The following is a 57,671-nucleotide window of genomic DNA, read 5'->3' on the forward strand; positions in this document are numbered from 1 at the left end:
GGCTTGCGCGCCAGGATCACGAAACGAGTGATATTTTGCTGTTGATTAGCCAGATTGCGCTCCAGCACCTGCAAGCCATACAGCTCTCCACCGGCCTGACTGCCCAGCGCTGCCACTTTCGGCGATTTCATTGCGGCAACCTGTTCCATTGCGGCGGCCGTGCTTTCGGTATACTCAATTTTCCAGTGCGGATAACGGTGAATAAACTCACTGCACTGCTGGAAAGGCTGCGGATGACTGTAAACCGTCTCGATTTGCTGGAGATCGGTACTGCCGGTAACCAGTACGCAGTGGTCAATAGGGATCGTCATTTCGCCAACCAGTGAAAGACTGGTCTGCTGTAGCAGATCGTAAACCTCATTGATTGAACCGGAGCTGGTGTTCTCAATCGGCAACACGGCGTAGTCTGCCTGACCTGTTTCCACCTGATTAAAAATTTCCCGAAAGCTCAGACAGCCGCATTCAATCACGTTATCAAAGTGGCGAGCGGCATAGTTACGGGAAGCAAGATGAGAATAGGAGCCTTTTGGACCCAGGAAGGCGATGCGTGCCGACTGCGCATTGGTCTGGTTCAGATGCTTTTGCAGTAGCGCCTGCTGCGTCAGGACAGAATCTTCAATAATCAGTTGAAACAGGCGGGTAATGTAATGCGCATCCAGCTTGTGCGCTTTGCCAAGCGTAACCAGGTGTTCCAGTAAATCGCGCTCGCGGTCGATGTCGCGGACAGGCCGATGGGTGGCCATTTTTGCCGTAGCAACCTCAACCGCCAGCGCCCGGCGTTTGGCAAGCAGGCTCAGTAATTCTTCATCCAGGGCGCTGATCTTCTCGCGCAGGTTAAGCAGGGGATTTTCGTTGTTCATAAGGCTACCTGTCAGATGGTCAAAAAAAAAGCCTCCCGCTTGGGAGGCCTTGTTGTTCGTCTTCGCATTCTTTCTTACACGACGAATCGCCTCCCGTTCAGGGGAAGGTAAAAAAGAAGGCGAAGAAGAACAGCTGTTTTTTCATCGGAGTATCCACGATTGTCAGAGGGTTAAAGTAACCGCAGCAATTTATCACTGTCAATAAGAAATGCAGCTCTGGCTAAAGAAGGGGGTTTTCCGTTGGTAGAGGCGAAGAAGGCAGAACAAAAAAACGCGCCCTGAGGCGCGTTCTCATCTTTTTAACTATTCCTCATCGATGACGCTAAGATCCTTAACGCTGGCGTGGGCGCGCTTCGCTTCACCCTTGTGCTGAACCTTGTTCAGCTGGCGCTCCAGCTTGTTGATCAATTCATTAATAGCGGCATACATATCATCATGCGCGGCGCTGGCAATCAGCGGGCCGTTCGGCGTATTGATGGTCGCATCGGCAACGTATTCTTTCGGTTCCTTTGACAGAACGATATGGGGATTAATCAGATGAGTTTGCCATTTTTCTAATCTGGCGAGACGCTCTTCAACATGTTGGCGGATAGCCGGCGTGATTTCCATTTGCTTGCTGGTAATGTTCAGAACCATAGTGCTTACCTCTCATCATTTCCGTCAAATGTAGGTTAAGCATACCCTGGAAAAACGGTTAATGTGTGATTTACGTCACGTTATTTTGTCACTTTTTGTCAAGATAAGGGATTTTGTGAGACAGGCTGGCAACCCTGGAGAAGAGGCTTGTAGGTCAGGGTATTCACAGGCATTATGGATCGGTTGACCTGTAGAGGGTTAACGCATCGGGGCTTCTGCTAACAGAAAAATGGCAGCCGGAGCTGCCATTTCAGTGGTTCATCTTACGCCTTATTGGCCGCAATGATTTTCGCTACCTTATCGGCTTCTGCCGTTAGCTGCAGCTTGCGATAGGCATTTTCCATCAGCGGCAGTGCCTGACGAGTGGCCTGCGTATCCGGATAATCCCTCATCATTTGCTCAACGCGGTTAACTACTGCGACATAAGCCTCGCGCTTAGTGTAGAATTGCGCGACGGAGAGTTCATACTTCGCCAGACGATCCTTCAGGTAGATCAGACGCTTTCTCGCATCGGTAGCGTACTGGCTGTTCGGGTAACCGCGCAGCAGCTGAGAGAAGTCGTGGAAGGCGTCACGCGCATGGGTAGGATCGCGGTCGGAACGGTCGATGCCGAAAAAGCCCTGCAGCGCGCTGTCATCAAGCGCCATGTCCGTCAAACCACGCATATAAATGACGTAATCAATGTTCGGGTGGGTTGGATTCAGACGCATAAAGCGGTCAATCGCGGCCTGCGCCAGCGGCAAATCGGCATTTTTATAGTAAGCGTAGATCAGGTCCAACTGAACTTGCTGGGAGTAAGGCCCGAACGGATAGCGGTTATCAAGCGCTTCCAGTTGCGTTATTGCTCCTTTAAAGTTACCGTCCTGCAGTTTTTGCTGGGCAGTGGCATAGATCTCGGAAGGCGGGCTATCGGGCACCGTATCCTTCGAGCCGGAACAACCCGCTAATGCCAGGCTCAACGTGGCTGCAGCCACCAGATATTTCATACGCGTCATGACGATTTGATTATCCTCAGAGTGTTATTCAGGAAGCTGTCCATGTAGCTCCCGATAGTGACCAGGTACAATAGCACATTATATTAAACGGCATCGCCGTGAAAACCCAACGTTAACGAAGAAGCTGTTTATGGCACAACAAGTAAAACTCAACGCAACGGTCTCCGAATCGCAACTCGGACAACGCTTAGATCAGGCTTTGGCCGAATTGTTCCCTGATTATTCAAGATCTCGTATAAAAGAGTGGATTCTCGACCGTCGCGTCACCGTCAATGGCGTAATTATCGACAAACCGCGTGAAAAACTGCTCGGCGGCGAACAAATCGCTATCGATGCAGAGATAGAAGAAGAAGCACGCTGGGAAGCGCAGGATATCCCGTTGAACATTGTCTATGAAGATGACGATATTCTGGTGATCAACAAGCCGCGCGATCTGGTGGTGCATCCTGGCGCGGGCAATCCTGACGGTACGGTGCTGAATGCGCTGCTCCATCACTATCCTGCTATTGCGGATGTACCGCGTGCGGGCATCGTCCATCGTCTTGATAAAGATACCACCGGCCTGATGGTAGTGGCTAAGACGGTGCCGGCGCAAACGCACCTGGTCGAATCTCTGCAGCTGCGTGAGATTACCCGTGAGTACGAAGCAGTAGCTATCGGCAGAATGACGGCGGGCGGCACGGTAAACGAGCCAATCAGCCGTCACTCTACCAAGCGTACGCACATGGCCGTCCACCCTATGGGCAAACCGGCGACCACGCACTATCGCATTATGGAGCACTTCCGCGCCCATACGCGTATGCGTCTGCGTCTGGAAACGGGCCGTACGCACCAGATCCGCGTGCATATGTCGCATATCAGTCACCCGCTGGTGGGCGATCCGCTGTACGGCGGCCGTCCGCGTCCGCCAAAAGGTGCGTCAGAAGCCTTTATCTCTACGCTGCGCAAGTTTGACCGTCAGGCGCTGCACGCGACCATGCTGCGTCTCTATCATCCCGTTACCGGGATTGAGATGGAATGGCACGCGCCGCTGCCGCAGGATATGGTGGAGCTTATCGATGCCCTTAAAGCCGATACTGAAGAATTTAAAGATCAGCTGGACTGGTAATGAGCCTGATTACGCCTGAATGGGATGCGCCCGCTAACGTGCGGGCCTGTAGCACCACGCGGATGGGCGGCATCAGCCTGGCGCCCTGGGATTCTCTGAACCTTGGCGCGCATGTCGGTGACCAGCTCGCTGCGGTGGAGCACAACCGGCAGCATCTCGTCAGCTTGGCGGCTATGCCTTCGCCGCCCGTCTGGCTGGAGCAGGTTCACGGCACGCGTGTGCTTCATCTTTCCGGTGAGCAGCCCGGTTCGCTTCAGGCCGATGCGGTTTATACGCGTCAGCCCGGTGCGGTTTGCGCGGTGATGACGGCTGACTGCCTGCCGGTTCTTTTCAGCTCGCTGGACGGCAAAGAAGTCGCGGCCGCCCATGCTGGCTGGCGCGGACTTTGCGCTGGCGTACTGGAAGCGACGCTTGCTGCTTTTGCGTCGCCGCCGGAAGAAATCATCGCCTGGCTGGGTCCGGCAATTGGCCCGCAGGCTTTTGAAGTAGGCGCAGAGGTACGCGAGGCGTTTTTAGCGCAGGATTTAACCGCCAGCGATGCTTTTCTTCCCGCAGGCGAAAAATATTATGCAGATATCTGGCAGCTCGCCAGGCTGCGTCTGACACGTCAGAACGTGCGCCAAATCACGGGTGGCGGCTTGTGCACCTTCTCGCAGCCCGAGCAATTTTTCTCTTACAGACGTGATGGCGTAACGGGCCGTATGGCAAGTTTGATCTGGCTGAGCTAACCTGTCGCCCTAAGACGGTCCGGACTGACCTTTTTTTCACCAAAATATTCAGGTCATTTAACTTGAAAATTTGAGGGAAGACCTCATTTAATCTCCAGTAGCAATTTGACCTGAATAGGGGGAATTATGCGTCTGGATCGTCTTACTAATAAATTCCAGCTTGCTCTTGCTGACGCCCAGTCTTTAGCACTCGGGCGCGACAACCAGTTTATCGAACCACTTCATCTGATGAGCGCCTTGCTAAAGCAGGAAGGCGGTTCCGTCTCACCTTTACTGACTACGGCTGGCGTGGATGTCTCCGCGCTGCGTCACGGTGTTGAGCAGGCAATTAGCCGCCTGCCGCAGGTAGAAGGCACGGATGGCGATGTACAGCCTTCTGCCGACCTCGTACGCGTACTGAATCTTTGCGACAAACTGGCACAAAAGCGTGCCGACAACTTTATCTCATCCGAACTCTTTGTGCTTGCCGCGCTGGATTCACGCGGATCGCTGGCTGATTTATTGAAATCGGCCGGGGCAACCAGTGAAAAATTACAGCGGGCAATTGAGCAGATGCGTGGAGGCGAAACCGTGAACGACCAGGGAGCTGAAGATCAGCGCCAGGCACTGAACAAATATACCATCGACCTGACCGAGCGCGCGGAGATGGGCAAACTGGATCCGGTTATCGGGCGTGATGAAGAGATTCGCCGCACGATTCAGGTTCTGCAACGTCGTACCAAGAATAACCCGGTATTGATCGGTGAGCCTGGCGTCGGTAAAACCGCTATCGTAGAAGGACTGGCGCAGCGCATTATCAATGGCGAAGTTCCTGAAGGCCTGAAAGGGCGTCGGGTTCTGGCGCTGGATATGGGCGCGCTGGTGGCGGGTGCAAAATATCGTGGCGAATTTGAAGAGCGTTTGAAAGGGGTACTGAACGACCTGTCTAAACAGGAAGGCAACGTCATCCTCTTTATTGACGAGCTGCATACGATGGTCGGCGCCGGGAAAGCGGATGGCGCAATGGATGCCGGTAACATGCTGAAGCCTGCGCTGGCTCGCGGGGAACTGCACTGCGTCGGCGCAACAACGCTGGATGAATATCGTCAATATATAGAGAAAGACGCCGCGCTTGAGCGTCGTTTTCAGAAAGTCTTTGTAGCGGAACCAAGTGTTGAAGACACCATTGCTATTCTGCGTGGCCTGAAAGAGCGTTATGAACTGCATCACCATGTGCAGATTACCGATCCGGCCATCGTCGCGGCCGCTACGCTGTCGCACCGTTATATTGCCGATCGCCAGCTGCCGGATAAAGCCATCGATCTGATTGACGAAGCGGCTTCCAGCATCCGTATGCAGATTGACTCTAAACCTGAGGCACTGGATCGCCTTGAGCGCCGTATTATTCAGCTGAAGCTGGAACAGCAGGCGCTGAAAAAAGAGTCGGACGATGCCAGCATCAAGCGGCTGGATATGCTGGAAGAAGAGCTGAGCCAGAAAGAGCGTGATTATTCGGAACTGGAAGAGGAGTGGAAGACAGAAAAAGCTTCTCTTTCCGGTACGCAAACCATTAAAGCAGAGCTGGAACAGGCGAAGCTTTCTATGGAGCAGGCGCGAAGGACTGGCGATTTGGCGCAGATGTCGGAACTGCAGTACGGAAAAATTCCCGAGCTGGAAAAACAGCTGGCCGCTGCTACCCAGGCGGAAGGTAAAACCATGCGGCTGCTGCGAAACCGCGTCACGGATGTAGAGATTGCAGACGTGCTGGCCCGCTGGACGGGTATTCCTGTTGACCGCATGATGGAAGGTGAACGCGATAAGCTGCTGCGTATGGAGCAGGAACTGCATCAGCGCGTGATTGGGCAGGATGAAGCTGTCGAAGCGGTTTCAAACGCAATCCGCCGTAGCCGTGCGGGCCTGGCCGATCCTAATCGCCCAATTGGCTCATTCCTGTTCCTTGGTCCAACGGGCGTGGGTAAAACCGAGCTCTGTAAGGCGCTGGCGAACTTTATGTTCGACAGTGACGACGCGATGGTTCGCCTGGATATGTCAGAGTTTATGGAAAAACATGCGGTGTCTCGTCTGGTCGGCGCGCCTCCGGGCTACGTTGGCTATGAAGAGGGTGGCTATCTGACCGAGGCCGTTCGCCGTCGACCTTACTCTGTTATTTTGCTGGATGAGGTAGAGAAAGCGCATCCGGACGTGTTCAATATCCTGTTGCAGGTACTGGATGATGGTCGTCTGACGGACGGGCAGGGCAGAACGGTCGACTTCCGTAATACGGTTGTCATTATGACTTCTAACCTGGGATCTGACCTGATTCAGGAACGCTTTGGCGCGCTAAGCTACGCGGAAATGAAAGATGTCGTCATGACGGTTGTCGGGCAGCAGTTCCGTCCGGAGTTTATCAACCGTATTGACGAGCTGGTGGTTTTCCATCCGCTGGGTGAAAAACATATTGCTTCTATCGCTAAAATCCAGCTGCAGCGGTTGTATGACCGTCTGGCGGATCGCGGCTATGAACTGCATATCTCGGATGCTGCTTTACAGCTGCTGGGCGAAAACGGCTACGACCCTGTGTATGGTGCAAGGCCGTTAAAACGCGCCATTCAGCAGCAGATCGAGAATCCACTGGCTCAACAGATACTTTCTGGCCAGCTGGTTCCGGGTAAAACAGTTGAAATGGACGTGCAGGACGGAACTATAGTGGCGCACCAGTAACAGCGGTGACAGTTTAAAATGGGCCTTCGGGCCCATTTTTGTCTGTTTAATCGTCTATATGTACTGCTTTTAGCCTTCTGGGGCTAATTTTTGAACGGTTGAGTTATTTTTTGCAATTAGGGGTTGTCAGCCGTCGAGAACTCCCTATAATGCGCCTCCATCGACACGGAACAACGGCTTACGAGTCGCCGGGTTGAGAGGTTCAGGAAGCTGAACCGCCGGAGAAAAACTTCTCAAAAAGAAGTTGACTCTGAAGGAGGAAAGCGTAAGATACGCCACCTCGCAGTAAGTCGCCACGGCGCTTACCGCAACGCTCTTTAACAATTTATCAGACAATCTGTGTGGGCACTCGCAGGATTGATATCAGCGTCTCCGGACGCAAAAAAATATCAAGTCTTAAGAGTGAACACATAATGAAAATTCATTATGACGTTTTACACTTGAGCATCGCTGCACTTGTTGCAGCAAATCAAACTTAAATTGAAGAGTTTGATCATGGCTCAGATTGAACGCTGGCGGCAGGCCTAACACATGCAAGTCGAACGGTAGCACAGAAGAGCTTGCTCTTCGGGTGACGAGTGGCGGACGGGTGAGTAATGTCTGGGGATCTGCCCGATAGAGGGGGATAACCACTGGAAACGGTGGCTAATACCGCATAACGTCGCAAGACCAAAGAGGGGGACCTTCGGGCCTCTCACTATCGGATGAACCCAGATGGGATTAGCTAGTAGGTGGGGTAACGGCTCACCTAGGCGACGATCCCTAGCTGGTCTGAGAGGATGACCAGCCACACTGGAACTGAGACACGGTCCAGACTCCTACGGGAGGCAGCAGTGGGGAATATTGCACAATGGGCGCAAGCCTGATGCAGCCATGCCGCGTGTATGAAGAAGGCCTTCGGGTTGTAAAGTACTTTCAGCGGGGAGGAAGGGATGGAGCTTAATACGCTCTGTCATTGACGTTACCCGCAGAAGAAGCACCGGCTAACTCCGTGCCAGCAGCCGCGGTAATACGGAGGGTGCAAGCGTTAATCGGAATTACTGGGCGTAAAGCGCACGCAGGCGGTCTGTCAAGTCGGATGTGAAATCCCCGGGCTCAACCCGGGAACTGCATTCGAAACTGACAGGCTAGAGTCTCGTAGAGGGGGGTAGAATTCCAGGTGTAGCGGTGAAATGCGTAGAGATCTGGAGGAATACCGGTGGCGAAGGCGGCCCCCTGGACGAAGACTGACGCTCAGGTGCGAAAGCGTGGGGAGCAAACAGGATTAGATACCCTGGTAGTCCACGCCGTAAACGATGTCGACTTGGAGGTTGTGCCCTTGAGGCGTGGCTTCCGGAGCTAACGCGTTAAGTCGACCGCCTGGGGAGTACGGCCGCAAGGTTAAAACTCAAATGAATTGACGGGGGCCCGCACAAGCGGTGGAGCATGTGGTTTAATTCGATGCAACGCGAAGAACCTTACCTGGCCTTGACATCCACGGAATTTGGCAGAGATGCCTTAGTGCCTTCGGGAACCGTGAGACAGGTGCTGCATGGCTGTCGTCAGCTCGTGTTGTGAAATGTTGGGTTAAGTCCCGCAACGAGCGCAACCCTTATCCTTTGTTGCCAGCGATTCGGTCGGGAACTCAAAGGAGACTGCCGGTGATAAACCGGAGGAAGGTGGGGATGACGTCAAGTCATCATGGCCCTTACGGCCAGGGCTACACACGTGCTACAATGGCGCATACAAAGAGAAGCGACCTCGCGAGAGCAAGCGGACCTCATAAAGTGCGTCGTAGTCCGGATCGGAGTCTGCAACTCGACTCCGTGAAGTCGGAATCGCTAGTAATCGTGGATCAGAATGCCACGGTGAATACGTTCCCGGGCCTTGTACACACCGCCCGTCACACCATGGGAGTGGGTTGCAAAAGAAGTAGGTAGCTTAACCTTCGGGAGGGCGCTTACCACTTTGTGATTCATGACTGGGGTGAAGTCGTAACAAGGTAACCGTAGGGGAACCTGCGGTTGGATCACCTCCTTACCTGAAGATACCGTCGTGCGTAGTGCTCACACAGATTGTCTGATAGAAAAGTAACGAGCAGAAAAAACCTCTACAGGCTTGTAGCTCAGGTGGTTAGAGCGCACCCCTGATAAGGGTGAGGTCGGTGGTTCAAGTCCACTCAGGCCTACCAAATTTCATCTCATACTGCGTTATGTTTCCGGCTTGCATAGTGAACTATGCGGCGCGAAAACATGCCTTGCCTGAGAAGAAATTGCATGTCTCACAAAGAGAAATGCAAACGGTCGGGAATGAATCAACGTGTTTTCCAAAAGGAAAAACAACGTGTCCCGGTTGAGTGGTAGTAGTTGGTCTCTGCAGTAACTGTATGGGGCTATAGCTCAGCTGGGAGAGCGCCTGCCTTGCACGCAGGAGGTCAGCGGTTCGATCCCGCTTAGCTCCACCATGCAGTTTACAACACTATCTCAAAACTGGCTTACGAGCCACGTTTGAGATATTTGCTCTTTAACAATCCGGAACAAGCTGAAAATTGAAACGACGCGTCGCGTTCATTCTCCGTAATAAGAATGAACAGAGCGATGCGGTCGAGTCTCTCAATGCCTGCAACAGCAATGTGTCCTTTCGGGACGCTTGTGGGTTGTGAGGTTAAGTGACTAAGCGTACACGGTGGATGCCCTGGCAGTCAGAGGCGATGAAGGGCGTGCTAATCTGCGATAAGCGTCGGTAAGGTGATATGAACCGTTACAACCGACGATACCCGAATGGGGAAACCCGGTGCACTTGTGCATCATTGCAGCATGAATACATAGTGCTGCAAGGCGAACCTGGGGAACTGAAACATCTAAGTACCCAGAGGAAAAGAAATCAACCGAGATTCCCCCAGTAGCGGCGAGCGAACGGGGAACAGCCCGGAACCATCATCAGTTTGTGTGTCAGTGGAAGCGTCTGGAAAGTCGCAGGGTACAGGGTGATACTCCCGTACACGAAGATACACTTACTGTGAGTTCGAAGAGTAGGGCGGGACACGTGATATCCTGTCTGAAGATGGGGGGACCATCCTCCAAGGCTAAATACTCCTGACTGACCGATAGTGAACCAGTACCGTGAGGGAAAGGCGAAAAGAACCCCGGCGAGGGGAGTGAAACAGAACCTGAAACCGTGTACGTACAAGCAGTGGGAGCACCCTTGTGGTGTGACTGCGTACCTTTTGTATAATGGGTCAGCGACTTATATTCTGTAGCAAGGTTAACCGTATAGGGGAGCCGCAGGGAAACCGAGTCTTAACTGGGCGTTAAGTTGCAGGGTATAGACCCGAAACCCGGTGATCTAGCCATGGGCAGGTTGAAGGTTGGGTAACACTAACTGGAGGACCGAACCGACTAATGTTGAAAAATTAGCGGATGACCTGTGGCTGGGGGTGAAAGGCCAATCAAACCGGGAGATAGCTGGTTCTCCCCGAAAGCTATTTAGGTAGCGCCTCGTGAATTCATCTCCGGGGGTAGAGCACTGTTTCGGCTAGGGGGCCATCCCGGCTTACCAACCCGATGCAAACTGCGAATACCGGAGAATGTTATCACGGGAGACACACGGCGGGTGCTAACGTCCGTCGTGAAGAGGGAAACAACCCAGACCGCCAGCTAAGGTCCCAAAGTCATGGTTAAGTGGGAAACGATGTGGGAAGGCACAGACAGCCAGGATGTTGGCTTAGAAGCAGCCATCATTTAAAGAAAGCGTAATAGCTCACTGGTCGAGTCGGCCTGCGCGGAAGATGTAACGGGGCTAAACCATGCACCGAAGCTGCGGCAGCGACGCTTATGCGTTGTTGGGTAGGGGAGCGTTCTGTAAGCCGTCGAAGGTGGCCTGTGAGGGCTGCTGGAGGTATCAGAAGTGCGAATGCTGACATAAGTAACGATAAAGCGGGTGAAAAGCCCGCTCGCCGGAAGACCAAGGGTTCCTGTCCAACGTTAATCGGGGCAGGGTGAGTCGACCCCTAAGGCGAGGCCGAAAGGCGTAGTCGATGGGAAACAGGTTAATATTCCTGTACTCGGTGTTACTGCGAAGGGGGGACGGAGAAGGCTATGTTGGCCGGGCGACGGTTGTCCCGGTTTAAGCGTGTAGGCTGAGCATCCAGGCAAATCCGGGTGCTTAAGGCTGAGGCGTGACGACGAGGCACTACGGTGCTGAAGTAACAGATGCCCTGCTTCCAGGAAAAGCCTCTAAGCTCCAGGTAACACAGAATCGTACCCCAAACCGACACAGGTGGTCAGGTAGAGAATACCAAGGCGCTTGAGAGAACTCGGGTGAAGGAACTAGGCAAAATGGTGCCGTAACTTCGGGAGAAGGCACGCTGGCGCGTAGGTGGAGGGACTTGCTCCCCGAGCCGAAGCCAGTCGAAGATACCAGCTGGCTGCAACTGTTTATTAAAAACACAGCACTGTGCAAACACGAAAGTGGACGTATACGGTGTGACGCCTGCCCGGTGCCGGAAGGTTAATTGATGGGGTTATCCGCAAGGAGAAGCTCTTGATCGAAGCCCCGGTAAACGGCGGCCGTAACTATAACGGTCCTAAGGTAGCGAAATTCCTTGTCGGGTAAGTTCCGACCTGCACGAATGGCGTAATGATGGCCAGGCTGTCTCCACCCGAGACTCAGTGAAATTGAACTCGCTGTGAAGATGCAGTGTACCCGCGGCAAGACGGAAAGACCCCGTGAACCTTTACTACAGCTTGACACTGAACATTGAGCCTTGATGTGTAGGATAGGTGGGAGGCTTTGAAGCGTGGACGCCAGTCTGCGTGGAGCCATCCTTGAAATACCACCCTTTAACGTTTGATGTTCTAACCTGGCGCCATAATCTGGCGTGGGGACAGTGTCTGGTGGGTAGTTTGACTGGGGCGGTCTCCTCCCAAAGAGTAACGGAGGAGCACGAAGGTCAGCTAATCACGGTCGGACATCGTGAGGTTAGTGCAATGGCATAAGCTGGCTTGACTGCGAGAGTGACGGCTCGAGCAGGTGCGAAAGCAGGTCATAGTGATCCGGTGGTTCTGTATGGAAGGGCCATCGCTCAACGGATAAAAGGTACTCCGGGGATAACAGGCTGATACCGCCCAAGAGTTCATATCGACGGCGGTGTTTGGCACCTCGATGTCGGCTCATCACATCCTGGGGCTGAAGTAGGTCCCAAGGGTACGGCTGTTCGCCGTTTAAAGTGGTACGCGAGCTGGGTTTAGAACGTCGTGAGACAGTTCGGTCCCTATCTGCCGTGGGCGCTGGAGAATTGAGAGGGGTTGCTCCTAGTACGAGAGGACCGGAGTGAACGCACCGCTGGTGTTCGGGTTGTCACGCCAGTGGCATTGCCCGGTAGCTAAGTGCGGAAAAGATAAGCGCTGAAAGCATCTAAGCGCGAAACTTGCCTCGAGATGAGTTCTCCCTGTGGCTTTACGCCACCTGAAGGGACGTTGAAGACGACGACGTTGATAGGCCGGATGTGTAAGCGCAGCGATGCGTTGAGCTAACCGGTACTAATGACCCGTGAGGCTTAACCTTACAACGCCAGAAGCGTTCTGGCAGTGTTGAGAGACACAGAATTTTCAGCTTTGTTCCCGGATAACTTTGCGCGGCCCGCGGGCGGCGTGAAGAACAGAATTTGCCTGGCGGCTTTAGCGCGGTGGTCCCACCTGACCCCATGCCGAACTCAGAAGTGAAACGCCGTAGCGCCGATGGTAGTGTGGGGTCTCCCCATGCGAGAGTAGGGAACTGCCAGGCATCAAATTGCATAACCCTGACCTGACGGTCAGGGTTTTTTGCATTTGCGCGCCGGAAACCCGGCGTCTGATGGCGGTACTTTGCATTTTTGTGTCAGTAAGCCTCTTCTCAGGGCAGTACTTTGCATTTGCGCGCCGGAAACCGCTTCTCAGGACAACACTTTACATTTGTGCGTCAGAAACCCGTTTCTCAGGGCAGCACTTTGCATTTCTGCGCAAAAAACCGATGTCGGTTTACAAGATTTGCCGACGCTATTCGGGAGAGCAAAGACACTGGCCACTAATAAAAGCGGCTCATCTGGCCGCATGCCAGAGCGTATAGCCAGTCGCTGCCCCCGCTATGTCCCAGCTAAAATCTTTCCAGCTCCAGCCCGAGCCGCCTTCACGACTATCATAAAGCTCTTTCGATGCGCCCAGGCTGACGGAAAACAGCAGGCCAAAACTGCCGCTGTGGCTTTCACGCCAGTTCTGACGTTCACCGTATTCGGCACCTGCAGCAGAAAGGAAAGCGGAGGAAAAAAAGTGTTCGGCCTTATCTTTGCCGGTCCAGCTGTCGTGCGCCAGGTGTGTACAGCCAGAACAGCACAGCAGAGGAAGGAGAAGAGAAAAAATGCGCATAAAAAAGCCCTGTCAGGTTAACAAGGCTTAGTATAGAAGTTACAGAATGCGGCTGATCAATCTGTCGATGCGAATACGCCGCAAACGACGGATTAGTTTTCTGACCTTAACCGGATAATCAGCAATACTTTCCAGATCGCGATAATGCTGCACGACGGTCGTATGCTCACGGATCAGACCCAGCTCTTTCTCTCGCTGAGCGGCCAGCTCCTGTAGAGGATCGTGAATAAGTACCGCATTTTCCAGATCCAGCCGCCATGCGCGAGGGTTCAGATTGTTGCCGGTAATCAACATCCACTCGTCATCCACCCACATTCCTTTAAGGTGATAGCTGTTCTCGTCATCTTTCCACAGCCGCACGGTAAGCTGCCCGCTGCTGACATAGTATTGCAGGCGACTCAGAAAACGACGCAGATTGATTTCATACAGGTAGGGAAGTGCGCCAATAATCTTAAATGGCTGATCCTGAGGAATATAGAAGTCGTTCGCTGTCTTATCGCCAACGATGATTTCGACTTCTTTTCCACGGCGCAGCAGCCAGATGATATTACGTACCAGGATGGCAGGCAGGTTGAAGTAAGGCGTACAGAGCGTTAACTTTTGCTCGGCACAGGGCATAAGATGGTAAATTGTCTTATTAAGCAGGCTGCGCTTACCTAAACCAACCAGCGGCGTAACCGCCAGCTGCTCGTTATTGGCATCACCCGTAAAGTCATAGTCGAAGCCGCGTAGCTCCTGGCGGAACTGGCGCGTTTCGTTTTTGATTTCCGGGCTTTTAGGGCGCTCGCGCTGGTCGAGACGGTGAACGGCTTCGGCCTGTATCAGGTTAACATCGATCCAGTTCAGCAACGTATCAGCCAACACGGGATTAGTAATCAGCTGATAACGATCGTAGCGGTATTTTTCATGCTGATGAAGATAGACATCGTTCAGGCTCGCACCGGTATAAAACAGCGTGTCATCAATGACCGACCCTTTAAGGTGCAGAACGCCCAGCGCCTCGCGCGTGTTGACCGGTACGCCGTAAACGGGGATAGCGATATCCGCGTTCTGCTCCGCCATTTCGCAATACCAGTCTGCATTAGTCGCGCTATGTGCAGCACCTATCCGGCCGCGCTGTGCGCGATGCCAGTCCACCAGTATTCTGATATCCAGCTCCGGGCGGAGACGTTTAGCCGCATAAAGGGCGGAAAGAATGGAACGCCCGCCATCATCGTTTTCCAGATAAAGGGCAACAATGCAGATACGCCGCGTCGCTGCCGCTATTTTTTCCAGCAGCGTTTGTCGAAAGTCCGCAGGCGAATACAGCGTGGTGAAATCAGCAACCGACTGAGACAGTTTTGGCAGTTGCGCAAGGTGCTGTTGGTGTTTGTTACGTTTGAATTTAGACAGCATCACAGTGCGTTTCTTCTCTGTTCATAGAATGGCCTTTTGCCATAAAATCATCACCATAACCGCTGATAGTATCAAAAGTTTGCCGCGCTGTGGGCAGTTTTACGTTTCCAGACATGATTAGCCTGTTTTCAGAGCCAGTGAAAGCGTGACGATGCCATCTTCAAGCTGAATATTAACGCTAAACCCGAGCTTACGCGCTAGCGCGATCATGCCCCGGTTGCCGGGCATGGTGATGCCGTTAAGCTGCTGCAGGCCGTGCTGGCGAGCGTAATCGATCATTTTTTCCAGTAACTCTCTTCCCAGTCCCTGTCCTTTAAGATCGGATCGCACCAGTACGGAAAACTCTGCATCTGCGTTATCCGCGTCTGAAATAGCACGCGTCACGCCAACAATCTCCTGCTGCTGTGGACGAACTGCCACAATGGCCATTTCTCGATCGTAGTCGATTTGCGTCATGTTAGCCAAATCGTCATGGGTAAACTCGTTGATCTCACTGAAGTAGCGGTAATAAAGATCTTCTTTCGTTACCCGGGCAATAAACTGCCGTAGCAGAGGCTCATCTTCAGGCAGAATCGGCCGGAACAGCAGCGACTCGCCGCTTTTTAACTTCACCGTCTCTTCCAGATGATGAGGGTAGGGGCGAATAGCCAGACGCGCTTCGGGATCGCCATGAAAAGCGGCGAGCTGCATGGTGACATCGAGCAGAGAAAAGGTTTCTCCCGCCGCCAGCAGCGGATGAATATCCAGCCGCACGATCTCCGGGCAGTCTACGATCAGATTGGAAACCTGTACCAGTACCTGGCTGAGTCCGGCGATATCCAGCCCCGAAAGCGAGCCGCGGCTGCGGATCTTACCGTTTTTAATTGCCTGAATAATAAGATAGCGGGCAAGCGCCATATTTAGCGGCGGCAAAGCCATGGCGGCCTGCTGCTCCGTCAGCCATTCCGTGCCGCCTTCACCCAGCATGATGACCGGCCCAAAAACAGGATCGTGCTCCACCACAATGCGCAGTTCTTGAGCGCCAGCGCGATTAGCCATACTTTGCACCAGCAAGCCGTCAATGCGCGCCTGCGGCAAGGTACGCTTTACCCGATCGATAATAGCTTCCGCTGCCTGCTGAACCTCACTGGCCGACCGTAAATAAAGCATTACGCCCTGAACATCAGACTTATGTGCGACATCGGGGGAACGCAGCTTCAACGCGACCGGATAGCCTGCCTGGCTGGCTATTTGCACCGCCTCGGCGCTATCGCTGGCTATCCATGTCGGCAGCGTGATTAAGCCGTAAGCCTGTAGAATACCGTGTACCTCATGCGTATCCAGTGTGGTAATGCCCTGCTCCAGCGCCTGACGAATAAGCTGATGGGCTTCTGCGGTATTAAGAGCCAGGTCAGCCGGTAGGGCGGGCGTCTCTCGCAGCTGCTTTTGATTGCGTCGATACGCTACCATGTGCATAAACGCCGTAGTAGCGCCTTCTGGCGTACGGTAGGTAGGGATACCCGCTTCGCTAAAATAGCGGCGAGCTTCAGGAGCTGAGAACTCGCCACACCAGTTAGTTAATAGCGCAATTTGTTTACCGCGTGGGTGATCAGCTACGGCGTCGATGACGCGCTGTGCCGTTAGCGTGGCAGGCGCAACGGCGCTTGGCGCATAAATCACTAACAGAGCATCAATATCATGGCTTGCCAGCAGAAGGGAGACCGCCTGATGATACCGTTCCACGGTAGCGTCATCTTTTAGATCCAGCGGATTACCAACACGGATCTCTTCCGGGAGCAGGCTTTGTAACGTTGCACGCAAATCTTCACTTAGCGTAGCCAGCTTGCCGCCACGCGCGTCGAGCGCATCCAGTGCCAGCGCGGCTGGTGCGGCGCCGTTGCTGATAATCATTAAACGCTCGCCACGCAGCGGCCGCATATAGCTCAATGTTTCTACGGCAGAAAAGAGCTCATGCGTATCCTGCACACGTAACAGGCCAGCCCGCTGGATAGCAGCATCCCATGCGCCGTCAAGGCCGCCTGTCCCCAATAGCTGACGGGCCTGGTGCGAACGACCGCTTTTAATCACCAGCACGGGTTTATTTCTGGCCGCGCTACGCGCCGCTGAAACAAAACGTCGGGCATCGCTTAACTGCTCCAGGCAAAGCAGAATGGCGCTGGTTTTACCGTCGCGCGCCAGAAAATCGAGCAGGTCATCCACATCAATATCCAGGCTATCGCCCAGCGCAATAAACCAGGAAAAACCCAGCTGCCGCTGCTGCGCCCAGTCCAGAATCGTATTGGAAACGGCGGCAGACTGGGAAATAAAAGCCAGCTTGCCTTTGCCAATGGGGACGGGAGAAAAGCTGGCATTCAGGCCTTGCCAGGGCGCAAGCAGTCCCAGGCTGTTGGGGCCAAGCAGACGGATCTGCCACTGGCTGGCGCAGGCTCTCAGCGCTTCACGCTGGCTGGCTGGCGAAGAGAGGATAATGCAGGCTTTACAGCCGCGCTTACCCAGCGCTTCCAGCAGCAGAAGATTGTGACGACTGTGAGTGCAAATTACCGCCAGGTCAGGCGCAAAGGGCAAGCTGGCGACGTCAGGCCAGGCCATCACGCCGCAAACCGCTTTATATTTCGGCGTCACGGGAAGCACGGAGCCGCTGAAGCCGCCGCCCAGCAGATTACGCATCATCAAATAACCTGCTCGTTCGGGCCGGGGTGAAGCACCGATCACCGCAATGGATTGAGGTCGTAACAGCGCTTCCAGTCCTTGTTGGCTCATAGCGGGCTCCGGTAGAGAAAAATTGAGTTTACCTCCATCCGCCTGGCAGCGCTGTAGCGAAATTGTGATCGACCGCATAAAGCGGCGGGCTGAGCTTTTCACCCGCTATAAAACCCTGTCTCTGGCCAGAGATAATTGTGGAGCAGTAATAATTCCCTGTAACTTAATTCACTACATTTGGCAGACTTTTTAAATGGCGCTTTACATCTAATTTTTAGCCTGGCCTGTTAATTATTGGAATTGTCTTTGGCTGAATGCCGGTTGATAATTATTCGTCAATGAAAATCAACGTTATTCTTGATAAGAATAACATCGATGATAATAAATACTTTCATAAAACAGGGCGCGCATCTGGCGGTAATAAAGGTAACAGAATGCAATTTATAAAAAGTAATAGCTTACAGCTTAAGCAACAACAAAAAGCGGCTGAATATTTTAATGGATATAAACCGGTAAAATTAAATAAAACCTTACTGTGCATGCTCCTGTCTCTGGCTATTGCGCCTGCGTCAGGCTATGCCCACGTAAATAAAAAAATAAAAGCCCAGGTAAATAATTTATCTCAGCAAAACGATATGGTTAAAGGCAAGAGTGCCGGTGGCGGACTGGTTACTCTACGCAGTGAGAGCATTGAAGAATACAGCACGATAAAAGAACGGTCTGCGGGTGATAGCCTTTGTCTTACCCTCAATGCAGACAATAAAAACGTAGCTTTTTCTACTTGCGAAAATACAACGCGTCAGCGCTGGAAAGTTTCCCCGCAAATGGTTGGTTATTTTAAAATTACCAGTCAGGCACTGGCTGGGGAAAGTACGGAATATTGCCTGGGGACGACCGGCACAACGCCAGCTATGATGGAATGCTCGGGCAGCGGTTATTCATCTTACCGGGCATGGCAGATTACGCCTCGCCAGATCGATAAGCAAACAGATTTCTTCTATACGCTAAAAAACAAATATCGTGAAGATCTGGGGAAAAAGGAAGTTCTGGGACATTCTGCAAATCGCCTGGCAATGGTAAGCGAGAGCCAGACCAGTGCGTTTTCATGGCAATTGTCACTCCCGGATATGATCCACACTCGTCCGGTAACGGGCGCGAAGAAAGTACTTGTCATACATACCCATTACAGCGATCGGGCTGCTAATCCGCTGGAAAGAATGAAGCTGGCCGTATTTGGTACCGGGCACGATACCAGTTCGCTGGCCAGTGCGGTACGTATCGCTTCTCACGGTAAACTAACGCTAACAGGCGATGTCGTCAGCGATATTAATCTTGGACCACGTCCGGCAACCTGTTCTGACAGCGTGGTCGCGCAGGCAAAAAAACTGGCAGAGAAAAAAGGCATCAATCTTAGCGGGTACGATTACTTTTTTGTCGATCTTCCTTCATCCCCTTGTTCATGGTCAGGACTGGCGTCCATGCCGGGTAACTGGATCATAGGCAATAACAGTGGCGAAAAGCACTGGATGTGGCAGCACGAGTTCGGGCATAGCCTGGGCGCGCCGCACGCTACCTCGCTGGAAAACTGTAGCGTAGATGATCATGGCGTGGTGCAGCTTGACGATAAATGCAAAAGCACTGCAGCCAGCGACCCTTCTGATTCTATGAACGGCGGCGGCCGTCGGCTCTATCCGGCCCCTTACGCTTTATATACCGGCTGGCTAACCGCAGAACAGTTTCCGGCAATTAAAAATGATGGCGACTACACGCTGGCACCGCTTTTTAATAATGATAATAATATTAAAGCGTTAAGGATTTTGCGCAGCAACGGCAGCTATCTGACGCTGGAATATCGTCAACCTTCCGAAGGTTTTGAGGACTGGGCGACAGACAGCCCGTTCGTTAACGGCGTGATTGTACGCATTGCCACATTTGGTAGCAAAGTTACTAATCAGCTGGTGGATACCACACCGGGCAGCGCTGGCGGAATGAGCGACGCACCGTTAATGCCGGGCAAATCAATCGATGATTTGCTTTCTGGTAAACGCATTACGCTGCTGAAGGTGGATACTCAGGGCGCGCACGTGCGGATCCAGAATATTGCCGATGCGGAAAATGAGGAAGACGTTGATCCGGTAGCCGTTGTGCCGCAGAACTTCACTGTTATTGCCCGTCAAAACGAAGCGACCATTCGCCTGTTGGACGGCAGTGCCAGTAAGGGTAAAGAGATGGTCTGGAAAAGCCTGACGGGTAACGGTGTTTTTGCCCTGCAGGAAGGTGAATCCGGCCCGGTTGTTCAGGAGAGCAAAGTAGCCATAGCCCGTGCTATTTTCCCGGCCGGAGAAACGGGAACGGCAAAGTATGAGCTGACGGCCACCGGCTCTCACGGAAAAACGGACAGCAAGACGGTTACCGTTACCGTGGTGCCAGCCGAAGCCACAATTACCGGTAAAAATAGCGTCGCGCATGGTCAGGTAGCCACCTTCAGCAGCGAAGGAAACTTTAAGCCGGATACCTGGCTATGGGTTCTTCGCCGCAATGGCGAAGCCGTAGAGCTTTCCCATCAGTCAACCTTTACTCTGGATACGCAGCACGTGGCTGCCGGTAGCTATCAGGTAGAGCTTGAAGCCTCCGCAAGCAACAGGCAGTACAGGGCGAACGCTATATTTTCTCTGGCTATCACAGAGGAGAAGCCGGATACGCCACCAGAGCCTGAAAAACCAGATGCACCGACTTATCCAGCCTACGTCGAAGGTACGCCTTATAAAGCAGGCGACACCGTGACCGCGTCAGGCGGCGTCTACAGCTGTAAACCTCATCCTTACACCGGCTGGTGTGCCGGAGCCGCATGGGCTTACGCGCCGGGAACGGGCTCGCACTGGAGCGAGGCTTGGGACAAGGTAGGTTAATGCCATAAATCAGAAACGGGGCGGCCCTCATCAGGCCGCCCCGTTTTTTTGACTGTCTGCGAATGGGCGATCAGAGAGACAAGGTTTTCTGCTGATGAACAGGATGGTGCGGCTTGCCGGCCAGATAGCGCTCGCGAAACAGATCGAAGTGTTGAAAAAGCGCGTTGCCTGCGGCGTTATCGCCCGCCTGTAACAACAGCTCTGCTGCAACCTCTGCCGTACAGTGCTGACCCTCGGCATGCGCCTCGCGGAGTTGGTAATTTGAAGGACGGCTAAGCGTCAGCGACATGACCGGCAGCGCGTCCAGCCAGGGACTTTTACGGAACATCTTCCGGGCTTCCGTCCAGGTGCCATCCAGCATAATAAACAGCGGTGGTTTGCCGCTTAACGGCGGCGTATTCAGCACCGGACGACCAGCGTCGGCGTAAGATTCTGGAAACACCACCAGCGGCTGGACGTCAGGATCGGTAACCGCCGCCAGCAGTCGCGGGTCGGGCTCGGTACGCGACCAGCCAAACGCCAGGGTATCCGGCAGAATATCGGCGATCAGGCGTCCCGTATTGCTGGGCTTCATGGGTTCGCTGTCAAACATCACCAGACAAAAACGGCTACGCGCCGCCACAGGCTGTAGCGTGGCACACAGACAGTTCTTTTTTGGTAATAAGCAGCGCTGGCAGCGGGGAATTCGGTTGCCGCGAGCGAGAAAAGGGCGGGTGGCGCGGGCAAGGCGCTCGGCACGCAGGCGAAGAACGGCGTTTTCAGTCATCATACTTTGTCTGGGGAAAACGCCATTCTGGCAGAAAAACGGGTAAAACAGTAGGGCCGAACGGCCTTAAAGATTTTCGTCCAGCCATTCGTTGAACGGGGCTTTTGGCATGGCGCCGCTGAGCATATCCACCATCTGGCCCTGTTTGAAGATCATAATGGTTGGAATACTACGAATACGAAAACGCGCGCTGATCTCAGGCTCCGCTTCGGTATTCACCTTCACAAACCGCATTTTACCCGTACGCTCGCCGGCAACGTCTTTAAATACTGGCGCAAAATTAACGCAGGGGCCGCACCAGGGCGCCCAGAAATCCACCACGACGGGCAGGTCGTCCTGCAAATATTTATCCAGCGTGGCGGTGGTGGCGTTAATGACTTCACCATTAAACAGCTCGCTGCCGCAGCGGCCGCATTTCGCATGGTCCGCAACTCGCTCCTGCGGCACGCGATTAGTTGCCTGGCATGAAGCACAAACCGTATTCATAGCTCTACCTCAGTTGGTGGTAAGTATTTACTTACCTTATTTCGGAAACGATAGCGATAATTATGGTCGTCCTGACGTTCGGCAACAAAGAGATTTGTTCAATGGGTATAATAGGTAAGGACTGACAGGCGGGCACGCAAACCAGGTTTTCTCGGAAGTTAATAGCTAAGCAGTGCCACATCAGGTAATCTGCGCGCTTCGCGCTCAGCCAGGTGGAGGGAAAATGAACGACGAATTTAAAGGTAAAAGCGGCAAAGTCAAAGTGATGTATGTCCGCGGCGAAGAAGAAGGCAGTAAGCGCGGGGAAAATCCCCGTACCGGGAAAGGCGGAGTACGCCCAAAAGGCGATCGTCGTCCTTCACGAGACGCAGAAAGTAAGCCGCGTGGCGGGCGCGATCGCGACGTAGCACCAGGCGATTCACCGTGGCGCACCATTTCACGTGCGCCTTCCGCGGTTGATGATAAACCGGATCACGGCGGCATCAGCGGCAAGAGCTATATCGATCCGGAGCAGATCCGTCGTCAGCGTATGGAAGAAACGCGCGTGTATGGCGAGAACGCCTGCCAGGCGCTGTTCCAGAGCCGTCCGGACTGCATCGTGCGCGCCTGGTTTGTCCAGGGCGTGACGCCGCGCTTCCGTGACGCGCTGAAGTGGATGGCTGCTAACCGCAAAGCCTACCATGTAGTAGACGAAGCGGAGCTGGCGAAAGCGTCCGGTACCGAGCACCATGGTGGCGTCTGCTTCCTGATCAAAAAACGTTCCGGCATGCCGGTACGTGAATGGCTGGCCAAAGCACCGGCAAAAGATTGCGTGCTGGCGCTGGAAGATATCGGCAACCCGCATAACCTGGGCGGCATTATGCGCAGCTGTGCGCATTTTGGTGCGAAAGGTTTGCTGGTGCAGGATGCCTCACTGCTGGAATCCGGTGCGGCGGTCCGTACGGCGGAAGGCGGAGCGGAACACGTGCAGGCTATCAGCGATGAAAGCTTTGCGGCGGGTCTGAATGCGTTTCGTCGTGCGGGCTATACCATCGTGACCACCTCCAGCCATCAGGGCCAGCTGCTCTCAAACGTTGAGCTGCCGGCAAAAATGGTACTGGTGTTGGGGCAGGAAAGCGAAGGTTTGTCAGACAGCACGCTGGAGCAGGGCGATCTTAGCGTCTCGATTGGCGGAACCGGTAATGTTGAGAGCCTCAACGTTTCCGTGGCCACCGGCATTCTGCTTGCAGAATGGTGGCGTCAGAACGCTTAAGCCATAAAAACGGGCCATCGCGGCCCGTTTTTTTTATGCGTAAAATCAGTGAGCGCCGCCCCCGCCGCCACCTGAACTAAACGGTGGACGAGCAAACCACACCAGCACCAGCAAAAACAAAAAGACGCCTGCCGAAGCCCAGAAAATCTCATTAGCGGAAATAATCAGCCCCTGATTGGTAACCTGCTGCGCAATCCATGATGACGCCTGATCGTGGCTCATTCCCAGCTGCTGTAGCTTGCCGTACATCTCCTGCGAATTATGATTGTAAGCATTCACTGACTCTGTCAGCTGGTTGTGATGCATGGCTTCCCGATCTGTCCACATCGTCGTGGTGATCGACGTACCAATTGAACCCGCCAGCGTTCGCGTAAAGTTCGACAGGCTGGATGCCGCCGCCAGTCTTTCCGGCGGCAGGCCGGACAACGTGATGGTTGTTAACGGCATAAAGAAGCAGGCCACGGCGAAGCCCTGAATAAACTGCGGCCAGGCCGATGCGCCAAAATCCATACCCGGCTCAAAGGTATAGGCTCGCCAGTAAAAGCAGATGGCATACATGATAAAGCTGAACGTCACCAGCTTGCGCATATCCAGCTTATGCGCGAAGCGTCCGATAATGGGCGAAAGGATAACAGGCAGCACGCCCACCGGCGCGGAAGCCAGCCCGGCCCAGGTCGCCGTATAGCCGTAGACCTCTTGCAGCAGCTGCGGCAACAGCACTATCGAGCCAAAATAGAGCATGTAGGCGAGACTGATGCACAGACAGCCAATGGTAAAGTTGCGCGACTTAAACAGCGACAGGTCAATAATCGGATGGTCGTCCGTCAGCTCCCAGACCAGCAGCACCGCCAGCGCGACCACGGCCACAATGGTCAGAGTGACGATCTCCGGCGAACTGAACCAGTCCAGCTCTTTACCCCGGTCCAGCATCATCTGCAGGCAGCCGATACCAACGATAAGCAGCACCAGCCCCACCGAATCGATAGGGCGGATCACCGTTGCCGTTTCCCGGTTGCGCAGCGTTTGCAGCGTCAGCATGACCACCGCAATACCGATAGGCACGTTGATAAAGAAAATCCAGCCCCAGTGGTAGTTATCGCTGATCCAGCCGCCCAGGATCGGGCCGCAAATCGGCGCGACAATCACCGTCATTGCCCAGAGCGACAGGGCGATACTGCGTTTTGCCGGCGGGTAATTGCTAAGCAGCAGGCTTTGCGACAGCGGAATCAACGGGCCGGCGACCACGCCCTGAATGATGCGGAAGAAAATCAGCATCCCCAGACTGTTGGACATTCCACACAGCCAGGAAGCCACGGCAAAGGCCGCCGTTGCCCAGAGAAACAATTTTACCTCGCCGACGCGCTTAGCCAGCCAGCCGGTGACGGGAATCGAAATCGCGTTTGCCACGCCAAACGACGTAATTACCCAGGTGCCCTGAGAGTTAGACGCGCCCAGGTTACCGGCAATAGTCGGAATGGCGACGTTAGCGATGGTGGAATCCAGCACCTGCATAAAGGTTGCCAGCGACAGCGCAATGGTCATCAGGACCAGCGGCGTCCCTTCAAGCGGTTTTTGTGCCATAACGGCCTCAGCCTGCGTTCGCGTGAATAATGTCGGCAATCAGCCGGTTAACCGGAGCCAGATCCAGCGCCAGCGCGCTGCTTTCATAGGCCGGTTTACTGCGAACGCTGGTGGCCAGCACGCTGCCGTCTTTATGGGTGGTATCGATGTTAACCAAGGTAGAGAGACCAATACGCAGCGGATGACGGGCAACCTCATCGGCATTCAGTTCGATACGTACCGGCAAGCGCTGCACGACTTTAATCCAGTTACCCGTGGCGTTTTGCGCAGGTAACAAGGAAAACGCGCTGCCTGTCCCCATATCCAGTCCGACAACCTTGCCGTGGTAGACCACGTCATCGCCATAGATATCGCTGGTTACGGTGGCGGGCTGACCAATGCGAACGTCGGCCAGCTGCGTTTCTTTAAAGTTGGCGTCCACCCAGAGATTTTTCTCTGGCACCACAGCCAGCAGCGGCGTGGTCGTGGCAATCTGTGAACCAACCTGAACGCTGCGCTGGGCGACAAAGCCGTCAACCGGACTGACAATTTCGGTACGCTGTAAGGCCAGCCAGGCATCGCGTACTTCGGCCGCGTTCTGCTTGACCGCAGGCTGGTTTTCCAGCGAGGTATTTAAAATAGCGGCCTGATTAGCATTATACTGCTGCACCGCAACGTCCAGCTGAGCCTGAGCGGTAGCAACGGCATCACGCGCATGCTGTAAATCTTCCCGACCAATCAGGTTAGCGGCACCTAACGGCTCGCGGCGCTTAAGGTCAGCCTGCGCCTGCGCCAGGGCCGTTTTTTGCAGTTCAATAGTCGCCTGATACTGCTTGCCGTTGATAATCAGCTGATGCGTCTGACGCACGCTGGTGGCCAGCGCGGTCTGCGCTTTTTCAAAAGCCTGTTCGGCGTCGGTCTTGTCCAGCGTGACCAGCACGTCGCCTTTGCGTACGCGATCGGTATTATCAAACCAGACTTTATTTACGCTGCCGGAAACCTGGGCCATTACCTGCACCTGATTGCCCGCCACATAGGCGTCGTCAGTTTCCTGAAAATGGCGTAGCACCATAAACCAGTAAACCAGCCAGGCGATGCCGATTACCGCGAACACCACGGCCAGAATGATCAACGCGCCTTTGCGTTTTTTCTTGTTATTGGTGGACTGCTGCGTTTGTTGTGCTTCTGCACTCATGGTTTTCTCCACGTGTTTTCTGCCTGGTCTGTGCCGTTGACGGATTTGAAAATGCCAGCGGATTAGCGCTGGCATAAATTAGGTTGCGGCTAAAATAGCGATTAGCGGCGGAAGTTGCGTCGCACAATATGCTATTAGCTGGGCGTTTAGCGAGAAAGGGCGGTAAGCGCTTCTTCCTCGTCCATTCTGTCAAGACGACCCAGCAGCTTGCGGGTAATACCTTCCAGCTGGCTCTTTTCAGCAGAGCTAAGGGCAGACCAGAGCAGCTGCAGCGACTGGTGCTGAGGCGGCAGCAGCTGGCGCAAAAACTCATTACCCTTTTCGGTAAGATGCAAATGCAGGCAGCGGCGATCGTTATCGCTTTCGCGACGCTCAATCCAGCCACGCTTTTCCAGCTCGTCGGCAATGCGGGTCGCATTAGTACGGGACGAACCCAGCGCCGCGCTGAGTTCGGAAGGCTGAATACTATGATTTTCCTGCGCATCCAGCGTAATCAGCGCCATAAACAGCGTCTCGTTAATCCCCTGCGCCTTGAGCATTTTATTGCGGTTTTCCAGCAGTTTGCTCTGCATATGCATACAGAGCCGCGTCAGCATGATTTCCTGTAAAGGAAAATCTTTCTGGCGGTTGGCGCGGAAATTCAGCATCTGTTCAATGGGGGTAAACGAACTTTCCATCTGGGGGAACCTCATAAGTTGCAACTGGTATTGTAACAATGGCGGTCAGAATAATCCTGCCGGTTAATGCCGGGCTTGCCATCCGTAATGTCCAGGTCATTCCTTAACCCAGGGCGCTATGCGGTATCAAAACGGGATACCGTTTCAGGTTTTTTACCTGTAAAGCCCAGCCGTTGAGGCAGGCAAAACGATCGGGCGCGGAGAGCATCAATTTATGCCAGCCATAACGCCGGGCGATCGCTGCAACCGGCAGCAGTGCCGCTCGCAATTTATTAACGAGCGCGCCTGATAGCGAAGCGCTCGTTTCGTAACAAGGCGTCTGATCCAGTTAGAAACTTAATAGTTTCATGAGAAAAAATAACCATTCTGAATAAGTACACTGCTAACCATACCAGACTGTGTAAACGCTTAACAGGCCAGCCGCGCTGAAAATGTTGCAATTTGTTGATGAATGGTTAAGGCACGTTAAGCTCGTAGCGCGATCCGCGCCACCAGTTCAACAGATTAAGCACGGTGATGAAAGCACCGACCGCGCAGACGCCGTGCCAGCCAGCGTGTTGATAAGCCGAAGCAGACAGCAGCGAACCGGCCGCGCCGCCAACAAAATAGCTGGTCATATAGCCTGCGGTCAGACGGTTACGGGCTTCCGGCATGGCGCGGTAAATCACGCTTTGGTTGGTAATATGCACGCCCTGAACCGCCAGATCTAACAGGATAATGCCGACGATCAGCGCCAGTAGCGAATGCGCGCCGGCAGCGGTAAAGGCCCACGAAACCAGCATGATCAGCAGGCCAACGGTAGTTGTCAGGCGTGCTTTGCCTTTGTCGGCCAGCGATCCCGCCTGGCGTGCTGCCAGCGCACCGGCCGCGCCGACCAGGCCCAACAGGCCAATCTGACCTTCCGAATAACCATAAGGCGGCGAAGCCAGCAGAAACGCCATTGAGGTCCACATGATGCTGAAGTTGGCGAAGGCCAGACAGCCGGTGATGGCACGGGTTCTGAGCATCGGCGTGGTGGAGTAGAGCGTAAAAATGGAACGTAGCAGCTGAGGATAGTTAAGCGGTACCGATTGCTTATAGCGGGGCAGATAGCGCCACAGCGCCAGCGCCATCAGCACCATCAATACGCTGGCGACCCAGAAAACGGTACGCCAGCCGCCCAGCTGCGCCAGCGCGCCAGCTACGGTACGGGCCAGCAAAATCCCCAGTAACAGGCCGCTCATGACCGTACCGACCACCTTGCCGCGTTTTTCCGGCGCGGCCAGCGTGGCGGCAAGCGGCACCAGAAGCTGCGCCACTACGGAAAACAGCCCGGTTAATGCCGTACCCAGCAGCATCATGGAGATATCCGTCGACAGTGCGGTAATCACCATACCGCCTGCGGCCAGCAGGCTCATCACGACAATCAGCGCTTTGCGCTCCAGCATATCGCCAAGCGGCACCAGCAGCAGTAATCCTGCGGCGTAACCCAACTGAGCGGTGGTAACGATAAAGCCTGCCTGGTTAATGGAGAGCTCAAAGGTACGTGCGATGGTTTCCAGTAATGGCTGCACATAGTAGTTACTGGCGACGGCAAGGCCCGTGGCGACAGACATCAGGGCGACAAGGGCGGAACTAAGACCGGGCTGAGGGGATTTCATGGTAATAATCAGAAATTTAAAAAGGATATCTGGATAGTAACCTGAAAAACTATTTTATTTACAGAATTATTTACAAAGCTAATCAGTTCAGAAAAATAGTGCGCTGGTGCAGCGGAGAGGAAACTTGCCTGCCAGAGGGAATCTGGCCAGACGATAAAAATGCAAAAAGCATTTTCCTTGATTGTGTAGCTCGCGCCATCCATGGCGCGGAGTACTTTACTTTTCTGGCCGTGCTTCCTGACGCTTCAGGCGATGAGGTTATCCATCAGCAAAACGAGGCAACCCGCATCTACTTAACCGCCAGCGCATCCTTGATCCAGCCGTCGAACTGCGCCTGGTGAGCTTTAATCCAGCCGTCAACGTGCGCGTTAATATCCGCCTCGCTGGACTGGCCCTGATGCATACGCGCGTTCTGCGCATTGATATCGGCCAGCGGCAGCTTCATCTCGGCAAACAGTTTAGCCGCCGCCGGATTTTTCTCGGCCCAGGCTTTATTGGCCACAATGTGCATGCTGTTGACCGGGAAGCCATAGTTAGCGCCGTTAGGCAGTTTCGTATCCATATCTTTCTGGGTGCCCGGCATTGCCGAGAACGGCACCTGTAACCAGACCACATCGCGACCCGGTACCAGCGTGTCGCTGACCCAGTAAGGTGTCCAGGTGTAATAAAGAATCGGTTTGCCTTCTTTAAAGCGGGTGATGGTGTCGGCAATCATCGCCGAGTAGTTCCCCTGGTTATGTACCACCGTATTGCTCAGGCCATAGGCTTTGATCTGATGGTTGATAACCGCTTCGCAGCCCCAGCCGGGCGTGCAGCCGGTGAGATCCGCTTTACCGTCGTTATTGCTGTCAAAAAGCTTCGCCAGTTTCGGATCTTTAAGCTGATCGAGGCGGGTAATGTGATATTTCTCAGCGGTTTTCTTATCGATCAGATAGCCCTGGGCCGCGCCCTGAACGTAGGTGCCCTGACGATAAAATTTCGCGTCGCCGCCCGCCGCTTTATACATATCGTCATGCAGCGGCTGCCAGTTAACGGCGGTAAAAGTCGCATCGCCGGACGCCAGTGAGGTATAGCCAACGTTGTAATCCACTTCGCTCGGCTGCTCCACGGTATAGCCCAGTTTTTCCAGCGCGCGGCTGACTAACAGCGTCTGGAAAGTTTCTTCTGTGATGGTGCTTTGAATGGGCTTAACGGTAATGCCTTTTCCCGGCAGATCGGCGGCAAAAGCCGGTAAGGCCAGCGTGGTGAAGGCGGCGGCTAACAGTGCTTTACGCATAGTCGTTCCTTATTTTTTTAAGAGGAAGCTGGCGACGACGATACGCCGCCAGAAAAGAGTGTTATTTGCTAAAAGGACGAGTGAGCAGGCCCAGCGGGCCACTGGCATACCAGCGACGCGAGCCACGGCTGCGGCTGTCGCGGCCAACGGACTGCGTCAGGCGGTCAAGGATGATGGCGAGGATCACAATGCCTACGCCGCCGACGGTCGCCAGCCCCATATCCAGGCGGCCAATGCCGCGCAGCACCATCTGGCCAAGACCACCAACGGCGATCATTGAGGCGATAACCACCATCGACAGGGCCAGCATCAGCGTCTGGTTAACGCCCGCCATAATGGTTGGCATTGCCAGCGGCAGCTGCACTTTAAACAACATCTGACGCGGGCTGGCACCGAAGGATTCGGCGGCCTCGGTTAAATCAGCGGGAACCTGCTTAATGCCCAGGATCGTCAGGCGCACAATGGGCGGCAGGGCAAAAATGATGGTGACCACTACGCCCGGCACGTTGCCAATGCCAAACAGCATCACGATAGGCACCAGATAGACAAAGGCGGGCGTTGTTTGCATCGCATCCAGCAACGGGCGAATAAATTTCGCCGCCTTATCGCTGCGCGCCAGCCAGATGCCCAGCGGTAATCCGATTATCATGCAGAACAGCAGGGCGGTCAGTACCAGCGCCAGCGTCACCATCGCCTGAGACCAGGCACCGATAGCGCCAATAGCCACCAGCGAAACCAGCGTGGCCAGACCCATGCCAAAGCTGGAAATCTGCCAGGCAATCAGAGCAAACAGCACGATGGCCACGGGTGCCGGCATGCCCAACAGAAAGTGCTGGAAGGCGCTAAGGATGTAGTCCACCGGCACGCGAATGCCCTGAAAAAGCGGACGAAAGTGCGTGACGATCCAGTCGATCCCACTGGTTACCCAGCTATCCAGCGGGATCAGCGTCTTGTGAAAAGGATCGAGCAGGCTAAAGTGTTCCGCTTGCGGGGCTGGCGCGCTGTTTAGCCAGTCGCCGCCGCTTGCTACAGCATCATGCGTGCTGGCCGCAGCGTCATGGCTACCGGCGGGCGTACCCCAGGCGTCCGCGCCGCTGGCACTGTCCGCAGCAGGAGCGCTGCTGGCATTGCTGGCGCTGTCCGTAGCAGGAGTGCTGGTGGCATTGCTGGCGCTGTCTGATGCAGCAGAAGCGCTGCTGGACCAGGGATCGCTGGCTGCTGCGGCATCGGACGGGCTGGTGGTTGCCTGCGCTGTATCCGTCACGCTGGCTGCTGCGGCATCGGGCGGGCTGGTGGTTGCCTGCGCTGTATCCGTCACGCTGGCGCTGCCGTGTACAGCATCCGTTGCTGGTGCACTGGTCGTGCTTTGCGCTGCCGTATCAGCCGCCGCGCTATTCTGTGCGGCAGGTTGAGCAGAAGCAGCCTGCCACGGGTCGGTAACTTGTGTACTCATGGCTGGCTCCCCTCGCGATCTAATGCCTGTAGTAACATGCCTTTGGAAATGATGCCGACATACTGATTATCTTCTCCGACGATGGGCACCGCACAGGGAGCCTGCGCCACATGCGACAGCAAATCGTTAAGCGAGGTGTCCGCCGGCATCGCGGCAGGCGAGGGCAGAATGGCATGGTCCAGACCTCCGCCAGCAGCCAGCGCGGCCTTTAGCGAATCCGTGGACACCACGCCAACAAATTTCTGCTTCTCCAGCACGTAACCATATTCGCGGTCTTCGTCCTGCAACAGCTTGATAGCCGAACGCGGGCCAAAGCCCGGCGCTTTACGCATCAGGGCACTGGCGCTGCGGCGGGCGATATCTTTGGCGCTGAAGACATGGCTGATATCTACGCCGCGAAAGAAAGTGCGCACGTAATCATTGGCGGGGTTATTCAGAATTTCATCGGGCGTGCCCACCTGAATCACTTCGCCGCCCTGCATAATGGCAATGCGGTCGCCAATACGCATCGCTTCATCCAGATCGTGAGAAATAAATACGATGGTGCGTTGATGACGGGACTGTAGTTTTACCAGCTCATCCTGCATCTCGGTGCGAATTAGCGGATCAAGTGCTGAGAATGCTTCATCCATCAATAATATATCCGGATTAATCGCCAGCGCGCGGGCTAATCCAACGCGCTGGCGCATACCGCCAGATAATTCGTCCGGATAGGCATGCGCGTAATTATCTAGGCCCACCTGACGCAGCGCCTCCAGCGCTTTTTCCTGTCGCTCCTGCAAGGGGACGCCAGCTAATTCCATGCCGAAGGCGGCATTATTTAGCACCGTAAGGTGAGGCATCAAAGCAAATGACTGGAATACCATGCTGATTTTATTTCGGCGAACCTGACGCAGTTCACTGTCAGATATTTTGGCGATATCGACACCGTCAATAATAACCTGGCCGCGCGTGGGTTCTATCAGACGATTGAGAAGGCGAACCATGGTGGACTTGCCGGAACCGGAAAGGCCCATGATCACAAATATCTCGCCTTCTTCAATGGCCAGACTGGCGTTCTTCACGCCAAGAGAAAGCCCTGTTTTCTCAAGCAAAGCCTCTTTGCTGATTCCCTTTTCGATATGCTTGAAAGCGCGATCGGGATTTTCCCCAAATACTTTATATAAATTCTTTACTTCGAGTTTAATAGCCATGCACTTATTTTATTCCTGATTATCAGTTAATTTTCTTATATATCAGAACGTCCTGGTTAAATATTAGCGGCCTATACCCTAACACACTCTCAGCCTGAGGCAACCCTTTGCGCGGCGCGGGCGCTTTGTCAGTGAGACCTGAATCTCTGTAAATGCCAGAGGGGGTAAGGGATGAGCGGGAATTTCTTTGCGGGAAAAAATAGTGATATTTCTTGCAGAAAAGAGATCCGGACCGGGAAATTATTCGTGGAAAAGGAAGGTAAAGCGCTAAATAAAAAAGGCGTAAACAGGGAAACAGGGCGGAATAACTTTTTATTGAACGGGCGATCAATAAAAAACAGTAATACGGAGGGAGAAAGGGAAACTCTCCCTCCGCTTTAGCGCTAAAAATCCCAGTCTGCGTCTTCGGTATCCACCGCTTTACCCATAACGTAGGATGAACCGGAGCCCGAGAAAAAGTCATGGTTTTCGTCGGCATTGGGCGAAAGGGCGGCAAGAATGGCCGGGTTAACATCGGTCAAATCAGCCGGGAAAAGCGCCTCGTAGCCCAGATTCATCAGCGCTTTGTTAGCGTTGTAATGCAGGAACTTGTTCACTTCTTCGCTCCAGCCTACGCCGTCATACAGGTCGGCGGTGTAGGCCAGCTCGTTCTCATACAGCGCCAGCAGCAGCTCAACGGCAAACTGCTGCAGTTCGTCACGGCGGGCCTGACTCTCTTTTTCCAGCGCTTTTTGATACTTATAGCCAATGTAATAGCCGTGAACCGCCTCATCTTTAATAATCAGGCGGATCAAATCAGCCGTATTGGTCAGCTTGCCGCGGCTTGACCAATACATCGGCAGATAAAAGCCTGAATAAAACAGAAAGGACTCCAGAAATACGCTGGCAATTTTCTTCTTCAGCGCATCGTCGTGATGATAATGTTCCAGCACGATGTCGGCTTTTCGCTGCAGGAAAGCGTTATTTTCGCTCCACTGATAGGCCGCATCGACATCGCTGGTATGGCAAAGCGTAGAGAAAATAGAGCTGTAGGAGCGTGCATGCACCGCTTCCATAAAGCTGATATTGGACATCACCGCTTCTTCATGCGGCGTTATCGCATCCGCCATCAGCGCCGGTGCGCCGACGCTATTTTGAATAGTATCCAGCAGCGTCAGGCCGGTAAAGACGCGGATGGTAAGCTGCTGCTCCTCGTGGCTCAGGCCGTTCCAGGCCGGAATATCGTTAGACAGCGGCACCTTTTCCGGCAGCCAGAAGTTAGAGGTCAGGCGGTTCCAGACTTCCAGATCCTTTTCATCTTCAATCTGGTTCCAGTTAATAGCGTGGACGCGTTTTAGTTTCATCATGATTGTCTTCCGGGGCAAATACCTTCGCCCCTTATAGTTAAGTCAGAGCGAACAGGAGACACAGCCTTCGACTTCGGTGCCGAGCAGGGCCATCTGACGCAGACGAATGTAGTAAAGCGTTTTAATGCCTTTTTTCCAGGCGTAGATCTGCGCCTTGTTGATATCGCGCGTGGTGGCGGTATCGCGGAAAAACAGCGTCAGCGACAGCCCCTGATCGACATGGCGCGTGGCTTCGGCATAGGTATCAATAATGGCTTCTGGCCCGATATCGTAAGCATCGCGGTAAAACGCCTGGTTATCGTTATTCATAAACGGCGCGGGATAGTACACGCGGCCGGTTTTTCCCTCTTTGCGGATCTCAATCCGCGAAACGATCGGGTGAATACTTGAGGTTGCGTGGTTGATATAAGAGATAGAACCGGTCGGCGGGATCGCCTGTAAATTCTGATTATAAATACCGTGCCTGATGACTAAATCACGTAGTTCGCGCCAGTCCTGCTGTGAGGGCAAAGCGATGCCTGCTCTGGCAAACAGCGCGGCGGCTTCGGCAGTGCGTGGCTGCCAGGGTTGATTAACATACTTATCAAAGTATTCGCCGCTGGCGTAACGGGAGTCTTTAAAACCGGCAAAGGTTTCGCCACGCTCCTGAGCAATCAGATTTGAAGTGCGCAGCGCGTGATAGGTGATGGTATAGAAATAAAGGTTGGTGAAATCCAGCGCTGCTTCACAACCATACTGAATACCTTCCCGTGCCAGGTAGCCGTGCAGGTTCATCTGTCCAAGACCAATAGCGTGCGACAGCGAGTTGCCTTTTTCGACAGAAGGAACGGAACGGATCTGGCTCTGATCGGAGACCGCCGTCAGCCCGCGCACCGCGATTTCTACCGTGCGGCCAAAGTCAGGCGAATCCATGGTGTGCGCAATATTCAATGAACCCAGATTACAGGAGATATCCTTGCCGATATGGCGATAGCTCAGATCGTCGTTATAGTCGGTCGGCGTATTCACCTGCAGGATTTCAGAGCAGAGGTTGCTCATATTGATACGGCCTTTAATCGGGTTGGCGCGGTTAACCGTATCCTCAAACATGATGTAGGGATAACCCGATTCGAACTGGATTTCCGCCAGCGTCTGGAAAAATTCGCGCGGATTAATGAAGGTGCGGCGGATACGCTCATCCGCCAGCATCTCTTCATAATTGTCAGTGATGCTGATATCGGCAAAGGGCACGCCGTAGATTCGCTCTACGTCATAAGGTGAAAAGAGTGCCATGGGCCGATTCTCTTTCGCCAGCTGAAAAGTGACGTCAGGAATAACTACGCCAAGCGACAGCGTTTTAATACGAATCTTTTCGTCGGCGTTTTCGCGCTTGGTGTCCAGAAAACGCAGAATATCGGGATGATGCGCGTGCAGGTAAACGGCCCCCGCACCCTGACGCGCGCCCAGCTGATTAGCGTAGGAAAAAGCGTCTTCCAGCATTTTCATCACCGGAATGACTCCGGAAGACTGGTTTTCAATACGCTTGATGGGCGCACCGGCTTCGCGCAGGTTTGAAAGTAGAAACGCCACGCCGCCGCCACGTTTGGAAAGCTGTAGCGCAGAGTTTACCGCGCGGCCAATCGACTCCATATTATCTTCAATGCGCAGCAAAAAGCAGGAAACCAGCTCGCCGCGCTGCTGTTTGCCGCAGTTTAAGAAGGTTGGCGTGGCGGGCTGGAAGCGGCCGGAAAGCATCTCCTCCACCAGCGCCGTCGCCAGCGGTCGGTCGCCTTTGGCCAGCGTGAGCGCCACCATACATACGCGTTCGGTGAAGCCTTCCAGATAGCGCTTGCCGTCAAAAGTCTTCAGCGTGTAGCTGGTGTAAAACTTCCATGCGCCTAAAAAAGTCTGAAAGCGGAAGCGGCGCTGATACGCCTGTTCAAACAGCTGGCTGATAAATTCAAAAGGGTAAGCGTTCAGCACCTCGGCTTCGTAATAGCCTTCGGCAACGAGGTATTGTAAGCGCTCACTAACTGAAGCAAAGGTCAGCGTATTTGGCAGGACATGCTGCAAAAAATAGTGCCGAATCGCCTCGCGATCTTTTTCAAACTGAATATTGCCGTCAGCATCATAAAGATTGAGCATCGCATTCAGGGAGTGATAATCGGCCTCTGTCGGCGTTATAAGTGTGCTGTCTGTGCTTGCCAAAATTGGGTTACTCCCCTGGATACGTTAGCGACGTCTTCTTCTGTGCCCAACAGCTCAAAGCGATAGAGGCACGGCACGCGGCATTTTTGCGCAATAATGCTGCCGGCCAGGCAATAAGCCTCGCCGAAATTACGATTGCCTGCGGCAATGACGCCACGGATTAGCCGACGATTATCAACGTCGTTCAGAAACTGAATGACCTGCCCGGGAACCGCGCCTTTGGCCGTGCCGCCGCCATAGCTCGGTACGACCAGGATATAAGGCTCGTTAACCCGCAATTGCCCGTCCAGCGGGATGCGGCGGCACGGCAGGCCGGTGCGTAAAATAAAGCGGTGCGTGTTTTGCGACTGGCTGGAGAAATAGACCAGTGACATTCGCTCAGCCTCGCATTGCGGCTTGACTCAGGGCAGAAATCTTATCGGGACGGAAGCCGCTCCAGTGCTCCTCTTCAGCCATCACCACGGGAACCTGGCGATAGCCCAGCGCTTTTAAGGTCTCCAGCTCTGTGGGATCCTGGTCCAGATTAACCAGCTGATAATCGATGCCCTGTTTGTCCATCGCATTTTTAGTCGCGTTGCACTGGACACAGTTATCTTTCGTGTAAATAATAATGCGCATGATTCGTATTTCCCTTTATGATCGGATGTCTGGCACGAATATTGCTGTCACCAGCTGTGTAAACGTACCGCCAGAATCGCCGCCAAAAACTATATGTTGCGTTATTTCATTTCCGTAAATACTAGATGTAGCGTTAAGCTATTGCAACCTTGCTTCCTGTAAGCGTACTTCAGCCAAACGGCACAAACCCTTGTGGCACCTGAATCTAACCTCATAAAAAAAAAATTGGTTAAATGTTGCGCATGTGCTTTCTGGCAGGACGCTGGAATGGCGATCGGTGCTCTTGCTTTGCCCACAGCAGGAAAAGAGCGACTGCATAAATTGACGTCATAACGGTGTATAACTACAATGACTGCACAAAGTGACTTCAAGGGATAAGGGAATGAAAGGATTCGTTTCATCGCTCAGGAAGAAACAAAGAAATACCCTTGAGCAGGTATTTAAAACACCTGTCTTATCAGGCATCAGATGGAGTGATATTGAAGCGTTGATTAAAGCGCTGGGTGGTGAAGTAAAAGAAGGGCGCGGATCTCGCTGCAAGTTTATTCTTAACGGCAGCATAGCCAGCTTCCATCGTCCCCATCCTTCGCCGGATACAGATAAAGGCGCAGTCGAAAACCTACGTGACTGGCTTGAAAGCACAGGAGTAAAACCATGACCAAAGCACTGCCTTTAAACACCATTACGATTGCCGGGCAACCCGCTATCGTCAGCTATGTTCCTGAGCTGAAAGCCTTCAGAGGACGCTTTTTGGGATTAACGGGTTATTGTGATTTTGTGTCGGATAACGTTCAGGGATTAACTAACGAAGGTGAGATTTCGCTGCGTGAATATATCGAGGATTGTAAATCAGCTGGAATTGAGCCCTTTGCGCAACAGGAAAAAGTGAAAACTTTTACTTTACGCTACCCTGAATCCTTTGGAGAGCGTTTGAGTCAGGCTGCGGCGGAGTGTGAAACGTCCGTTAACGCCTTCATTATTGAAACGCTGAAAGAGCGAATGAAACACGCATAGTTCCGAATATAAGATATCAGGCGGGAAAATAGCTGTGGAATAGCGTAAAGATAGTTCTGTTTCAATAAGTCAAATCCCCGCCTGCGCGGGGATTAGTCGTTACGGTGTAGTCAGAAAAATCAGTCGCGGGAAGCGCTGGTAGCAATCAGTGCGCCAAGGAATACGCCGATAGCTGCGCCAATGCCTACGCCGTGCCACGGATTATCACGTACAAAAGTATCCACATGCTCGCCTGCGTCTTTAGCGACGCGGGTCACGCGATTGCCGCCGTTAAGTTTTGCGCGCGTCTCTTTCAGCAGGGTCTGCGCCTTGCTGCGAGCATCATCAATTTCTTCTTTCGATTTGCTGCCGTAAGTTTTTAACAGGCCGTCAAGGGTATCGGCCAGCAGAGTGACGTCCTGGTTAATATCAACATCTTCATTATTTGTTGTCCGGTTAAACATTTAGCTCTCTCCTGGAAATGATACGGACTATTTACTATAGACTATCAGAGAGATATTTCTTGTGATGGTCTGGGCTACACCCTGTTTCTGGACAATTCCGAAAGCCCTGCGCCCTGGCGCTAAGGTAAGGTGTCGGGGTTGGCAAGTATTAGAGGATTAAGCATGTATCTACGCCCTGATGAGGTCGCTCGCGTACTGGAAAAAGCGGGATTTGAAATGGACGCCGTTACCGCAAAAGCTTATGGCTACCGCCGTGGCGACAGCTATGTGTACGTTAACCGCGAGGCGCGTTTAGGCCGGACTGCGCTGGTGATCCATCCCACGCTAAAGGAAAAGAGCCATAGCTTTGCGGAGCCGGCAAACGAAATAAAAACCTGCGAGCACTACGTGCAGTTTCCCATGTATCTGGTTGGCGACAGCCGCGATCACTATGGTATCCCTCACGGCTTCAGTTCACGCGCGGCGCTGGAACGCTATCTGGAATCCGTGTTCGACTGACCGTTTTCCGTGCCTTTATCCGCATCGATCGCAGGCGCTGAAAAGCGCCGATTTACGCTTCCTGACGTTGCAATACCGTGACAGACCAGGTATAACGCTTGTCCTATGTAGAAGTTTAGACGTCTATACGGATGACGGCATGCAGCAGACTCAGCAGGACAGTTCGCAACAATTTAAACGCAGTATGAAGGCTCGCCACCTGGTGATGCTTTCATTAGGCGGCGTTATCGGCACCGGTCTATTTTTTAACACCGGCTATATTATCTCCACGACCGGCGCGGCCGGTACGCTGCTGGCCTATCTGATTGGCGCGCTGGTGGTGTATCTGGTGATGCTCAGCCTGGGCGAGCTTTCCGTTGCCATGCCGGAAACCGGTGCTTTTCACGTCTATGCGGCGCGCTATCTTAGCCCCGCGACAGGCTACACCGTTGCCTGGCTTTACTGGCTAACCTGGACCGTAGCGCTCGGCTCCAGCCTGACCGCCGCCGGTTTCTGTATGCAGTACTGGTTTCCGCAGTCGCCTGTCTGGCTGTGGTGCCTGCTGTTCTGCACGCTGATCTTCCTGCTTAACGTCATCTCTTCCCGCTTCTTTGCCGAAGGGGAGTTCTGGTTCTCGCTGATTAAAGTGGTCACCATTCTGGCGTTTATCGTACTGGGCGCGGGCGCGATGTTCGGGTTTATTCCGCTGAAAGACGGCAGCAGCGCGCCGTTTTTCCATAACCTGACCGCTCACGGCTGGCTGCCGCACGGCGTACTGCCGATTCTGATGACGATGGTGGCGGTTAACTTTGCGTTTTCCGGCACGGAACTGATCGGCATTGCCGCAGGCGAAACGGAAAATCCGCATAAGGTATTGCCGCTGGCGATAAAAACCACCGTGGCGCGGCTGATTATTTTCTTTGTCGGCACCGTGCTGATCCTGGCGGCGCTGATCCCAATGGATCAGGCGGGGATCGTGAAAAGCCCGTTTGTGCTGGTGTTTGAAAAGATCGGCATTCCTTACGCGGCGGATATCTTCAACTTCGTCATTCTTACCGCCATTCTGTCGGCGGCAAACTCGGGTCTTTATGCCTCTGGCCGCATGCTCTGGTCGCTGTCAAACCAGAACACGCTGCCGCGCTGCTTCGCAAAGCTGACGCGTCGCGGTATTCCGCTGACGGCAATTTCGGTAAGCATGCTGGGCGGACTGCTGGCGCTGTTTTCCAGCGTTATCGCGCCGGATACGGTATTTGTCGCGCTCTCTGCGATTTCTGGCTTTGCCGTGGTAGCCGTCTGGCTGAGCATCTGTGCGGCACATTTCTTCTTCCGTCGTGCCCATTTGCGTTCAGGCAAGCCGCTGGCCGACCTGAAATACCGTGCGCCGTGGTTCCCGCTGACGCCGATCCTGGGCTTCGTGCTTTGCCTGCTGGCCTGTGTTGGCCTGGCTTTCGATCCGGAACAGCGTATCGCGCTCTATTGCGGACTGCCTTTTATTGCCGTTTGCTACGGTGCTTACTATTTCACTCAACTGCTGCAAAAACGCCAGGAGGTTCAACGTGTCACCGATTGATTCTGTGCAGAAACTGGTTGCTGCTGGCCTGGTGCTGGACGGCGCGATGGCAACCGAACTGGAAGCACGCGGCTGCGACCTTACCGATACGCTCTGGTCGGCAAAAGTACTGATCGAAAACCCCGAGCTGATTTACCAGGTACATTACGACTACTTTGCAGCGGGCGCGCAGGTTGCCATTACCGCCAGCTATCAGGCCACGCCGCAAGGCTTTGCGAAGCGCGGGCTGAATGAAGCCGATTCGCTGGCGCTGATTGCCAGAAGCGTAGAGCTGGCCATAAAAGCGCGCGCAGATTACCTTGCCGCCGCTAAGCAAACCACGCCGCTGCTGGTCGCCGGTTCCGTCGGCCCTTATGGCGCTTATCTGGCAGACGGCAGCGAATACCGCGGCGACTATTCTTTACCGCAGGCGGAGATGATGGACTTCCATCGGCCACGCGTTCGCGCGCTGGTGGACGCGGGCGCGGATCTGCTGGCCTGCGAGACGCTGCCTTCTTTTGCCGAAATCGAGGCGCTGGTTGCTTTGCTGGCCGAATTCCCGGCTACCCCAGCCTGGTTCTCCTTTACGCTGCGCGACAGCGATCATTTGAGCGACGGGACGCCGCTGGCCGACGTGCTCGCCTTTCTGGACAACGTTCCTCAGGTTGTGGCGCTGGGCATCAACTGCATCGCGCTGGATAAGGTGACGGCGGCGCTGAAAGTGTTTTCCGCGTTAAGCACAAAACCGCTGGTGGTCTATCCCAACTCTGGCGAGCAGTATGATGCCGCCAGCAAAAGCTGGCACAGCGACGCTTCTACCTGCACGCTGGTGGATAACCTTGCCGAATGGCAGGCGGCTGGTGCAAAACTGATCGGCGGCTGCTGCCGCACCACGCCAGCCGATATTAAAGCTATTGCCCAACGCTGCCGATAACCCTCTCAGAGCTTTACGCGATCGCGCTCGTTATCGGGCGCGATTAATAAATCTCGCCTGACTCTGCGTAAACTATTCTCAATATTTAACCTGGCAGGAAAGCTTATGAGACTCGTGTTACTGGCGCTGGCTTCGGCGTGGCTTTTGAGCGGATGTGCAACCATCGTGGGCGACAAGACCCAGGATGTGACCATCCAGAGCTGGCCGCAAGGCGCAAAATTTGTTGTTCAGGATGAAACGGGCAGGGCAGTGGCGGAAGGGTTCACCCCAAAAACCGTGACGCTGGCAAAATCTGACGGCAGCTACTTTGGCAAAAAGAAATTCCTGCTGATGCTGGAACAGCCGGGCTTTGTACCGCAAACCATCCCGCTGAACGAGAAGGCTAACCTCTGGTATCTGCTGGGTAATATTCCGCTTGGCGGCTTCCCGGGCTGGCTGCTGGTCGATCCGTTTAACGGCGGCATGTACAACATTGAGCCGCCGCCCGCGAAGATTATTATGAATCCGATTGGCGCGCGCAGCTAAATCCGTAAGCCGCCGGCGCAGAACCGGCGGCTGAAAAGCATCGGGATTAGAAGTTGTAGCCAACCACCAGGTAGTAACCCCAGCCGGTCGATTTCACTTCAAAATCACCGCTACCGAAATTCAGCTCCTGGCCGTCAGCCCACTGGCCACCGTTATGGAAGTAGCGCGCCACCACCGAGTAGTGCCAGTTATCGTAAGCCAGCGACAGAATGTGGCTGGAGGCGATAGAGTTGCTGGTGCGGGAAGCGTCGCTCTTGTCGCGCAGATCGGAACCCCAGTCAAAGTTGGTAAAACCAACGTAGCTCAGATTACCGCCCCACAGCGTAGTCAGCGGCACAAAGTATTTCACCTTGAAGCGATAGCCGTCCCAGCTGTTCTCGTTTGCTGCGCCATAGTTCTGCCACTGGTATTTGGCATAGACGTTCAGCGACAGGTTAACCGGGGTATGCGTATCGATATCGGTGCCCAGACCCATATACCAGGTATTCTGGCGACTGCTGCTGTTGCGGCCCATATCGTAGATATAGTTGTTGGCGAAATACCACTCTTTAATCGGCCCGATGCTCAGGTCGGTGTTGGTCAGCTTGTCGATAGAGAAGCGAGGCTCAATCTCCATAAACATCGGCGAACCGTGGTCAAAAATGCCGTTAGCGTTAGAGTTGCCGGTCCCAAAGAAGTTGGTCAGATCCAGATAGCCATAGAAATCGAACCAGTCTTTTTTAGCAAAGGCTTCATATTCCAGATAAACATCGTTATTGAACTGCGGCCCGAAGCGAGTGTGAGTACTGCCGACGACGTTCACGCTCTGGTGCCACCAGTCGGAAACGTACTGCGGCTGTTCAGGTGCAGCAAAAGAAGCAGCGCTGTAAGAGAGAGCAACCAGAGCGCCAGCCATCAGAGATTTATATTTCATTATATTACCACATGCTTATCGACCATTTTCTGCAGCCCGCGCGATGGTCTTATCAGTCATTATCCGGAACGGAACAGGAAGGCGGTTTTCAGTACCGAAAACACCCGTATCGAATGCCGGAGCAGTGTGCCGTCATCCGCTGCTAAGGAAATAGAGATCGCTCACAGTTGTCAAACTCTGTTTCATTTCACTTTAATTAAAGTGTGATGTAGATCACACAAAGAGCGGAACTTAAGCGCCGTAACGCTTGTCGCCGCACAAAGGCTGTTTTTCATCCGGGGTAAACGTTTGCCTGGCAGCTTAGGGGCAAATATGTGCAAAGTAGAAGCGCAGCCCCCGAAAAAAGCAGCGGGTAAAGCACGGCAGGCTATAAGTAATTCTTATGTTTTGAGCGGGAAAAGAGCGATGTCGGCGTGCATGCATTAATACCGATATGTAAATGTTTATATATCGTTTTTAAGGCTGTACGATCGCCGTTTTTTCGACAGTTAACGGAGCCAGTATGCAGCTGTATATGTTTTATGTAGGCGGCAACGCCGGAAAATCGAATATCGAAGTACATGACATTCAGTTTGTCGCCGCCAACGAGCCGAAAGAGGCCTGGCCAGCGCTGCGTGAAGCCTGGTTCGGCGACGCGGATAAGATCCATATTGATGGCTATGCGCGAATTAACTGGGCCGATGGCTACAGCATTACGCTTGCCGATACGCCGCCGAAGGATAAAAACCGCCTCTTTTTTGTTAACGCGGGCGCTTATCATCCTTCAACGCTGGCGGAGCTGCACGCCTTCGATCTCTTTGTGGCGACAAGCGTTAAAGAAGCAAAGGCAAAAGGGCTGGCTTCGCTGCTGAACGGCGCGTTAAAGCAGCATAAAGATAATCTGACCGACGTGGACGACTGCCTGCTGCTGGATAAAGTCGGCAATCTTTACGTGCATCTTACGCCTTGTGAAAAAGGAACGCCTTTTCGCCCGGAGTGGCAGGGCTATCAGCCGATTGGCCTGTGAGTTATCGTAACCTGCTGACCTGCTGACCTGCTGACCTGCTGACCTGCTGACCTGCTGACCTGCTGACCTGCTGACCTGCTGACCTGCTGAAATCTATGCGGGCTGCACCGTCTTAAGGTTGCCTTAATCTTTTTCCGGGAGACTCTCCTTATCACGATAAGGAGAGAACCATGCAACAGCAGCGCGTAAGGCCAGCCAGTGAATATGCCACGGTGATATTCAGCGTTATCGTTATTCTGACTTTCCTGAAAATCTGGTTCAGCAGCTAAGTAAGGTTCAGGATGTGAATTTGATCGAAGCCCGGCAGCCGCTGGTCTGCTGACGGTTTTCCAGAAAGAACTGCGCTTTATGTAGCTGAGCGATACGGCTGACGATGCTCAGCCCCAGTCCGATGCCGCCATAACGGCTGTCCATACGCACAAAGGCGCGGCTCAGCTCGCCGCTTTTACTCTCATCAATGCCCACTCCCTGATCTTCTACCGCCATCACCGCGCCGGAGTGATTTTCCACGCGTACGGCGATCACCGTGTTGGTCGGGCTATAGCGATGGGCATTCTCGATCAGGTTTCTTAATAAAACTCGTAACAGCGTCGCGTCGCCGCGTACCGTTGCGTCGTCCACGATGGTTATCTCCAGCTGCTGCCCGCGCTGTTGCAGCATTGACTGCATCTCCGCACTCATTGGCGCAATCACATCTTTTGCCAGCGAAACCCGCTGATAGTTACCGGCGGTAAAAGATTGCCCGACTCGCGCCAGCTGGAGCAGCTGCGCCACGCTGTTGGTCATTTGATCCAGCCGCTGGATCAATGGCTGAACGTTGATCCTGTGCTTCTTTTCCAGCAGTTCCAAATGCAGCCGGAGCCCGGCCAGCGGCGTACGTAATTCGTGCGCTACGTCGGCGGTAAACAGCCTTTCACGCTCCAGGCTGGTGGTCAGTCGCGTAATCAGCTGGTTAACGGCCAGGGTAACGGCATCGATTTCCCGTACCGATCGAGGACAGTTGACCGGAGAAAGGTCATCTTCGCTACGGTTTTCCAGCTGCTTTTGCAGCTCTGACAGCGGCCGCGTGATCCATTTCACCACCTGAAAACAGAGCAGCAGCGCGAGCGTGATCATAATCAGGCTCGGCACGGCCAGGCTGGCGACCGCCTCGTGTATCTCTTTTTCCACGTGTTTTCGCTGGTCATGGTTATGCAGCGCCGCGTCTACCAGCAGCTGGATCTGCTCCTGGCTTTCATGCCATAGCCAGGCCACGCTGATCACCTGACAAAGTAACAGGATCAGGCCAACCGCCATCAGCAGGCGAAAACGCATCGTATTACCGCGATGCTGGAAAAAAGATTTAATCATCAGCGCGTTCTGTCCCGTCCTTCATCAGCGCATAGCCAAAACCGCGTACGGTACGGATCGCCGTTCGACCAATTTTGTCGCGCAGATTGTGAATATGGACCTCAAGCGTATTGGTAGAAGGCTCGGTTTCCCAGTTATAAATATCGTTATAGAGAATTTCGCGGTGCACCGGCTGGCCGGCTTTCAGCATCAGGCGCGCCAGAATGGCATACTCTTTTGGCGTCAGCTCCAGCAGCCGGTCGGCAAGGTGTATTTGCCGATGGGTCATATCCAGCGAAAGCTGCCCAAACACCAGACGGCTGTCGCCCTGGTTAACATCGCGGCGGATCAGCGCCCGGATGCGTGCCAGCAGCTCGTCCAGCGCAAAAGGTTTAATCAGATAATCATCCGCGCCCGCATCCAGCCCGGTAATTCTGTCGCCGACCGTGTCCCGCGCCGTCAGAATCAATACGGGCTGCATTTTTTTCTGGCGGCGCAGACGCAGCAAAAGGCGCAGGCCGTCTTCATCAGGCAGGCCCAAATCCAGGATCAGTAAACTGTACAGTCCGCCCGCCAGACAGGCCTCAGCATCGCGGCTGGTGGTTACGCCATCGCAAACATAGCCTTCGCCTTCCAGCGCCATCAACAGGCCCTGCAGCAGCAGGGCATCATCTTCTACAACCAGAATTTTCACTGATTTTTACTCCGACAAGCCGTCAGGATATCGTCGCCAGGAACATATTCGTGCGTTACGGTGCCGGTCAGGCCCAGCATCGTGGAAAAAAGATTATCCTGTGACCAGCTTTTTCCGCTCAGTTTGTTCATACAGCCCATATCAACCGCATGACGCTGCTGATAATCAGGCGACAGCCAGATGAGCATAGGGACATGTTTTTGCTCTTCAGGGGCAATGGCATAAGGCATGCCGTGCAGATAGACCCCGTTTTCACCCAGCGATTCCCCGTGATCGGAAAGATAAACCAGGCTGGTGGTAAAACGATCCTGGTGTGATTTTAATACATTAATCGCTTTATCAACGATGTAATCGACGTAAAGCAGCGTGTTGTCATAGGTATTGACCAGCTGCTGCTGCGAACAATCCTGAATTTGATTGGTATCGCAGGTCGGCACGAACTGCCGGAAACGCGGCGGATAGCGATTGTAATAGGTCGGGCCGTGGCTGCCGATGGTGTGCAGCACGATTACGCCGTTGCCTTTCAGCTGGTTGATGTAGTCGTCCAGCCCATGAAACAGCACGTCGTCATAGCATTCGCCGTCGATACACATACCGGGCAAATTCAGGTGCGTCATATCCTGGTGCGGTACCCGATCGCAGGCGCCTTTACAGCCGCCGTCGTTTTCGTTCCACAGTACGCTGATGCCCGCACGCTGCACGATATCCAGCAGGCCTTCGCGATGGCTGGCCAGCACGTCGTCATAGTGCGCACGCGGCATTCCGGAAAACATACAGGGCACCGACACTGCCGTAGAGGTGCCGCAGGAAATCGTCTGCGGGAAATAGGTAACGTTATCTTTTGCCAGCAAAGGGTTAGTCTGGCGCGAATAGCCAGAAAGCGAAAAGTCCGCCGCGCGCGAGGTTTCACCCACGATTAAAATAGTCAGGCTTTTTTTGTCGCTGTTTTGCAGCTGGGCGCTTTGATGCGCATCTTCGCCCATTCTGACCAGCGGCAGATGCGTTAACTGATTGTGTTTATACCAGGAAAGGGAAGCCACGATGCTGTTAGAAGGGCTGAGCGACTTCACCAGCTCTTTATTGTTGCGGAACAGCGAGGCGTAGTCTTTATAGAAAAACAGCGCTACCAGCAGGATCAGCAAAACGGAAACAATCATGCTGACAGCGCGCGTCAGCAGGCTTTTCAGCAACGAAGCGGGTACCTTAATACGGACCCAGAACGCCAGCGTGGCGGCCAGCACGCCGGACAGCAGCAGGCTGACCACAAACTGCGGCGTCATCAACGCAAAGGATTCCGACGCGGTGGTATCCAGCATATTCACAATCATCGACCGGTCGAGGACGATATTGTAATTCCAGATAAAGTACTGCGCGGCGGCGGAAACCAGGCAAAACAGCGCGATAAGCAGCTTGTCCAGCCAGAAGAACGACGCCAGCGTCAGGACAATATTGATGACGCTGAACGCGACGATCGGCATAGAAAGAAAGACCAGCGTGCTGTGCAGATCGCTGAGCGGCATCGCGGCGATAACCTGCCGATAAAAGGCAATATTAAGAAACACAGCAATGTAAACGGAGAAGATTATCAGGAAAAAGTGCCGACTCAGCGAAGCTCTTTTTAATTTTATCAGTGACATACCAGCGTTCCGGGCAAAAAAAGATCTGCCAAGAGTGCCAGTGAAAGGTTAGGAAAACCTTAAGAAGCTAAGGTTCGACAGACGCGGTGAATGCTGCAACCCGTGCGGCACAACGTAAGGCTCGCTTCATTTACTTTTAAGCTCGCCCGTTAGCCAGAACTTCTTATAACGGGCAGGCGAAATGCCTACCAGGTTTTGGAAGATGCGGTGAAAGTTATTAACGTTGTCATAGCCCACCGCGTTGGCGAATTCCGTCACGCCGGAAGAGGTGCTCAATAACAGAGATTGTGCTTCGCCGATGCGCCGTCTTGTCTGGTACTGCTTAGGTGAATAGCCCGAAAACGCTTTAAACACGTGCGCCAGATAGAATCGATTCATCTTAAGTTCTGCGGTAATCAGCCTGAATTCGAGGTTTTCCTTATAGTGCTCGTCAATGAAGTTTTTAATCCGCTGCCCTACGGCCAGCTCTGCATTGTCATTAACAGGAAGTTTTTCCGTCCAGAGCGTCCGGCAAATCAACAGTAGCGCCTGCCATCGCACCTGATCGCGATGGGGGCCGATCCGATCGCCGCTGCCAGAAAGCTGGAAGGAGCGGTATTCCACGTGCATGGTAAAGATGCGCGTATTGAGCGTGGCCTGGCGGATATTGACGGACTGCTGGAAACCCGGCCGGTGACGGAAACCCAATCCCGTACCTGGAACTATGTTGCGGTGGGTTGTGGTCAGGATTTGCGGTGGTGGAAGGAGTTCTTCTCTGTGCTGCGCATGACCGGTTATGACGGCTACGTATCGCTGGAGATGGAAGATTTGACCATGAGCGTTGGGGCAGGGCTGCAAACCTCTATCGATGCGCTGAATGCGAGTATTAGTCGGTAATTGCCGGAAACAGGTTTTAGAATGAAGTATCAGAAGCCTGGCCTTGATACCAGAAAACTGGTGTAAGCACGTTATAAAACAAAAGGCCGCAAACGCGGCCTTTAGCTTACAGAAAGTGAGCGATTAGTCAGTTACTTTCTTTTTCAGATCGCTGGCGCCTTCTTTGGTCTTATTCCAGCCCTTCTGCGTACCTTCTTTGGTTGCATCCCAACCTTTTTCAGTACCTTCTTTGGTTTTATGCCACGCTTTCTGCGTGCCTTCGCTTGCTTTGCTGGTGGTGCTGTGGCTTTTGCCTTCAGCAGCGTGTTCAGACTTCAGCTTCAGCTCTTTGCCTTCGTCCTGCGCCTGATGCAGTTTCTCTTTCGCCGTGTTGGCGTTTGCATCCGCAGCGGCTACGGTGTCATCAGTTGCGTGTGTGGCAGCGAAAACGGGAGAAGCCAGCAGAAGAGCTGAAAGTGCGATAATCGTTTTTTTCATAATATCCTCACCAAACGTTATTGATCCATTGTGTAGTTAAGCATGGCACGGCTTTTTACATCGCGCCTTAGGAATAAACTGTATTTGAGCATAGTGCAATTGAGTGATTTTGCTTCTTTAACCAGGGTATTAACGGTGAAAAGAGGAAAAAAATGAGTAACGCAAGGGGAGGTGCGCAGCTTCCGAATCTGTGTGAGAGGGCATCTCAGAGACGGGTTTTCATTGCTTGTGGCTTGTTTTTGCGTAGCGGGTTCCGGTTTTAATACAGGACCAGAAATGAGTGTTGATGAACAGAAATTAAGCGGCGTAAACTGCAACGGCACCGGCAAAATCCGGTGGCGGAATTGGCGTTCTGCTTAATGAATCGGTGGCATTTTCAGGTTGTCGTATTATCTGTAATGCCAAAACCCGGTACGTGCTTATGTATGAGAAAACATTTTCATGCATAATCCATGGCGGACTGGGTAGGGGCTTCTTCGGAAGCGCCGGATCCGATTCACCGGCACGCCAACCCTGCTCAGTCCACCTCCTTGTGAAGTTGGCGTTTCCCTGGTGGTGGTATCCTCATGAATCGGAGATACATTATGAACTACCCAATGTTTGACTATACCCCAACCGATACCGAAGAACTTTGCGACCAGTGTCTGGCGCTTGCCTGGACAATCACTGAACTGACCAATCCACAGGTACGCGATACGCTGCTATGGGTGCTGCTGGAACGCATCCAGATGCTGAGTGCCTGCTTCGCCAGTGAAGAAGAGCTGCTGGAAGTATAAAGGAGGGGAGCCGCCCACTTTGAGACCGGTGGGCGGTGATGGATAGCCTGCAGAACGTTTTATTACTCATGCATAGCTGGTGCAAGCCAGGCAAGGGAAATGACTTTATTACTGTCGCTACGCAAAGAAGGTAACCTAATCAGCCCCGTCTTTTACTATTTTTCCGTTTTTCTTCATGCGATATATTTCATCATGAGTAGTAAAAGAAAGCCCCATGTTTTTGCTGTCGCTAACAGAGAAGACTCTGTTTTTCTCTATACAATTTTTAGGTGGCTTCATGTCGTTAAAGCACCGCCTGTCATATTTTTCTTCTTCTTTATAACTATCGCCAAAATCCCAAAATACTATGGAGAAAAATCCATCATTTGCGGGTTTTGGGATATTATATTTTGCTTTCAATATGTCCTTGTTTTTTAGCCACCAGTTTATTTTACCTCGATCGGTAAAAGGAAAGTTTCTTACAAGAACAGAAGTAAACTCTCTATCCTCATGAACTGCCACAATTTCTACAGAACGTACCGACAACCAAAGGAAGACGCCTGACAGGGTGCAGCCAATCAGTAACAGCGCATAAAGCATTTTTCTACTTTTTATTTTCACTACGGCCTCCGGTAATCTCAATAGTGGCTTCCATATTGGTCACAAACGGTTTAAAGCCAAACTGATTGTACCTCTGGAGAACAAACCAGATACGAAAGAAATGAAACTGGCTAAATTTTTATTTTTGAATAGGATGTAGAAGAGCTGTAGTGCGATCATCGTGAAACATTCCTTGTATCATCGTCCGTCAGAAGAGAATACGCGCTGGTAGGTTGGATTGTAAACTTCGCGCATCTCTGGAAAGGCAAGGGAAAGCAGTTCTATTCGTTTTTTATTTTTACTATCTTTCCATCTTTCCCCATGCGATATTCCCCATCATCTACGGTAAATATAAGGCCTCTGTTTTTACTGGAGCTGATTGAAAATACTCTGTCTTTTTCAATGCAGTTCACAGTTTTTTTCATGTCTTTGAAGCAAAGTCTGTCATATTTCCCTTCCTCCTTATAACCCTCTCCAAATAACCAGAATTTCAGGTAAAAATAACCATCTTTACTAGGTTTTGGAATGTCATATCTGTCTTTTATCATATCCTTATTTTTTAACCACCACTTAATTTTGCCTTTATCAGTCGGTGGGAAAGTAGTGACCAGGATATCACTAAAACCACTACTTCTGTGATGAATGGCTATGATATCCACGGGACGCAGAGATAACCAAAGCCAGTAGCTAAGTAGCACGCAGCCCGTTAGAAAGAGCGGAACAATCATTTTCTTTTTTTTAACTTTCATTTGTGAGTCCCTGTAATTTCTATGATGGATTCCATATTGGTCATAAACGGCTTGAAGCCAAACTGATTGTACCGCTGGAGACGAACCAGATACGAAAGAAATGAAACTGACGGGATTGTGTTGCCAGTATATCTTTGCTGCTGTAGCCAAATTGAGGAGAACCGGTCAAGCGTCCAGGGATTAGCCCCGTGGGAAATGTAGTCGAGCGGGTATCAGGATTTGGCTGAGCTTCGTTCAGATCCCTACAGCGCATATCACTGGCGGTGTAGTTATCCATGCACTTTTTTGTTGTGAATATAGTACAGAGGAGCTGTAGTGCGATCATCGTGAAACATTCCTTGTATCATCGTCCGTCAGGAGAGAATACGCGCTGGTTGGCTGGAGTGTAAACTTTGCGCATCTCTGGAAAGGCAAGGGAAAGCAGTACTATTCGTCTTTAAGTTTTATTATTTTTCCATCTTTCCCCATGCGATACTCCCCATTATCCACGGTAAATATAAGCCCTCTGTTGTTGCTGTAGCTTACCCAAAACACTCGATTCTTTTCTATACAATTAGTGGGTGGCTGCATATCTTTAAAACAGAGCCTGTCATATTTTTCTTCCCCTTTATAACCCTCACCAAATAACCAGAAACTTACAGTGTAATTACCATATGGTGCCGGTTTAGGAATATCATAACGTTTCTTTAGTGTCTCTTTATTCTTTAGCCACCAGTCAATTTTCCCTCTGACAGTAAGCGGGAAACGATTGATTAAAACATCGCTAAAATTATCTTCCTGATGGATAGCGATGATTTCTACCGGTCGTGAGAGAAACCACCAAAAGTAACCCGCCAACGCACAAATCGTTATAACAAAAGCTAACACGATTTTTTTAAGGTTATTTTTCATTGCAGCTCCTCGGTAATCTCTATAGTGGCTTCTATATTAGTCATAAATGGCCTGAAGCCAAAATGATTATACCGCTGAAGAACAAACCAGATACGAAAGAAATGAAACTGGTTGAATTTTGTTTTCAGTATATCATCGCTGTCGAGGCCAAAATGATCTTGTACCTTGTAATGCACCACCGCTCGGAAACGCTTATTATCAATCTGTAATGACTTTATGGTGATGTGCGTTGCCCAAGTATCATGAACAGTAATACCCATGCCGTTATAATTATCCTGAAACCTGTTAAATTTAGGTAGTTTGCCCCTGAGGATAGCTTTTCGTAATTCATCATTTAAGTTTTTCGGGTAAATAGTATTTGTCCAGTCTATATTATTCTTAAGTGATTTTTTTAATAATAAACGAGTGCTATTTTCGCCTTTGTCATTAAGAATATGTTCCTTAAGTGCTCTATCGAGAGACACGTCGCGGAAGGGTGTACCGCTGCTGTTCTGCATATGGGTGATCATTTTTTCGATCAGGTGACTGTATGGCCCGTGAAGGGAAAATTTATGGGATAACAAGCGGAATTCATCAAACAGCATTGCGGCACACTGCTGACGGGTAATCTTTTTACCCTGGCCGCGCAGATTACAGCAGAACATGGACTGAGGACGATCCATTGAAGAACGTCGGGTAAGCGTCCAGGGATCTACCTGGTCAGAAATGTAATCCAGCCGGTATTGGGATTTTAACTGCGCTTCAGTCAGATCCCCGTAGCGCATATCATTGGCGCTATAGTCGTCCATCAACTTTTGGGTTTTGAATATGGTGCAGGGAAACTGTAGTGCGATCATCATGAAACATTCCTTGTGTCATCGTCCGTCAGGAAATAATACGCGCTGATGGGCTGGAGTGTAAACGTTGCGTATCCTAAGCCCGTAATTTTTCCAGGTTTAGGACAGGGATGTGGGCCAGAGAATACGGTAACTAACTATAATTATTAAAAAATTATAGTTTTATGATTTTTAGTTGGTGAGTTTTGGAAAATGCGAAACAGGCAAGCGGTGATGCGCTGGCAGAAACAGGTTTTTTTCTGTCAACTTTATGTTTTTATCTGATTTTATGAGTTCCGATTTTATTGGTGTACCAGTACCTTTTTGTCTTAAAGTTTTATCGTCTGTTTTGGCGATAAAGTAGCAAAGATGCAGCCTGATTTATCGGCTATCGTCAGCCCTGGCCGGAGCAGGGGTAGCGGAAATATCGATGTATTTCCTTAATGCTACTGGACGGCTTACCCCGCAAGGATCCGAGAATGGTAGTTTAAGTGTGGGAGATGCAGATACTCTTACTGTCCATGTAGTATCACCAATGAAGCTGAAGCTTGCGGAGTGGGGCAAAACCTCCAAATCTCGAAAGTGACCTGAAGTATAAGCGCCTCCGATAGTCAGTTCTTCTACGACACCTTGAGAAATATCCAGCAGCAGGATCGTCAGCATTTCTTCAAAAATGACGTCATCCGTTACGAATAAAAGATAGCGACGCGCATCAACTTTTACCGCAGCCTCAAGCACTTTCCCGGGAACGGTAATTCCCGTTGAGTTGCCGTCAATCAGCACTTCAGACCGGGCCTGGGTGATATCTGTTGCTTCATTTACTTCCGATAACGATAGTGTCGTAACTTCTTCCATTTCTATTTCCACCAGTTGCCTATTTCCAATGCCGCTAAAGCACCGCCGAGCATTGAATCAGATAAAACGCTGCTAACCTGCCCCCCGTTGATTAATATACCATGATGTTAGTAATGTCTTCATAAGCCACATGAGGACATCCCCATGAAGAAGCGTTTTTCCGACGAACAGATCATCAGTACCCTCCGCGAAGCTGAAGCCGGGGTATCAGCCCGTGAACTCTGCCGTAAGCACACCATTTCCGACGCCACATTTTACACCTGGCGCAAGAAGTATGGCGGTATGGAGGTGGCCGAAGTTAAGCGCCTGAAGTCGCCTGAGGAAGAGAACGCCAGACTCAGGAAGCTGCTTGCCGAAGCCATGCTGGGTAAGGAGGCACTTCAGGTGGCTCCGGGGCGAAAGTACTGACGACAGACCAGAAGCGGGAAGCCGTTGAGTTTATGTGTGATGCGACCGGTCTGTCGCAACGTCGTGCCTGCAGGCTTACAGGTTTGTCCCTGTCGACCTGCCGCTATGAGGCCCGGCGTCCGGCGGCTGATGCGCATTTATCAGGCCGTATCACAGAACTTGCACTCGAACGAAGGCGTTTTGGTTACCGGCGCATCTGGCAGTTATTACGTCGGGAGGGCCTTTACGTCAACCACAAGCGGGTATACCGCATTTACCACCTTAGCGGCCTGAGTGTGAAGCGCAGACGACGCCGTAAAGGTCTGGCGACTGAGCGGCTTCCGCTTCTTCGCCCGGATGCGCCGAACCTGACATGGTCGATGGATTTTGTCATGGATGCACTTGCCAGCGGCCGTCGGATTAAGTGCCTGACCTGTGTGGATTATTTCATGAAGGAGTGTCTGACGATCACCGCTGCTTTCGGTATTTCAGGCGTTCAGGTTACGCGTATTCTGGACAGCATCGCGCTGTCTCAAAGCTATCCGGCGACAATAAGAACCGATCAGGGCCCGGAATTTACCTGCCGTGCGCTCGATCAATGGGCCTTTGAGCATGGTGTGGAGTTGCGACTTATCCAGCCAGGTAAGCCAACGCAGAACGGATTTATTGAGAGTTTCAACGATCGCTTTCGGGATGAATGCCTAAATGAACACTGGTTCAGCGATATTCTTCATGCCCGGAAAATCATTAATGACTGGCGGCAGGACTATAACGAGTCCAGACCTCATTCATCGCTGAATTACCAGACGCCGGCTGAATGTGCAGCAAGCTGGAGAAATAGAAAATTAGAAGGTAAACAAACCGACATTACTAACTGATCGTTGTATCTAATACTGGGGGCAGGTCAAACCGTATTGACGAGTACAGGTTATTTGGAAGCTGCCACGGCTGCAGCTTACTCACCCGGGTTACGTTGGACGCTTACTAAGGATGCGGGGGATTCCCAGAGATAATATCTGTACAAGAAATGGACATTACTAGTCCATTTCTCGACATATGCTCATACTGAATGGCGGACATCATCTTACTGAACGGAGATCCTCTATTATCCAATAACGTTCCCGTTAGCACGAACATGTCTATCGTTAATGCCTCTATCTGGCTCGGACAGAAGGCTTCGAAGTGAAGCCTTCTACTTTTCAGATGAGATACCGAATAAGGTACTAAAAGTATGCGGATGAAATATTTCTGAACTCGTAACTCATACAGCGACTCCGTCCGCAATATTTTGGTTACTAGCACTCAGAAGCTATCTGATGGATATGAATACGCTTGTGAATATGTTGGTGATTCACGTAATACCTGTGCAAATTGTGCGTCTTGTTGGAGCGGTAATGAAAACCACGCTCCCCCCACATAAGCCATACCAATACCTTGCCGGATTGCATCAAGTAACCATCAAGTAGATCACGGCGCAGATAACTGACTGAGCCACTGACAGCCGAATCATACTCGCCAACTTTGCGGTACAGTGATGCCACACCTGCTGCATCATGCAAATCCCATGTGTTTGCACGATATCTGAGATTCAAAGCCTCACAAAGTTGCTTTGAGGGTAAACTCGCACCGCTGCTTTGGTTCTCCACGCTATGGTAACTCTCCCAGTTGTAGTCCTGCACGGTGATATCTACCGCAACGCCATTGCCTGACCATCTGTCTGCGGACACCAAATTTTCATCACTATCATCCTCTTGTTCATGTGCGACTAGCAGCCCCGGAATCGACGAGAAAGGCATCTCACCCGCATAGGTGTAATAGTAGCCAGGAGCATCAGGGATGGCGCTGTTGCCGGGATATTCAAGATCAGTGAACAACCTACATAGATTGTCAACTTCTTGGCTATCTACGAATACTCCTCGCAGGAAAGTGAAAATCTGCCGGTCATCCGAGGTAGCATTTTGCTCGATAAAACCGTCAAGTAGGATCCATGGCCCCGTCAGACCATCAATTTCTGTAATCTCAAGGATGCTACGGTAGTCAGGTTGCGGACCCCTCATGATCCAATCCCCATCATCCGACGACTGTTCGCTGAACAAGGCTGGAAGTGGCAAATTAATGCTCACAGCGTCTAGCGGGAACGTCGGGTCGATATCTGCGTCCGATGGACGAGCGCTGCGGTCTTCGGAAAGGAGGCCCTGCGCGTATCGCAGTCCCCACATCTCGAAGTAAGCTATCCAGCCGTACTTTTTGCCATATCGATCGATTTTGTGTTTGTCTTCTCCCATACGAGAGCCGGAATACATTTGCCGATCAATAGCTTCGAATTGCTCAGAGTCATAACCAAGCACCAGCATTCGAGAAATAATTGCCTTCAACACCTGTTGGTACTCTGGGTTGCTGTCATCGTAGTTCGATCTATGTGGAATAAGTCTCCCAATCGTATAGTTACCGAAGTCCATTCGAATCGCTGCGCTCTGCGCTTGCTTGATGACTGCTGTATCGTACTGACGAATGCTTTTAAATACGTTAGGCAGATGGCTAAAAGGCGGAACAAGATGAGCAGCTTCATCCTCTGAAAAACAATTTGGATCTACTATCCTTGCAATGGCAATGATTCCCAGGCAGTACTGTTGATATAACGCATGCCAGGTAGGAGCTGTAGCATCAGGTGCAAACATGGTTTGGTAAATCTCACGAGCGAACCGTGGCAACGCATCATGTAACTCTACTGCATCAATATCCGACCAAGTGGTCAGGACAGCACCGTAGGCTGCGGCGAACACTCGCTCGGGGACATATGGGTCTGAAACTGCATTTGTCTCCATCGCCAACCGGAAAAACTCTTCTGGCCGCCTGATGGCAAATTCATACAGGGCTTTGGTAGCCATATCCCGCAAAGCTCTGGATGTCGTCGTCAATGTCCACATTACCCAGCGAACTCTCCGAAGTTCACGCTCATCCAGATGACCCAATTTCCATCTCGTCGACAAGAATTTTAAGTCATCTTTAACTTGTTCAGATTTCTGACGAATCCACTCTGACCAAAAAAGATCGCGCTGAGTGTTGGACATAGCTATTAGCACATCATGCAAAAAGCTCATATCAAACGGATGTGCCAGCGCAGCCCTAGTGCTCCGTAGTCTCTCGAAGGCAAGTTGTGCAAATTGCTTCGACTCCTGCATAGCTTGACCAAATCGTTCAACAGTAGCCCGCCCGATATATCTTGGATCCGATTGCGTCGTCAATAACAGAGCGTTCATAACGAGTATATCATCCGACAATTCTTGCCAAAGCTGCCGCCTACCAGAGTGTTGCGGATACAGATCAACCAGAGCCCGTAATACGTCATAAGCGAAGGTATGCGAATCAGGTCCATGAGATTTAAATTTTGCGTTCCCTTCATCGCTTTGTAGCCATTGCACCAATTCAGGCTTCATAAGCAGGTTGCGCGCCATCATATGTCCGGCCATTAGGTCGTATGCAAACGCAACTCCTTGTCTACCTTCTGAAGAAATAGTCCTTACGAGAATGCCTTCAGACTCGAGTGCACGAATAATACTGTCATCCCACCCCATATCCCGAACTGCCGTCCGTGTAGCTTGAAAATCCACACTTCTCGCATTGTTATCCCAAAGAAGATCCGCGATCGTCAGTAGTGCATCCTGAACGTCATCTTGATAAATGCGATGCATCGTCGGTGAAAGCTCAGCGACTCGTGCTGCAACCTTGTTAAAATGTGCTTCGAACAGGCTTGCAAGCGAACGGGGCAATGCTTCCACTCCGACAATATGCTGACGAGGAAAATTTGCTACTTCGCAAAAAATTCTCAGTGTTAAGGGGTGCTGCAAGAGTTCGACTGGTAGATCCGCATCGGTAGCGTCGATCTTGTAGTACTCAAAGTACTTGTCAAATGCTGTCTTCGGATCTTCCTGAAACCCATTATGTTCAACTTGGGGAAACCCCTCAGGCAGACACATATGGGCGAATTCATTGCGAAGAGTGACAACTAACAAGACATAAGGAAAATTCTTTAGAAGCTCATCCACTCGGGATAATTCATCCCTCCAATTTCTCGGATCTTCCGCCTCATTCAGACCGTCAATAACAATAGGTATGCGTTTGCCTGCACGCTGGCCTGCCGCATCTACGGCCTCAATCAGGCGGTCAAAACTTTCTGCTGGTCTCCCAGAAATCTTGAAGGCAGATACGAGATCATCAAGCCCTTGGCCTGAATGAAGATTCTTACCCAACAGGAGGATCCCCCCTGGGAACGCCCCTTCTGGCTGTGTTACCTTGACTGCAAGTTCAGACTTACCCTCCCCCGCGGCCGCAAGAACAGCAACTGCCCGAGCACCAATTGATTGCTCCAGACTGCGGAGAACAGACGAAACCGCGTGGATATCTGCAACCAAATTAGCGGTTAACGGAGCCCCGGCAAAGCGTGCTCCGCGCAATTTCGAAAGTAGCCTGTCGTAAAGTACTGGCTCACGCGGATTTGAAACCAACGCTTGATGTACAGAGTTAAAGTCACCCTTGCCTAGCGCCGTGTGTAAGCCATCAATAAACTCGGTCAGCCCAATAACTCGGGCTAAGAGTAATTCAACTTCTGCCTTGAGCTCAGTTTTGATTTGCTCAGTAATCAAAGCAATGCTTGTATGATTCTTTTTTAAAGCGTTGGATAGTTC

General features: G+C 52.4%; 47 protein-coding genes, 2 tRNA genes, 3 rRNA genes, 4 pseudogenes and 1 other annotated feature (2 of these 57 only partly in view). Of the genes and pseudogenes, 20 read left to right on the forward strand and 36 right to left on the reverse strand.

Annotated features, from left to right (window positions below; genetic code table 11):
* The 4 genes from pheA to bamD all read right to left on the reverse strand — a co-directional run.
* Positions 1 to 860 carry the 5' portion of a bifunctional chorismate mutase/prephenate dehydratase gene (gene pheA, locus ACMGGR_RS03975; protein ID WP_246761903.1) on the reverse strand. It extends 301 nt beyond the left edge of the window, so 860 of the gene's 1,161 nt are visible here — the first part of the coding sequence; the start codon lies at positions 858 to 860; the stop codon falls past the left edge of the window.
* A 21-nt stretch (positions 861 to 881) separates the two neighbouring features.
* Positions 882 to 1,006: a sequence feature (Phe leader region), on the reverse strand.
* On the reverse strand, positions 958 to 1,005 hold the full coding sequence (locus ACMGGR_RS03980) for a hypothetical protein (protein ID WP_200871605.1): 48 nt from the start codon (positions 1,003 to 1,005) through the stop codon (positions 958 to 960). It overlaps the preceding feature by 48 nt.
* A gap of 157 nt (positions 1,007 to 1,163) precedes the next feature.
* Entirely contained in the window at positions 1,164 to 1,496 is a 333-nt protein-coding gene (gene raiA, locus ACMGGR_RS03985) for a ribosome-associated translation inhibitor RaiA (RefSeq protein ID WP_246761904.1), read from the reverse strand.
* Between the two features lie 263 nt (positions 1,497 to 1,759).
* Positions 1,760 to 2,491 carry an outer membrane protein assembly factor BamD gene (gene bamD, locus ACMGGR_RS03990; RefSeq protein WP_246761906.1) on the reverse strand — a complete coding sequence of 244 codons (732 nt, stop codon included), beginning with the start codon at positions 2,489 to 2,491 and terminating at the stop codon, positions 1,760 to 1,762.
* A 130-nt stretch (positions 2,492 to 2,621) separates the two neighbouring features.
* On the opposite strand from bamD, the gene rluD reads away from it, so the two are divergent.
* The 8 genes from rluD to rrf all read left to right on the forward strand — a co-directional run bounded on the left by rluD (position 2,622) and on the right by rrf (position 12,790).
* Complete coding sequence (gene rluD / locus ACMGGR_RS03995) at positions 2,622 to 3,599, forward strand: 23S rRNA pseudouridine(1911/1915/1917) synthase RluD (RefSeq protein ID WP_246761908.1); 978 nt, start codon at positions 2,622 to 2,624, stop codon at positions 3,597 to 3,599.
* Complete coding sequence (yfiH, locus tag ACMGGR_RS04000; RefSeq protein WP_414148219.1) at positions 3,599 to 4,327, forward strand: purine nucleoside phosphorylase YfiH; 729 nt, start codon at positions 3,599 to 3,601, stop codon at positions 4,325 to 4,327. Before rluD ends, yfiH begins: the two co-directional genes overlap by 1 nt.
* Before the next feature lie 114 nt (positions 4,328 to 4,441).
* Positions 4,442 to 7,027 carry an ATP-dependent chaperone ClpB gene (gene clpB / locus ACMGGR_RS04005; protein WP_246761923.1) on the forward strand — a complete coding sequence of 862 codons (2,586 nt, stop codon included), beginning with the start codon at positions 4,442 to 4,444 and terminating at the stop codon, positions 7,025 to 7,027.
* 477 nt (positions 7,028 to 7,504) lie between these two features.
* Positions 7,505 to 9,046: ribosomal RNA gene (locus ACMGGR_RS04010) — 16S ribosomal RNA — on the forward strand.
* A gap of 74 nt (positions 9,047 to 9,120) precedes the next feature.
* Positions 9,121 to 9,197, forward strand: a tRNA-Ile gene (locus tag ACMGGR_RS04015).
* Between the two features lie 197 nt (positions 9,198 to 9,394).
* Positions 9,395 to 9,470, forward strand: a tRNA-Ala gene (locus tag ACMGGR_RS04020).
* A 198-nt stretch (positions 9,471 to 9,668) separates the two neighbouring features.
* Positions 9,669 to 12,571, forward strand: a 23S ribosomal RNA gene (locus tag ACMGGR_RS04025).
* A gap of 103 nt (positions 12,572 to 12,674) precedes the next feature.
* Positions 12,675 to 12,790, forward strand: a 5S ribosomal RNA gene (rrf, locus tag ACMGGR_RS04030).
* The 16S, 23S and 5S rRNA genes sit together here with 2 tRNA genes alongside, the layout of an rRNA operon.
* A gap of 293 nt (positions 12,791 to 13,083) precedes the next feature.
* Here rrf and ACMGGR_RS04035 read toward each other — a convergent pair.
* From ACMGGR_RS04035 to ACMGGR_RS04045, 3 genes are all read right to left on the reverse strand, one after another.
* Positions 13,084 to 13,407, reverse strand: a complete 324-nt coding sequence (locus ACMGGR_RS04035; protein ID WP_246760604.1) for a YfiM family lipoprotein — start codon at positions 13,405 to 13,407, stop codon at positions 13,084 to 13,086.
* Positions 13,408 to 13,446: 39 nt separating this feature from the next.
* Positions 13,447 to 14,802, reverse strand: a complete 1,356-nt coding sequence (gene pssA, locus ACMGGR_RS04040; RefSeq protein ID WP_246760788.1) for a CDP-diacylglycerol--serine O-phosphatidyltransferase — start codon at positions 14,800 to 14,802, stop codon at positions 13,447 to 13,449.
* 117 nt (positions 14,803 to 14,919) lie between these two features.
* A complete protein-coding gene (locus tag ACMGGR_RS04045; RefSeq protein WP_414148220.1) occupies positions 14,920 to 17,562 on the reverse strand; it encodes a bifunctional acetate--CoA ligase family protein/GNAT family N-acetyltransferase in 2,643 nt (880 codons plus the stop codon).
* A gap of 575 nt (positions 17,563 to 18,137) precedes the next feature.
* Here ACMGGR_RS04045 and ACMGGR_RS04050 point away from each other — a divergent pair.
* A complete protein-coding gene (locus ACMGGR_RS04050) occupies positions 18,138 to 20,411 on the forward strand; it encodes a hypothetical protein (RefSeq protein ID WP_414148221.1) in 2,274 nt (757 codons plus the stop codon).
* 70 nt (positions 20,412 to 20,481) lie between these two features.
* On the opposite strand, the gene ACMGGR_RS04055 is transcribed toward ACMGGR_RS04050, so the two are convergent.
* Together ACMGGR_RS04055 and trxC are read right to left on the reverse strand one after the other, a co-directional pair.
* A complete protein-coding gene (locus tag ACMGGR_RS04055; RefSeq protein WP_246760789.1) occupies positions 20,482 to 21,177 on the reverse strand; it encodes a tRNA-uridine aminocarboxypropyltransferase in 696 nt (231 codons plus the stop codon).
* A gap of 66 nt (positions 21,178 to 21,243) precedes the next feature.
* Positions 21,244 to 21,663, reverse strand: coding sequence for a thioredoxin TrxC (gene trxC, locus ACMGGR_RS04060; RefSeq protein ID WP_246760607.1), 420 nt, complete (start codon positions 21,661 to 21,663; stop codon positions 21,244 to 21,246).
* Between the two features lie 223 nt (positions 21,664 to 21,886).
* Here trxC and ACMGGR_RS04065 point away from each other — a divergent pair, with 223 nt between their 5' ends.
* A complete protein-coding gene (locus ACMGGR_RS04065) occupies positions 21,887 to 22,915 on the forward strand; it encodes a tRNA/rRNA methyltransferase (protein ID WP_246760608.1) in 1,029 nt (342 codons plus the stop codon).
* A 45-nt stretch (positions 22,916 to 22,960) separates the two neighbouring features.
* On the opposite strand, the gene emrB is transcribed toward ACMGGR_RS04065, so the two are convergent.
* The 11 genes from emrB to nrdH form a co-directional block, all read right to left on the reverse strand.
* On the reverse strand, positions 22,961 to 24,496 hold the full coding sequence (gene emrB / locus ACMGGR_RS04070) for a multidrug efflux MFS transporter permease subunit EmrB (RefSeq protein WP_246760609.1): 1,536 nt from the start codon (positions 24,494 to 24,496) through the stop codon (positions 22,961 to 22,963).
* A gap of 7 nt (positions 24,497 to 24,503) precedes the next feature.
* On the reverse strand, positions 24,504 to 25,670 hold the full coding sequence (gene emrA, locus ACMGGR_RS04075) for a multidrug efflux MFS transporter periplasmic adaptor subunit EmrA (protein WP_246760610.1): 1,167 nt from the start codon (positions 25,668 to 25,670) through the stop codon (positions 24,504 to 24,506).
* A 146-nt stretch (positions 25,671 to 25,816) separates the two neighbouring features.
* The gene (gene mprA, locus ACMGGR_RS04080; RefSeq protein ID WP_246760611.1) at positions 25,817 to 26,347 is read right to left on the reverse strand and encodes a transcriptional repressor MprA; all 531 of its coding nucleotides are present in this window, start codon (positions 26,345 to 26,347) and stop codon (positions 25,817 to 25,819) included.
* 455 nt (positions 26,348 to 26,802) lie between these two features.
* Entirely contained in the window at positions 26,803 to 27,987 is a 1,185-nt protein-coding gene (locus ACMGGR_RS04085) for an MFS transporter (RefSeq protein WP_414148222.1), read from the reverse strand.
* Between the two features lie 289 nt (positions 27,988 to 28,276).
* The gene (proX, locus tag ACMGGR_RS04090) at positions 28,277 to 29,263 is read right to left on the reverse strand and encodes a glycine betaine/L-proline ABC transporter substrate-binding protein ProX (protein WP_246760613.1); all 987 of its coding nucleotides are present in this window, start codon (positions 29,261 to 29,263) and stop codon (positions 28,277 to 28,279) included.
* A gap of 61 nt (positions 29,264 to 29,324) precedes the next feature.
* A complete protein-coding gene (gene proW / locus ACMGGR_RS04095) occupies positions 29,325 to 30,716 on the reverse strand; it encodes a glycine betaine/L-proline ABC transporter permease ProW (protein WP_414148223.1) in 1,392 nt (463 codons plus the stop codon).
* Positions 30,713 to 31,909, reverse strand: a complete 1,197-nt coding sequence (proV, locus tag ACMGGR_RS04100; RefSeq protein WP_414148224.1) for a glycine betaine/L-proline ABC transporter ATP-binding protein ProV — start codon at positions 31,907 to 31,909, stop codon at positions 30,713 to 30,715. Before proV ends, proW begins: the two co-directional genes overlap by 4 nt.
* 383 nt (positions 31,910 to 32,292) lie before the next feature.
* Entirely contained in the window at positions 32,293 to 33,252 is a 960-nt protein-coding gene (gene nrdF, locus ACMGGR_RS04105) for a class 1b ribonucleoside-diphosphate reductase subunit beta (protein WP_414148906.1), read from the reverse strand.
* 45 nt (positions 33,253 to 33,297) lie between these two features.
* Positions 33,298 to 35,442 (reverse strand): class 1b ribonucleoside-diphosphate reductase subunit alpha, encoded by a 2,145-nt coding sequence (nrdE, locus tag ACMGGR_RS04110; RefSeq protein WP_246760616.1) that lies wholly within the window; start codon positions 35,440 to 35,442, stop codon positions 33,298 to 33,300.
* Positions 35,415 to 35,816 (reverse strand): class Ib ribonucleoside-diphosphate reductase assembly flavoprotein NrdI, encoded by a 402-nt coding sequence (nrdI, locus tag ACMGGR_RS04115; protein ID WP_414148225.1) that lies wholly within the window; start codon positions 35,814 to 35,816, stop codon positions 35,415 to 35,417. Before nrdI ends, nrdE begins: the two co-directional genes overlap by 28 nt.
* A gap of 4 nt (positions 35,817 to 35,820) precedes the next feature.
* A complete protein-coding gene (nrdH, locus tag ACMGGR_RS04120; RefSeq protein WP_246760618.1) occupies positions 35,821 to 36,060 on the reverse strand; it encodes a glutaredoxin-like protein NrdH in 240 nt (79 codons plus the stop codon).
* Positions 36,061 to 36,442: 382 nt separating this feature from the next.
* Between nrdH and ACMGGR_RS04125 the strand changes: the two genes are divergently transcribed.
* Together ACMGGR_RS04125 and ACMGGR_RS04130 are read left to right on the forward strand one after the other, a co-directional pair.
* The gene (locus tag ACMGGR_RS04125) at positions 36,443 to 36,718 is read left to right on the forward strand and encodes a type II toxin-antitoxin system HicA family toxin (RefSeq protein WP_246760619.1); all 276 of its coding nucleotides are present in this window, start codon (positions 36,443 to 36,445) and stop codon (positions 36,716 to 36,718) included.
* The gene (locus tag ACMGGR_RS04130) at positions 36,715 to 37,074 is read left to right on the forward strand and encodes a type II toxin-antitoxin system HicB family antitoxin (protein ID WP_414148226.1); all 360 of its coding nucleotides are present in this window, start codon (positions 36,715 to 36,717) and stop codon (positions 37,072 to 37,074) included. The genes ACMGGR_RS04125 and ACMGGR_RS04130 overlap by 4 nt, the downstream gene beginning before the upstream one ends.
* 119 nt (positions 37,075 to 37,193) lie before the next feature.
* Here the strand turns inward: ACMGGR_RS04130 and ACMGGR_RS04135 are convergent, their stop codons facing one another.
* A complete protein-coding gene (locus ACMGGR_RS04135) occupies positions 37,194 to 37,517 on the reverse strand; it encodes a DUF883 family protein (protein WP_246760621.1) in 324 nt (107 codons plus the stop codon).
* A 162-nt stretch (positions 37,518 to 37,679) separates the two neighbouring features.
* On the opposite strand from ACMGGR_RS04135, the gene ACMGGR_RS04140 reads away from it, so the two are divergent.
* From ACMGGR_RS04140 to ACMGGR_RS04155, 4 genes are all read left to right on the forward strand, one after another.
* Positions 37,680 to 38,015 (forward strand): DUF2002 family protein, encoded by a 336-nt coding sequence (locus tag ACMGGR_RS04140; RefSeq protein ID WP_125289393.1) that lies wholly within the window; start codon positions 37,680 to 37,682, stop codon positions 38,013 to 38,015.
* A gap of 139 nt (positions 38,016 to 38,154) precedes the next feature.
* On the forward strand, positions 38,155 to 39,564 hold the full coding sequence (gene mmuP / locus ACMGGR_RS04145; protein ID WP_246760622.1) for an S-methylmethionine permease: 1,410 nt from the start codon (positions 38,155 to 38,157) through the stop codon (positions 39,562 to 39,564).
* On the forward strand, positions 39,551 to 40,477 hold the full coding sequence (gene mmuM / locus ACMGGR_RS04150; protein WP_414148227.1) for a homocysteine S-methyltransferase: 927 nt from the start codon (positions 39,551 to 39,553) through the stop codon (positions 40,475 to 40,477). The genes mmuP and mmuM overlap by 14 nt, the downstream gene beginning before the upstream one ends.
* 105 nt (positions 40,478 to 40,582) lie before the next feature.
* Entirely contained in the window at positions 40,583 to 41,002 is a 420-nt protein-coding gene (locus ACMGGR_RS04155) for a hypothetical protein (protein ID WP_246760623.1), read from the forward strand.
* Positions 41,003 to 41,048: 46 nt separating this feature from the next.
* Here ACMGGR_RS04155 and ACMGGR_RS04160 read toward each other — a convergent pair whose 3' ends face one another.
* Entirely contained in the window at positions 41,049 to 41,915 is an 867-nt protein-coding gene (locus ACMGGR_RS04160) for a nucleoside-specific channel-forming protein Tsx (RefSeq protein WP_246760624.1), read from the reverse strand.
* A 502-nt stretch (positions 41,916 to 42,417) separates the two neighbouring features.
* On the opposite strand from ACMGGR_RS04160, the gene ACMGGR_RS04165 reads away from it, so the two are divergent.
* Positions 42,418 to 42,921, forward strand: a complete 504-nt coding sequence (locus ACMGGR_RS04165; protein WP_246760625.1) for a DUF1543 domain-containing protein — start codon at positions 42,418 to 42,420, stop codon at positions 42,919 to 42,921.
* Positions 42,922 to 43,197: 276 nt separating this feature from the next.
* Here ACMGGR_RS04165 and pmrB read toward each other — a convergent pair whose 3' ends face one another.
* From pmrB to ACMGGR_RS04185, 4 genes are all read right to left on the reverse strand, one after another.
* Entirely contained in the window at positions 43,198 to 44,271 is a 1,074-nt protein-coding gene (pmrB, locus tag ACMGGR_RS04170; protein ID WP_414148228.1) for a two-component system sensor histidine kinase PmrB, read from the reverse strand.
* Positions 44,264 to 44,944 (reverse strand): two-component system response regulator PmrA, encoded by a 681-nt coding sequence (pmrA, locus tag ACMGGR_RS04175; RefSeq protein ID WP_246760627.1) that lies wholly within the window; start codon positions 44,942 to 44,944, stop codon positions 44,264 to 44,266. Before pmrA ends, pmrB begins: the two co-directional genes overlap by 8 nt.
* Positions 44,941 to 46,581, reverse strand: coding sequence for a phosphoethanolamine transferase EptA (eptA, locus tag ACMGGR_RS04180; RefSeq protein ID WP_414148229.1), 1,641 nt, complete (start codon positions 46,579 to 46,581; stop codon positions 44,941 to 44,943). The genes pmrA and eptA overlap by 4 nt, the downstream gene beginning before the upstream one ends.
* A 126-nt stretch (positions 46,582 to 46,707) precedes the next feature.
* Positions 46,708 to 47,190, reverse strand: coding sequence for a helix-turn-helix transcriptional regulator (locus ACMGGR_RS04185; protein ID WP_414148230.1), 483 nt, complete (start codon positions 47,188 to 47,190; stop codon positions 46,708 to 46,710).
* Between ACMGGR_RS04185 and ACMGGR_RS04190 the strand changes: the two are divergent.
* Positions 47,113 to 47,457 (forward strand): annotated as a pseudogene (locus ACMGGR_RS04190) (sugar phosphate isomerase/epimerase family protein); the annotation flags it as partial. The gene ACMGGR_RS04185 and the pseudogene ACMGGR_RS04190 sit on opposite strands and share 78 nt — an antisense overlap.
* A gap of 123 nt (positions 47,458 to 47,580) precedes the next feature.
* On the opposite strand, the gene ACMGGR_RS04195 reads toward ACMGGR_RS04190, so the two are convergent.
* Positions 47,581 to 47,934: a hypothetical protein gene (locus ACMGGR_RS04195; protein WP_246760628.1), complete on the reverse strand. Its 354-nt coding sequence runs from the start codon at positions 47,932 to 47,934 to the stop codon at positions 47,581 to 47,583.
* 584 nt (positions 47,935 to 48,518) lie between these two features.
* On the opposite strand from ACMGGR_RS04195, the gene ACMGGR_RS04200 reads away from it, so the two are divergent.
* Entirely contained in the window at positions 48,519 to 48,710 is a 192-nt protein-coding gene (locus ACMGGR_RS04200; protein ID WP_246760629.1) for a hypothetical protein, read from the forward strand.
* 135 nt (positions 48,711 to 48,845) lie between these two features.
* On the opposite strand, the gene ACMGGR_RS04205 is transcribed toward ACMGGR_RS04200, so the two are convergent.
* The 8 genes and pseudogenes from ACMGGR_RS04205 to ACMGGR_RS04240 all read right to left on the reverse strand — a co-directional run bounded on the left by ACMGGR_RS04205 (position 48,846) and on the right by ACMGGR_RS04240 (position 52,599).
* Positions 48,846 to 49,310 carry a DUF943 family protein gene (locus tag ACMGGR_RS04205; RefSeq protein ID WP_414148231.1) on the reverse strand — a complete coding sequence of 155 codons (465 nt, stop codon included), beginning with the start codon at positions 49,308 to 49,310 and terminating at the stop codon, positions 48,846 to 48,848.
* Positions 49,294 to 49,428: pseudogene (locus ACMGGR_RS04210) on the reverse strand (DUF3289 family protein); the annotation flags it as partial. The gene ACMGGR_RS04205 and the pseudogene ACMGGR_RS04210, both read right to left, overlap by 17 nt.
* A 142-nt stretch (positions 49,429 to 49,570) precedes the next feature.
* Positions 49,571 to 50,038, reverse strand: coding sequence for a DUF943 family protein (locus ACMGGR_RS04215; RefSeq protein WP_414148232.1), 468 nt, complete (start codon positions 50,036 to 50,038; stop codon positions 49,571 to 49,573).
* Positions 50,035 to 50,150, reverse strand: a pseudogene (locus ACMGGR_RS04220) (DUF3289 family protein); the annotation flags it as partial. The gene ACMGGR_RS04215 and the pseudogene ACMGGR_RS04220, both read right to left, overlap by 4 nt.
* 123 nt (positions 50,151 to 50,273) lie before the next feature.
* A pseudogene (locus ACMGGR_RS04225) lies at positions 50,274 to 50,363 on the reverse strand (DUF3289 family protein); the annotation flags it as partial.
* 101 nt (positions 50,364 to 50,464) lie between these two features.
* Positions 50,465 to 50,929 carry a DUF943 family protein gene (locus ACMGGR_RS04230; protein ID WP_414148233.1) on the reverse strand — a complete coding sequence of 155 codons (465 nt, stop codon included), beginning with the start codon at positions 50,927 to 50,929 and terminating at the stop codon, positions 50,465 to 50,467.
* A complete protein-coding gene (locus ACMGGR_RS04235) occupies positions 50,926 to 51,765 on the reverse strand; it encodes a YPO3983 family protein (protein ID WP_414148907.1) in 840 nt (279 codons plus the stop codon). Before ACMGGR_RS04235 ends, ACMGGR_RS04230 begins: the two co-directional genes overlap by 4 nt.
* Before the next feature lie 360 nt (positions 51,766 to 52,125).
* Positions 52,126 to 52,599 carry a hypothetical protein gene (locus tag ACMGGR_RS04240; protein ID WP_414148234.1) on the reverse strand — a complete coding sequence of 158 codons (474 nt, stop codon included), beginning with the start codon at positions 52,597 to 52,599 and terminating at the stop codon, positions 52,126 to 52,128.
* A 144-nt stretch (positions 52,600 to 52,743) separates the two neighbouring features.
* Here ACMGGR_RS04240 and ACMGGR_RS04245 point away from each other — a divergent pair.
* Positions 52,744 to 53,864, forward strand: a protein-coding gene (locus ACMGGR_RS04245; RefSeq protein ID WP_414148235.1) for an IS3 family transposase whose coding sequence is annotated in 2 segments (ribosomal slippage) — positions 52,744 to 52,990 and positions 52,990 to 53,864 — 1,122 coding nt in all. Because the reading frame shifts where the segments join, the coding sequence is not laid out codon by codon here.
* A 417-nt stretch (positions 53,865 to 54,281) separates the two neighbouring features.
* On the opposite strand, the gene ACMGGR_RS04250 is transcribed toward ACMGGR_RS04245, so the two are convergent.
* Positions 54,282 to 57,671 carry the 3' portion of a hypothetical protein gene (locus ACMGGR_RS04250; protein ID WP_414148236.1) on the reverse strand. It continues 636 nt past the right edge of the window, so the window shows 3,390 of its 4,026 coding nt (coding positions 637–4,026); its start codon lies beyond the right edge, outside the window; it ends in the stop codon at positions 54,282 to 54,284.

This window comes from Erwinia sp. BNK-24-b (assembly GCF_047456155.1).
GTDB classification, from domain to species: Bacteria; Pseudomonadota; Gammaproteobacteria; order Enterobacterales; family Enterobacteriaceae; genus Erwinia; species Erwinia phyllosphaerae.

Bases quoted from the DNA above. Each gene is read 5' to 3' on its own strand.
- raiA (WP_246761904.1), bottom strand. From the start codon at position 1,496: ATGGTTCTGAACATTACCAGCAAGCAAATGGAAATCACGCCGGCTATC.
- bamD (WP_246761906.1), bottom strand. From the start codon at position 2,491: ATGACGCGTATGAAATATCTGGTGGCTGCAGCCACGTTGAGCCTGGCA.
- rluD (WP_246761908.1), top strand. From the start codon at position 2,622: ATGGCACAACAAGTAAAACTCAACGCAACGGTCTCCGAATCGCAACTC.
- yfiH (WP_414148219.1), top strand. From the start codon at position 3,599: ATGAGCCTGATTACGCCTGAATGGGATGCGCCCGCTAACGTGCGGGCC.
- ACMGGR_RS04035 (WP_246760604.1), bottom strand. From the start codon at position 13,407: ATGCGCATTTTTTCTCTTCTCCTTCCTCTGCTGTGCTGTTCTGGCTGT.
- pssA (WP_246760788.1), bottom strand. From the start codon at position 14,802: ATGCTGTCTAAATTCAAACGTAACAAACACCAACAGCACCTTGCGCAA.
- ACMGGR_RS04045 (WP_414148220.1), bottom strand. From the start codon at position 17,562: ATGAGCCAACAAGGACTGGAAGCGCTGTTACGACCTCAATCCATTGCG.
- ACMGGR_RS04050 (WP_414148221.1), top strand. From the start codon at position 18,138: ATGGTTAAAGGCAAGAGTGCCGGTGGCGGACTGGTTACTCTACGCAGT.
- ACMGGR_RS04055 (WP_246760789.1), bottom strand. From the start codon at position 21,177: ATGACTGAAAACGCCGTTCTTCGCCTGCGTGCCGAGCGCCTTGCCCGC.
- trxC (WP_246760607.1), bottom strand. From the start codon at position 21,663: ATGAATACGGTTTGTGCTTCATGCCAGGCAACTAATCGCGTGCCGCAG.
- ACMGGR_RS04065 (WP_246760608.1), top strand. From the start codon at position 21,887: ATGAACGACGAATTTAAAGGTAAAAGCGGCAAAGTCAAAGTGATGTAT.
- emrB (WP_246760609.1), bottom strand. From the start codon at position 24,496: ATGGCACAAAAACCGCTTGAAGGGACGCCGCTGGTCCTGATGACCATT.
- emrA (WP_246760610.1), bottom strand. From the start codon at position 25,670: ATGAGTGCAGAAGCACAACAAACGCAGCAGTCCACCAATAACAAGAAA.
- mprA (WP_246760611.1), bottom strand. From the start codon at position 26,347: ATGGAAAGTTCGTTTACCCCCATTGAACAGATGCTGAATTTCCGCGCC.
- ACMGGR_RS04085 (WP_414148222.1), bottom strand. From the start codon at position 27,987: ATGAAATCCCCTCAGCCCGGTCTTAGTTCCGCCCTTGTCGCCCTGATG.
- proX (WP_246760613.1), bottom strand. From the start codon at position 29,263: ATGCGTAAAGCACTGTTAGCCGCCGCCTTCACCACGCTGGCCTTACCG.
- proW (WP_414148223.1), bottom strand. From the start codon at position 30,716: ATGAGTACACAAGTTACCGACCCGTGGCAGGCTGCTTCTGCTCAACCT.
- proV (WP_414148224.1), bottom strand. From the start codon at position 31,909: ATGGCTATTAAACTCGAAGTAAAGAATTTATATAAAGTATTTGGGGAA.
- nrdF (WP_414148906.1), bottom strand. From the start codon at position 33,252: ATGAAACTAAAACGCGTCCACGCTATTAACTGGAACCAGATTGAAGAT.
- nrdI (WP_414148225.1), bottom strand. From the start codon at position 35,816: ATGTCACTGGTCTATTTCTCCAGCCAGTCGCAAAACACGCACCGCTTT.
- nrdH (WP_246760618.1), bottom strand. From the start codon at position 36,060: ATGCGCATTATTATTTACACGAAAGATAACTGTGTCCAGTGCAACGCG.
- ACMGGR_RS04125 (WP_246760619.1), top strand. From the start codon at position 36,443: ATGAAAGGATTCGTTTCATCGCTCAGGAAGAAACAAAGAAATACCCTT.
- ACMGGR_RS04130 (WP_414148226.1), top strand. From the start codon at position 36,715: ATGACCAAAGCACTGCCTTTAAACACCATTACGATTGCCGGGCAACCC.
- ACMGGR_RS04135 (WP_246760621.1), bottom strand. From the start codon at position 37,517: ATGTTTAACCGGACAACAAATAATGAAGATGTTGATATTAACCAGGAC.
- ACMGGR_RS04140 (WP_125289393.1), top strand. From the start codon at position 37,680: ATGTATCTACGCCCTGATGAGGTCGCTCGCGTACTGGAAAAAGCGGGA.
- mmuP (WP_246760622.1), top strand. From the start codon at position 38,155: ATGCAGCAGACTCAGCAGGACAGTTCGCAACAATTTAAACGCAGTATG.
- ACMGGR_RS04155 (WP_246760623.1), top strand. From the start codon at position 40,583: ATGAGACTCGTGTTACTGGCGCTGGCTTCGGCGTGGCTTTTGAGCGGA.
- ACMGGR_RS04160 (WP_246760624.1), bottom strand. From the start codon at position 41,915: ATGAAATATAAATCTCTGATGGCTGGCGCTCTGGTTGCTCTCTCTTAC.
- ACMGGR_RS04165 (WP_246760625.1), top strand. From the start codon at position 42,418: ATGCAGCTGTATATGTTTTATGTAGGCGGCAACGCCGGAAAATCGAAT.
- pmrB (WP_414148228.1), bottom strand. From the start codon at position 44,271: ATGATTAAATCTTTTTTCCAGCATCGCGGTAATACGATGCGTTTTCGC.
- eptA (WP_414148229.1), bottom strand. From the start codon at position 46,581: ATGTCACTGATAAAATTAAAAAGAGCTTCGCTGAGTCGGCACTTTTTC.
- ACMGGR_RS04185 (WP_414148230.1), bottom strand. From the start codon at position 47,190: ATGCACGTGGAATACCGCTCCTTCCAGCTTTCTGGCAGCGGCGATCGG.
- ACMGGR_RS04195 (WP_246760628.1), bottom strand. From the start codon at position 47,934: ATGAAAAAAACGATTATCGCACTTTCAGCTCTTCTGCTGGCTTCTCCC.
- ACMGGR_RS04200 (WP_246760629.1), top strand. From the start codon at position 48,519: ATGAACTACCCAATGTTTGACTATACCCCAACCGATACCGAAGAACTT.
- ACMGGR_RS04215 (WP_414148232.1), bottom strand. From the start codon at position 50,038: ATGAAAGTTAAAAAAAAGAAAATGATTGTTCCGCTCTTTCTAACGGGC.
- ACMGGR_RS04230 (WP_414148233.1), bottom strand. From the start codon at position 50,929: ATGAAAAATAACCTTAAAAAAATCGTGTTAGCTTTTGTTATAACGATT.
- ACMGGR_RS04235 (WP_414148907.1), bottom strand. From the start codon at position 51,765: ATGATCGCACTACAGTTTCCCTGCACCATATTCAAAACCCAAAAGTTG.
- ACMGGR_RS04240 (WP_414148234.1), bottom strand. From the start codon at position 52,599: ATGGAAGAAGTTACGACACTATCGTTATCGGAAGTAAATGAAGCAACA.